This window comes from Aquipseudomonas alcaligenes, assembly GCF_003205495.1.
GTDB lineage: Bacteria > Pseudomonadota > Gammaproteobacteria > Pseudomonadales > Pseudomonadaceae > Aquipseudomonas > Aquipseudomonas alcaligenes_B.
Window position 1 is genome coordinate 1 of the sequence record NZ_QJRX01000001.1, and the last position, 57,237, is coordinate 57,237.

Sequence of the window (57,237 nt, forward strand, 5' to 3'; positions counted from 1 at the left end):
CATTCGACCGAAGCACCAACAGGACTCAACCACCACCCTGTCAGCCCGGCGCATTCTACTCGAATCCGCCATCCGGTCAACCTCTTTTTTCATCCAACTCTTTGATTTTCAAGGAGTTTTCCGAGAGGACTGCGCCGGAAGTGGTGCGCATTATAGGGGACCAAATTTAACCGTCAACTCCTTTCTGCAAAGATTTTCACTCTGCCTTCAAGGAGATGCGCGCGAAGGCCTTCTTGCCGGCCTGGCACACGTGGCTCGCGCCCAGCTTGAACGTGAAACCACGATCAACCACCTGGCCATCCACCTTGACGCTACCTGCGCTCAGCAGATCGCGTGCGGCGGCGGCATTCTTCACCAAGCCAGCCTTATTAAGGACGGATGAGATCGGCATATCCTCTATAGAAAGCAGCTCGACCTCCGGCAGGTCGTCCGGCAGCTCGCCATCCTTCAGGCGATTGCCTGCGGAACGGTGCGCATTGGCAGCAGCTTCCTCGCCATGGAAACGCGCAACTATCTCTTCGGCCAGCTTGATCTTGATATCGCGCGGATTGGCGCCCTTGTCGACATCCGCCTTGAACTGCTCGATCTCCTCCATGGAACGGAAGCTCAACAGCTCGAAGTAACGCCACATCAGCGCATCGGGCATGGAGACCAGCTTGCTGTACATGACGCCCGGTGCCTCCTGGATACCCACATAGTTACCCAGCGACTTCGACATCTTCTTCACGCCATCCAGCCCTTCCAGCAGCGGCATGGTGACGATGCACTGCGAGGGCTGACCATAGGCACGCTGCAGCTCACGCCCCATGAGCAGGTTGAACTTCTGGTCGGTGCCTCCGAGCTCGACGTCGGCACGCAGGGCCACCGAGTCATATCCCTGCACCAGCGGGTAAAGGAACTCGTGGATGGCAATCGGTTGGTTGCCTTCATAGCGCTTCTGGAAATCATCGCGCTCGAGCATGCGCGCCACGGTGTACTGGGAAGCCAGGCGAATGAAATCCGCCGGGCTCAGCTGATCCATCCAGGTCGAGTTGAAGGCTACTTCGGTCTTGGCCGGATCGAGGATCTTGAATACCTGGGCCTTGTAGGTCTCGGCGTTGTCCAGCACCTGCTCGCGGGTCAGCGGCGGACGAGTCGCGCTCTTGCCGCTGGGGTCACCGATCATCCCGGTGAAATCACCGATCAGGAAGATGACCTGATGGCCGAGCTCCTGAAACTGGCGCAGCTTATTAATAAGCACGGTATGGCCGAGGTGCAGGTCGGGGGCGGTCGGATCGAAACCGGCCTTGATGCGCAGCGGCTGGCCGCGCTTGAGCTTCTCTACCAACTCGGACTCGACCAGGACCTCTTCCGCACCACGCTTGATCAGCGCCAGCTGCTCTTCTACCGACTTCATGACAGGACTCGTTGCCACTCGCAAACCAAAAGGGAACCAACCATACAAGATCATTGACCAATTACAAGCCTTGCGACCGGCTCGAGCCATTGGGCCGATAACCTGCATTCAGGGTTGCCTATAGAGAATTTTGATTATATTTTAATCAGTTAATGCATTCTTCCAAGAAACACCCTGAGCCATGACGCATTCCGTACCCAAAGCCCCGCCGCCCTACCCGAGGAGCCACCTGCTGGCCGCCAGCGGTGTAGCGGCGCTGCTTAGCCTGGCCTTGCTGGTGTTCCCATCCCGCGAAGTCGAGGCGAAGAAGACCTACCTGAGCCTGGAACTGGACAGCGGCGCCGAACAGCTGGTGCAGGAAAAGGACGACCTCCGACCAGGTTCCGCAGCCGGGGATAGAGGCGATGCACCCTTCAAGCACCTCGCCGACAATCAGAACAGCGCCGGAAAAGACGCGAACAAGAAGAACGAAGACAGCCAGCTTTCTCAGCCCCAAGACCCACTGCAGAAAAGCGTTACCGTCGCCAACGGCGACACCCTGTCGACCGTGTTCGCCCGGGTCGGCCTGGATGCCAACGCCCTGCACGAAGCCCTTGGCAGCAGCAAGGAAGCCAAGCGCTTCGGCCGTCTGCACGTCGGCCAGGTGCTGGACTTCAAGCTGACCAGCGATGGTCGCCTGGAGCGCCTGAGCAGCAAGCTGAACGACCTCGAGAGCATCTCCCTCGCGCGTAGCGACAAGGGCTTCTCCTTCAAGCGCGAACTGGTCAAGCCGGATGTGCGCACCACCTACGCCCACGGCGTGATCAACAGCTCGCTGTTCCTCTCGGCCAAACGCGCCGGCCTGTCGCACAGCCTGACCATGGATCTGGCCAATATCTTCGGTTACGACATCGACTTCGCCATGGACATCCGCGAGGGCGACGAATTCGAACTGATCTATGAAGAGAAGGTGGTGGGCAACAAGCAGGTCGGCAGTGGCAACATCCTTTCCGCTCGCTTCACCAACCGCGGCAAGACCTACACCGCCGTGCGCTACACCAACAAGCAGGGCGTCTCCAGCTACTACAACGCCGACGGCATGAGCATGCGCAAGGCGTTCATCCGCACCCCGGTGGACTTCGCCCGCATCAGCTCGAAATTCTCCATGGGCCGACGCCACCCGATCCTGAACAAGATCCGCGCGCACAAGGGCGTCGACTACGCCGCGCCACGCGGCACGCCGATCAAGGCCGCCGGTGATGGCCGCGTACAGCTGGCCGGACGCAAGGGTGGCTACGGCAACACCGTGGTCATCCAGCACGGCAACAGCTACCGCACCCTCTATGCGCACATGCAGGGCTTCGCCAAAGGCGTGCGTACCGGCGCCAACGTCAAGCAGGGGCAGATCATCGGCTACATCGGTACTACCGGCCTGTCCACCGGGCCGCACCTGCACTACGAGTTCCAGGTCAATGGCCGCCACGTCGACCCGCTCAGCCAGAAGCTGCCGATGGCCGACCCCATCGCGCGCAACGAGAAGCAGCGCTTCCTGCAGCTGAGCAAGCCGCTGATGGCGCGCATGGACCAGGAAAGGGCCACCCTGCTGGCCGCCAACAAGCAGCCCTGAGATGCCGCGCTACCTGGGGGTGATGTCCGGTACCAGCCTCGACGGGCTGGACATCGCCCTGATCCAGCAAGACACCCGCCCCACCCTGCTCGCCCATCACTACCTGCCCATGCCCGACGCCCTGCGCGCCGAGCTACTAGCCCTGTGCGCACCCGGCCCGGACGAGCTGGCGCGCGCCGCCATCGCCGAGCAGCGCTGGGTCGAACTGGCGGCCGCCGGCATCCATGAGCTGCTGCGACGCGAGCAGCTGAGCCCGGGCGATATCCGCGCCATCGGCAGCCACGGCCAGACCGTGCGCCACGAGCCAGCCCGCGGCTTCACCGTGCAGATCGGCAATCCGGCGCTGCTGGCCGAGCTGACCGGCATCGAGGTGGTCGCCGACTTCCGCCGCCGCGATGTCGCCGCCGGTGGCCAGGGCGCACCGCTGGTCCCGGCTTTCCACGAGGCGCTGTTCGACAACCGCGGCGCGCCTTGCGCGGTGCTCAATGTCGGTGGCTTCAGTAACCTCAGCCTGATCGACCCCGGCCAGCCGGTACGCGGCTTCGACTGCGGTCCGGGCAACGTGCTGCTGGACGCCTGGATCGGTAAGGTGCGCGGCGAGTCGTTCGACCGCGACGGAGCCTGGGCCGCCAGCGGCACGCCGAACCAGGCACTGCTGGAACGGCTGCTGAACGATCCCTACTTCGCCGGCCAGGGCCCGAAGAGCACCGGCCGCGAGCTGTTCAACCTGCCCTGGCTGGAAGCCCATCTCGCCGCGCTTCCCGGCCTGGAACCGGCCGATGTGCAGCGCACCCTACTGGAGCTGACCGCACGCAGCATCGTCGAGTCGCTGCGGCAGGCCCAGAGCAGCACCAGCGAGCTGCTGGTATGCGGCGGCGGCGCGCACAACGGCGCGCTGATGCGCCGCCTGAAGGAACTGCTGCCGAACTGCCAGGTGGCCAGCACCGCCGTGCGCGGCGTGCCGCCGGACTGGGTCGAGGCCATGGCCTTCGCCTGGCTGGCGCACTGCTGCCTGGAACGCATCCCGGCCAATCGCCCCAGCGTCAGCGGCGCCCGCGGCCCGCGGGTGCTGGGCGCCATCTATCCGGCCTGAAGCGAGCCGCGCAGAAACGAAAAAGCCGCGCAGATGCGCGGCTTCTTGCAGGGCAGCGGGCTCAGATCGAGAAGGACGAACCGCAACCGCAGGTGGTGGTGGCGTTGGGGTTGTTGATCACGAAACGCGACCCTTCCAGACCTTCCTGGTAGTCCACCTCGGCCCCGGCCAGGTACTGGAAGCTCATCGGGTCGACCACCAGGCTGACGCCCTCGCGCTCGACTATGGTGTCGTCGTCGGCCACGTCCTCGTCGAAGGTGAAGCCGTACTGGAAGCCCGAGCAGCCACCACCGGTGACGAACACCCGTAGTTTCAGGCGCGGATTGCCTTCCTCATCGACCAGGCTCTTCACCTTGTTCGCCGCACCCTGGGTGAAGATCAGGGGGGTTGGAGTGAAGGTCTCGACGCTCATCTTGCTGCTCTCCCGGCGCCAGGCGCCATGTTACGTACCACACGGGCGGCGATTATCCGCTTACCCGAGCAAATCGGTCAATTATTGCGCGACGACAGAGGCACCAGCCCCTACCGCTTTAGATAGGAGCACCTGCGGCGAATTCAAGCCACCGCAGGCGCCATCGCGATCAGGGCAGCAGCGCGGCGTGGGCCAGGCCCAGGCGCTCGTCCAGGCCGAAGAGGATGTTCATGTTCTGCACGGCCTGGCCGGACGCGCCCTTGACCAGGTTGTCGATGACCGACAGCACCACCACCAGCTCGCCGCCCTGCGGACGGTGCACAGCGATGCGGCAGACGTTGGCACCGCGCACGCTGCGGGTCTCCGGATGACTGCCGGCGGGCATCACGTCGACGAAGGGCTCGCCGGCGTAGCGCTGCTCGAACAGCGCCTGCAGGTCGACGCCGCGATCGGCGACGGTGGCGTACAAGGTGGCGTGGATACCGCGGATCATCGGCGCCAGGTGCGGCACGAAGGTCAGGCCGACCGGGCCATTGGCGGCGCGGCGCAGACCCTGGCTGATCTCCGGCAGGTGGCGGTGGCCCTTGACCGAATAGGCCATCATGCTCTCGCTGGCCTCGCACAGCAGCGAACCGACCTTGGCGCCACGCCCGGCACCGCTGACGCCGGAGGCGCAGTTGGCGATCAGGCGGCTCGGGTCGGCCAGGCCGGCCTCCAGCAGCGGAATCAGGCCAAGCTGGGTGGCCGTCGGGTAGCAACCCGGCACGGCGATCAGGCGCGCGCCCTTGATCGCCTCGCGGTTGACTTCCGGCAAGCCGTAGACGGCCTCGGGGAGCAGCTGTGGCGCGCCATGCGGCTGGCCGTACCACTTGGCCCACTCCTCGGCGTCCTGCAGGCGGAAGTCGGCGGACAGGTCGATGACCCGGGTGCCGGCCGCCAGCAGCTCGCCGGCCAAGGCATGGGCAACACCGTGCGGGGTGGCGAAGAACACCACGTCGCAGGCGCCCAGGGTGGCCACGTCCGGCACGCTGAAGGCCAGGTTGTCGTAGTGGCCGCGCAGGTTGGGGTACATGTCGGCGACCTTGACCCCGGCCTCGGAGCGCGAGGTGATCACCGCCACTTCGGCCTGCGGGTGCTGGGCCAGCAGGCGCAGCAGCTCCACCCCGGTGTAACCCGTGCCGCCGACGATTCCGACCTTGACCATTGCACACCCCCGCTACGCGACCGTTGAGAAAGGCTGCCGATGATAAGGCCACGGGCCGCGACGGCCAACCTCATGGGTGACGCACGGGCATGGCTTTCTCTACTATCGACGGCAAATCTGCCGCCGGATGACGTCCATGCTCTATCTCTGGGTCAAGGCCCTGCACATCATCGCCATCGTCTGCTGGTTCGCCGGCCTGTTCTACCTGCCGCGCCTGTTCGTCTACCACGCCATGGCCGAGGACCAGCCCAGTCGCGAGCGCTTCTGCATCATGGAGCGCAAGCTGTACCGCGGCATCATGAACCCCTCGATGGTTGCCACCCTGGTCCTTGGCGCCTGGCTGCTCTACCTCAACCCGGCCTGGCTGAAGATGGGCTGGCTGCATGCCAAACTGCTGCTGGTGGTTCTGCTGGTCGGCTACCACCATGTCTGCGGCGCCCAGCTCCGGCGCTTCGCCCGCGGCGAGAACGTCCGCGGCCATGTGTTCTACCGCTGGTTCAACGAAGTGCCGGTGCTGTTCCTGCTGGGCATCGTGATCCTGGTGGTGGTCAAACCCTTCTGATAGCAAGAGGAAAGCCCCATGTCCCTGCCCGCCCTGCTCGACCAACGCCTGCGCCTGCCGGTGGTCGCCGCGCCGATGTTCCTGGTGTCCAACCCGCAGCTGGTGCTGGCCTGCTGCCATAGCGGCGTGCTGGGCAGCTTCCCGGCGCTGAACCAGCGCGAGAGCAGCGGCTTCAAGGCCTGGCTGGAGGAGATCGAGGCCGGCCTTGCGACAGACTCGGCGCCCTATGCGGTCAACCTCATCGTGCACGGCAGCAACCCGCGCCTGCAGGCCGACCTGGCCATCTGCGTCGAACATAAGGTGCCAGTGGTGATCACCAGCCTGGGTGCGGTCAAGGAAGTGGTGGATGCGGTACACGGCTATGGCGGCCTGGTGTTCCACGACGTGACTACCCGCCGCCATGCGGAGAAGGCCGCCGAGGCCGGGGTCGACGGCCTGATCGCGGTGGCCGCGGGGGCCGGCGGGCATGCCGGCACCTGGAGCCCCTTCGCCCTGATCGCCGAGATCCGCCAGTTCTTCAACAAGACCCTGCTGCTCTCCGGCTGCCTCAACCATGGCCACGAGATCCTCGCTGCCCAGCTGCTCGGCGCCGACCTGGCCTACATGGGCACGCGCTTCATCGCCACCCGCGAGAGCGCGGCCGACGCCGACTACAAGCAGATGATCCTCGGCGCCCGCGCCGCCGACATCATCCACACCCCGGCGGTGTCCGGCGTGCCGGCCAGCTTCATGCGGCAGAGCCTGGAAAAGGCCGGCTACGACCTGGGGCGCCTGCAGGACAAGGGCGACGTCAACTACGGCGAGAAGCTCAAGCCGATCAGCGACGAGGCCAAGGCCTGGAAGACCGTGTGGTCGGCCGGCCAGGGCGTCGGCGGCATCGACGACCTGCCTTCGGTGGCCGAACTGGTGGCCCGCCTGGATGCCGAATACCGCGCCGCCCAGAGCCGCGGTCTGCAGCTGGCCCAGCGCTGGCCGCGCTGAGCGGCATTTTGCGCAGGCGTTCGCTTGTTCACCCACGGCAAAGCCCCTAGGCTCTAGGCACTTCAATACAGCAGACAGGGATGCACGCATGACCGAAGCCCGCTACAAGATCGTCTTCGACGGCCAGTTGATGCCGGAAATGGCGCTGGATACGGTGAAGAACAACCTGGCGCGCCTGTTCAAGAGCGACCAGAGCAAGATCGATGCACTGTTCAGCGGCTCGCCGGTGGCGCTCAAGCGTGACCTGGCCGAGGCCGAAGCCGACAAGTACCTGGCCGCCCTGCAGCAGGCCGGCGCCCTGGTGCGCAAGGAACGCGACATCGGCGCTGGTCTCAGCCTGGTGGACACCGATGATCACCGCCCGGCAGAGGCTGCCGCCGACGCCAGAATGAGCTGCCCCAAGTGCGGCCACGAGCAGGCCAAGGCGCCCGAGTGCGCGGCCTGCGGCATCATCATCGAGAAGTATCTGGCGCGCCAGGCGCAGCTGGCCGAGAGCGCACCGGCAGTGGCCGCCGGCGAGACACCCTCGCCCTACAGCACGCCCAAGTCGGAAGTCGCCGAGACCCTGCCGGAATATGCCGAGCTAAAGGTGCTCAGCATCAATGGCCGGATCGGTCGCGTGCGCTACCTGGGCTGGTCCATGGGCATGATGCTCATCGCCATGCTGGCCTATGCCATCGCCGTGGGCGCCATGGCCATTTCGCCGATCGTCGGCGGCATCCTGATGGTGCCGCTGGTGATAGCCGCGGTAGTGGTCAGCGTTATGATCGGCGTGCAGCGCCTGCATGACCTCGGCTGGTCCGGTTGGCTCTGGCTGCTCAACCTGGTGCCGCTAGTGGGCACCGTGTTCGCCCTGCTGATGCTGGTGGTACCAGGCACCCAGGGCGCCAACCGCTACGGCCCGCCGCCACCGCCGAACAGCCGTGGGGTGATCGTCCTGGCCTGGTCCTGCCTGCTGGTGCCGATCCTCGGCATCCTCGCCGCCATCTCGATCCCCGCCTACCAGGACTATGTCGAGCGCGCACAGGGCGCGCAGTCTTATCAGGTTCCCGACCTTGAGGAGTAAGGCTTGAGCGGCTACGCCCTTGTCACCGGCGCCTCCAGCGGCCTCGGCCTGGCCCTGGCCGAGGCACTGGCCCGGCGCGGGCACAACCTGATCCTGGTGGCGCGCCAGCGCGATGCGCTGGAGAGCATCGCCTGCGAGCTGAGCCAGCGCTTCGGCATCGAGGCGCTGCTGCGCGTCTGCGACCTGACCGAGCCGCTGCAGCTCACCGGCCTGATCCAGGAGCTGGAACAGGGTGAGCGACACATCGACCTGCTGGTGAACAACGCCGGCATCGGCAGCGCCGGGCTGTTCGTCGAGCAGGACTGGGGCCACGAACAGGACCTGATCGAGCTCAACATGCTGGCGCTGGCCCGCCTGTGCCACGCCCTGGGTGCGGACATGAAGCGCCGCGGCGGCGGGCAGATCCTCAACGTCGCCTCGCTGGCCGCCTTCCAGCCGGGGCCGCTGATGAGCAACTACTTCGCCAGCAAGGCCTATGTGCTGCACCTCTCCGAGGCGCTGCGCAGCGAGCTGGCGCCCTTCGGCGTGAAGGTCTCGGTGCTCTGCCCGGGGCCGGTAGCCACCGCCTTCTTCCGCCGCGCCCGCCTGCGCAGCGAGGGCCTGCAGCGCCGCCAGCTGCTGGAGAGCCCGGAGCGGATCGCGCAGATCGCCGTGCAGGGCCTGCAGCGCAACCGCGCCATCATCATCCCCGGCTGGCGCCACCGCCTGCTGCCGCAGCTGCTGCGCCTGACGCCGCGCGCACTGGTACGGCGCATCGCCATGCGCATGGTGCGCCCGCTGCTGCCACGCGAGGGCGCCGAGGAGACCTAGCCGGCATCCACCGTGCGCCCGGCGGCCCAGGCGCGCAGCGCCGTGAGGCGCTCGGCCATCACCACCGACAGCGGCGCCGTGCCCTGGATGTTGCTCAGCAGCAATGCCTGGTCCACCGCCTGCTGGCGGGCCTGGGCGGCATACAGGGCGCTGACCACCACCTGTTCGATCTCCGCGCCGGAGAAGCCCTCGCAGGCTGCCGCCAGCGCCGCCAGATCGAACTGTGCCGGGTCCAGCTCGCGACGGCGCAGGTGGATGGCGAAGATCTCCGCGCGCACCTCGGCATCCGGCAGGTCGACGAAGAACAGCTCGTCGAAGCGGCCCTTGCGCACCAGTTCCGGCGGCAGGCGGTCGATGGCGTTGGCGGTGGCGACCATGAACACCGGCGCCTTGCGCTCGGCCATCCAGGTCAGCAGGGTACCGAGCACGCGCTGGCTGACACCGTCGTCGTTACTGCCGGTGGCCAGGCCCTTCTCGATCTCGTCCATCCACAGCACGCAGGGCGCCATCTGCTCGGCCATCTTCAGCGCCTCGCGCAGGTTGCGCTCGGTCTCGCCGAAGAACTTGTTGTACAGGCTGGCGAAGTCCAGGCGCAGCAGCGGCAGGCCCCAGAGACCGGCCACCGCCTTGGCCGCCAGGCTCTTGCCACCGCCCTGCACGCCGACCAGCAGCACACCGCGCGGCATGTCGGTGCCCTTGCCGCTGGCGAAGATCTCCTGACGCTCGCCCAGCCAGCGCTTCAGGTTGACCAGGCCGCCGACCTCGGCGAAGCGCGCGGTGTCATGCTCGAAGCTCAGCACGCCCTCCAGGTCGAGCAGCTGGAACTTGGCCTTGTTCAGTTCCGGCAGATCTTCCTGGGTGATGGCGCCGTCGTCGCAGATCAGGTTGCGCGCCAGCGCCCGCGCCTCGGCGTGGCTCATGCCGCGCAGGTTCTTCACCACCTGCTGCAGGGTGCGGTTGTCGGTGCGCACCCGCGCACCGCGGTTGCGCTCGCTCCAACGCGTGGCCTCGTCGCGGACGATGGTCAGCAGCTCCTCCTCGGTCGGCAGCGCCAGGCTGAAGCGCGCGGCGTAGCGCTGCACCTCGACCGGCAGCTTGAGGGCATGCGACACCAGCACCAGGGTCGGCTTGTGCGCCACCTCGCTCATGGCGATTTCCTTGAGCAGGCGCACCAGCTTGGGGTTGTCGACCAGGAACGGATGCAGGTCGCACATCACGTAGAGATTGGGCGTCGGGTCGGCCTTGATCAGGCGCAGCGCCTGCTCCGGCTCGCGGCTGTCCAGCTCGCCCACCGGCTCGCCGCCGAAGCCCAGGCGCTGCAGGCCCTCGGTCACCGCCCAGGTGTAGATGCCGAGGCCGCGCTTGATCGCCAGCGAGGTCAGGGTCTCCAGCACCCGCGGCTCGTCCCAGGACTCGATCACCACCAGTTTGACACGGGACTCCAGCACCAGCCCCAGATCGTGTACGTCGTTCTTCACAGCCTCTCCTTGTGCAGCATTAGGGTCTGTTGCCGTTTCGGCGCAAGCCGCGTTGCCGCGAAAAATCGCGCCAGGCTAGGCGCGGGACGCAGGGAATGGTGATCCCTTGCCAAGTTCCGCAACGACGCATGGCGCGATTTTCCGCGCAACCCGTAGGGCCGGGCCAGTTTTTGTGCGGATCGTCGTTACTCGACGGCTCATTTGGATGGCCAAACTTCGCGTCTCGCGCCTAGCTCCGCACAAAAACTGGCTCCGTCGCGGTCGCGGCGAAACGGCAACAGACCCTAAACTCGCAGCATACCCACCGCCTTCGGAGGAAAGCGCATGGACTGCCTGTTCTGTCGCATAGTCGCCGGCGCGATACCGGCCCGCAAGCTCTACGAGGATGACCAGGTGCTGGCCTTCCACGACATCGGCCCGCAGGCGCCGGTGCATTTCCTGGTGATCCCCAAGCGCCACATCGCCCGCCCCGACCAGCTCACCGAAGATGACCGGGCACTGGCCGGGCACATTCTCTACACCGCCCAGCGCCTGGCCATGCAGGAAGGCTGCACAGAAGGCTTCCGCCTGGTGATGAACTGCAACGAGCAGGGCGGGCAGACCGTGCATCACATCCATATGCACGTGCTCGGCCAGCGCCAGCTGCACTGGCCGCCGGGCTGACGGTGCGGCCTCTTGTCGCCGGGCGGATTTGTCCGCCGGGCTTCGGGTAAACTGCCGGCATGCTTTCCGTGGAGGTGGCCATGAGCAACGAACGCCAGTTTTCCCCCGTCGACCGCCTGCTGATCCAGGCCGATGCCGCCATGCGCACCCTGCTGCCATTCAGCGGCGCCCCGACGCGGCCATCGCCGGCCATCCTGCAGAGCGAGACGGAGCTGAGTGACGACGAGGCCCGCCACGTCGCCGGGCTGATGCGCATCAACCACACCGGTGAGGTCTGCGCCCAGGCGCTGTACCAGGGCCAGGCGCTGACCGCCCGGCTGCCGGAAGTGCGCCAGGCCATGGAGCACGCCGCCGACGAGGAGATCGATCACCTGGCCTGGTGCGAGCAGCGCATCCGCGAGCTGGGAAGCCAGCCGAGCCTGCTCAACCCGCTGTTCTACGGCCTGTCCTTCGGCGTCGGCGCGGTCGCCGGGCTGATCAGCGACCGGGTCAGCCTGGGTTTCGTCGCCGCCACCGAGGATCAGGTGGTCAAGCACCTGGACGAGCATCTGGAGCAGATCCCGGCGGAAGACGCCAAGACCCGCGCCATCCTCGAGCAGATGCGCGAGGACGAGCAGCAGCATGCCACCAGTGCCCTGGAGGCCGGCGGCCTGCGCTTCCCGGCACCGGTCAAGCTGGGCATGAGCCTGCTGTCCAAGGTGATGACCAAGAGCACCTACCGGATCTGAGCCGGCAACCATGAAAAAGCCCGCCAATCGGCGGGCTTTTTCATGGCGGGAAACTCAGCGCGGCATGTTGCGCGCGTAGAAGATCTCCAGCATCTCGTGGCGCACCCGCTCTTCCACCTGCTTGCGCTGCTCGGCGGTGAGGTTGCGGGTGGCGTCGCCGAACAGGTAGTTGTCCAGGTCGAACTGCTTGAGCAGCATCTTGGTGTGGAACAGGTTCTCCTGGTACACGTTGACGTCCATCATCTGGTAGGCGTCGAGGGTGTCGTCGGAGAGGTAGTTCTGGATCGAGTTGATCTCATGGTCGATGAAGTGCTTCTTCCCTTCCACGTCGCGGGTGAAGCCACGCACGCGGTAGTCGACGGTGACGATGTCCGAGTCGAACTGGTGGATCAGGTAGTTGAGCGCCTTCAGCGGCGAGATCACGCCACAGGTCGACACGTCGATGTCCACGCGGAAAGTCGCGATGCCCTCGACCGGATGGATCTCCGGGTAGGTGTGCACGGTGATGTGACTCTTGTCCAGGTGCGCCAGGATGGTCTCCGGCAGCGGCCCCGGGGATTCCTCGATCTGGCTGGCGGTGGGTTCCACCGGCTGCTCGGAGATCAGGATGGTCACGCTGGCGCCTTGCGGGTCGTAGTCCTGACGGGCGATGTTCAGGATATTGGCGCCGATGATGTCGACAACATCGGTGAGGATCTGCGTCAGGCGCTCGGCATCGTACTCTTCGTCGATGTACTGCACGTAGGCCTGCTGGTCTTCCGGGGTTTCCGCGTAGCAGATGTCATAGATGTTGAAGCTCAAGGTCTTCGTCAGGTTGTTGAACCCGTGGAGCTTGAGTTTGCTTTTCACCGTTTGGAACTCTCTATGTGGATGCGGCCCTGCCGCGTGATCGAGCATGCCCGTCAGCTGCGAACGACTCAGCTGCGTAGGACGGTTAACACCTCTTCGCGATGGCGATTGTGGTTTGGGGTTGCGGGCGGGAGCCCGCGAAAAGGCGCGCATTATGCAGAGCCGGAACCGGCTCCGCCAGAGCATGCGCGCCCGAGATGACGAACGCGGGTCAGCCCAGCTCGACGATCTCGTAGTCGTGGGTAATCTCGACGCCGGCGCGGCCGAGCATGATCGAGGCCGAGCAGTACTTCTCCGCCGACAGCTCGACGGCGCGCTTGACCTGCGCCTCCTTGAGGCCACGGCCCTTGACCACGAAGTGCAGGTGGATCTTGGTGAACACCTTGGGATCTTCGTCGGCGCGCTCGGCCTCGAGGAAGGCTTCGCAGCTCTCCACCGGCTGGCGCGCCTTCTTCAGGATGCTGACCACGTCGAAGTTGCTGCAGCCGCCCAGGCCGAGCAGCACCATTTCCATCGGGCGCACGCCGAGGTTGCGACCACCGGCCTCGGGCGGGCCGTCCATCACCACCACGTGGCCGCTGCCGGATTCACCGAGGAACATGGCCTCGCCGGCCCATTGAATGCGTGCTTTCATCGCCAGGACTCCACTGCCCGAAAAAATGTCGCTAGCTTAACACAGCGCCCCTGCACGGCCCTGACACGCCATTTCGCGGCAATGGGCCACGGTCAGTGTTGACTGCGTCGCAAATTCGCGTTGCCGCACCCCGAGTGTCTGTTAAGCTGGCGGCGGATAACTGGCACACTTGTTCGGATAACTAATAAGAAATTCGCCTGCTGGACAAAGGCTTACTCACTTTTCGGGACTCGGGCATGGTCGCTATTACCCTTACACCTAAGATCAAGAACATCGACAAGCTGCTCGCGCACTGTCACCGCCGCCGCTACACCGCCAAGAGCACCATCATCTATGCAGGGGACCGTTGCGAGACCCTGTTCTTCATCATCAAGGGCTCGGTCACCATCCTCATCGAAGACGACGATGGCCGCGAAATGATCATCGCCTACCTCAACGCCGGCGACTTCTTCGGCGAGATGGGCCTGTTCGAGAAGGAAGGCACCGAGAAGGAGCGCAGCGCCTGGGTGCGCGCCAAGACCGAGTGCGAAGTGGCGGAGCTGAGCTACGCCAAGTTCCGCGAACTGACCCAGCAGGACCCGGAGATTCTCTACGCCCTGGGCAGCCAGATGGCCGACCGCCTGCGCAACACCACGCGCAAGGTCGGCGACCTGGCCTTCCTCGACGTCACCGGCCGCGTCGCGCGCACCCTGCTCGACCTGTGCAAGCAGCCGGACGCCATGACCCATCCGGACGGCATGCAGATCAAGATCACCCGCCAGGAAATCGGCCGCATCGTCGGCTGCTCCCGCGAGATGGTCGGCCGCGTGCTCAAGTCCCTGGAGGAACAGGGCCTGGTGCATGTGAAAGGCAAGACCATGGTGGTCTTCGGTACCCGCTGATCGGACTGCTACGCGTCGGCGAATCGTCGTCGCAAGCTGCTTCGGGATGCTCATTTACGGTATGTAAACTCCGCTCCCTCAGCAGCTTGCTCCTAGCCTCGCTCTAGCTCGCTAGCCCGATGAATGAAAAAGCCCGCCAATCGGCGGGCTTTTTCATGTCCGGATCGGTTCAGTCCGGATCGGCGCCCAACACCACGCGCTTGCCATCCGGGAAGAACAGGCGCTTGAGCTCGCTCCCCGGCTCCTCGGCACGCATGAAGGCCTCGCCAACCAGGAAAGCATGCACCTCGTTGATCTCCATCAGCTCGACATCGGCACGGCTGAGGATGCCGCTCTCGGTGATCACCACACGCTCGCGCGGAATGCGTGGCAGCAGGTCCAGGGTGGTTTCCAGGCTCACCTCGAAGGTGTGCAGGTTACGGTTGTTGATGCCCACCAGCGGCGTGTCCAGAGTATTAAGGGCACGATCCAGCTCGGCGCCGTCGTGCACCTCTACCAGCACATCGAGGCCGACATCCTTCGCGGTGGCTGCCAGTTCGGCCATGCGCACGTCGTCCAGCGCCGCAACGATCAGCAGCACGCAGTCGGCGCCCAGGGCACGGGCTTCGACGATCTGATACGGGTCGATCATGAAGTCCTTGCGGATCACCGGCAGGCTGCAGGCCGCGCGGGCCTCGCGCAGGTACTGGTCGGCGCCCTGGAAGAAGTCGATGTCGGTCAGCACCGACAGGCAGGCCGCGCCACCGGCCTCGTAGCTCCTGGCGATCTCGGCGGGCACGAAATCCTCGCGCAGCACGCCCTTGCTCGGCGAGGCCTTCTTGATCTCGGCGATCACCGCCGCCTGCTTGCGCGCCACCCGCTCCTGCAGGGCACGGGCGAAGCCGCGCGGGGCATCGGCGGCGCGGGCCAGCGCCTCGACCTCGGCCAGGCTGGCACGGGCGCGGCGCTCGGCGACTTCCTCGGCCTTGCGGGCGAGGATCTTCTCCAGCACGGTTGGAATGCTCATCCTTCGTTCTCCACGCGGAACACGGCGGTAAAGGACACCAGCTCGTCCAGCTTCTCCCAGGCCAGGCCGGTGTGCAGGGCGTCCTGTGCCAGCTGCACGCCTTCCTTGAGGCTGGTGGCGATGTCGGCGGCATACAGCGCAGCGCCGGCGTTGAGCACGATCATGTCGGCAGCCTTCTGGCCATTGTCGGTCTTGCGCTTGCCCAGCGCGTCGCGGATCAGCGCCAGCGAGTCCTGCGCGCCCTCCACGGTCAGGCCGATCAGGGTCTGGCTGCGAATGCCGAAGTCTTCCGGCTGGATGCGGTACTCGCTGACCACGCCGTCCTTGAGTTCGGCGACATGGGTCGGTGCGGCCAGGCTGATCTCGTCCAGGCCGTCGCTGGCATGCACCACCAGCACATGCTGGCTACCCAGGCGCTGCAGCACCTCGGCCATCGGCCGGCACAGCGCCTGGCTGAACACGCCGATCACCTGGTGCTTGACCCCGGCCGGGTTGGTCATCGGGCCGAGCATGTTGAACAGGGTGCGCAGGCCCAGCTCGCGGCGCGGACCGATGGCATGCTTCATGGCGCCGTGATGGGCCGGGGCGAACATGAAGCCGACCCCGACGCTCTCGACGCAACGCGCGACCTGCTCGGGTTTGAGATTCAGGTAGACCCCGGCGGCCTCCAGCAGGTCGGCGCTGCCGCTCTTGCCGGAGACCGCACGGTTGCCATGCTTGGCCACGCGACCACCGGCCGCGGCGACCACGAAGGCGGCGGCGGTGGAGACGTTGAACACGTTCATGCCATCGCCACCGGTGCCGCAGGTGTCGACCAGGCGCTCGGCGTCGATGCTCACCGGCGAGGCCAGCTCGCGCATCACGGTGGCGGCCCCGACGATCTCGTCGATGGTCTCGCTCTTCATGCGCATGCCCATGAGGAAGGCGCCGATCTGCGCGTCGGTGCACTGGCCGGTCATGATCAGGCGCATCACGTCCTGCATCTCGGCGGTGGTCAGGTCGAGGTTGTTGACCACCCGGTTGAGGGCTTCCTTGATGTCCATCAGCGCACTCCGCCTTGCTGTTTGAGGAAGTTGGCGAACAGTTCGTGGCCCTGCTCGGTGAGGATGGATTCCGGGTGGAACTGCACGCCCTCGATGTTCAGGGTCTTGTGGCGCAGGCCCATGATCTCGTCCACCGAGCCGTCGGCATGCTGGGTCCAGGCAGTCATCTCCAGGCACTCCGGCAGCGTTTCGCGCTTGACCACCAGGGAATGGTAGCGGGTCACGGTCAGCGGCTTGTTGAGGCCGGCGAACACGCCCTTGTCCTCGTGGAACACCGGGCTGGTCTTGCCGTGCATCACCTGGCGCGCGCGCACCACGTCGCCGCCGAAGGCCTGGCCGATGCTCTGGTGGCCCAGACACACGCCGAGGATCGGCAGCTTGCCGGCGAAGTGCAGGATGGCCTCGATGGACACCCCTGCCTCGGTCGGCGTGCAGGGGCCGGGCGAGACTACGATGCGCTCGGGCTGCAAAGCCTCGATCTCGGCGACCGTCAGTTCGTCGTTGCGGATCACGTGGACATCGGCACCCAGCTCGCCCAGGTACTGCACCACGTTGTAGGTAAAGGAGTCGTAGTTGTCGATCATCAGCAGCATGGCGGGGCCCCTTACTCTACGGACTGTTCGGCGAGGCTGACCGCGCGGAACATGGCGCGGCGCTTGTTCAGGGTTTCTTCCCACTCCAGGGCCGGCTGCGAGTCGGCGACGATGCCGGCGCCGGCCTGCACGTGCAGCTCGCCGTCCTTGATCACCGCGGTGCGGATGGCGATGGCGGTGTCCATGTTGCCGTTCCACGCCAGGTAGCCCACGGCACCGCCGTAGACACCACGCTTGACCGGCTCCAGCTCGTCGATGATTTCCATCGCGCGCACCTTGGGCGCACCGGACAGGGTGCCGGCCGGCAGGATGGCGCGCAGGGCGTCCATGGCCGACAGGCCTTCCTTCAGGTGGCCGGTGACGTTGGAGACGATATGCATGACGTTGGAGTAGCGCTCGATCACCATCTGCTCGGTGACCTTCACCGTGCCGGTGGTCGACACGCGGCCGACGTCGTTGCGCCCCAGGTCGATCAGCATCAGGTGCTCGGCGATCTCCTTGGCGTCGGACAGCAGGTCCTGTTCCAGGTCCAGGTCCGCTTCCTCGGTGGCGCCACGCGGGCGGGTTCCGGCGATCGGGCGCACGGTGACCAGGTTGTCCTCGACCCGCACCAGCACTTCCGGCGACGAGCCGACCACGTGGAAGTCGCCGAAGTTGAAGAAGTACATGTAGGGCGTCGGGTTGATGCAGCGCAGCGCGCGGTACAGGTCGATAGGTGCTGCCTGGAAGGGGATCGACATGCGCTGCGAGATCACCACCTGCATGCAGTCGCCGGCCAGGATGTACTCCTTGATCGCATCGACCGCCGCCTCGTAGTCATCACGCTTGAAGCTGGAGACGAAGTCCGGCTCCTTACCCGCCGGCTTGCTCAGGTCCACCCCCAGGCGCGGGGTGATAGGCCTGCGCAGCTTGTTCAGCAGTTCGCGCAGCTGCGCCTGGCCCTGCTCGAAGGCTTCGGCCTGGCTGGGGTCGGCGAGGACGATGGCGTGCATCTTGCCGGCCAGGTTGTCGAACACCACCACGGCGTCCGAGACCATCAGCAGGATATCCGGGGTGCCCAGCGGATCGGGGTTTGGGCACCGGGCCAGCTTCTTCTCCACGTAGCGCACGCTGTCGTAGCCGAAGTAGCCGACCAGGCCGCCGTTGAAGCGCGGCAGTCCGGCGATGGTGGGGACGTTATAGCGCGCCTTGAACTGCTCGACGAAGGCCAGCGGGTCTTCGCTTTCCAGGCTCTCTACCTCGATGCCGTCGACACGGACGCTGACATGGTGACCATGCACGCGCAGCACGGTGCGCGCCGGCAGGCCGATGATCGAGTAGCGGCCCCACTTCTCGCCGCCCTGCACGGACTCCAGCAGGTAGGAGTTGGGGGTGTCGGCCAGCTTGAGGTAGATCGACAGCGGGGTGTCGAAGTCGGCCAGGGTCTCGAAGGCCAACGGAATGCGGTTGTAGCCGTCGGCGGCCAAACGCAGGAATTCTTCGCGGTTCATAAACAGCAGCCTCGTCAATGAGGGTGAACGGGAGTCGGGCAAACGCGCCGGAACCAGCCGGCCAGGAGAAGTCAGGCGCGCCAGCGCCAGCGGGCCAGGGCCTTGATGACTTTCATCCAGTGTTTGCGGGCAACTACCACGATGCTGTCTCGTGCGGCGGGTATTCGGAAGGGTTCGGGGACATTACCCCAGCGCCCTCCTGCGCGCAACCGGGCAGCAGCTGGCGCAGATCGTCGAGCACCCGCGCCGGGTTCTCCTCGGCGATCGGCCGGCCGTGGTTGTAGCCATAGGACAAGGCCACGCAAGGCACGCCAGCCGCGTGGGCGGCCAGCACATCGTTGCGCGAGTCGCCGACGAACAGCGCCTGCTCCGTTGCCACGCCGGCCAGGCGCAGCACGTGCAGCAGCGCGGCCGGATCGGGCTTCTGCTGCGGCAGGGTGTCGCCACCGATGATCCAGCGGAAATAGCCACCCAGGCCCATCTCGTCCAGCAGCGGGGCGACGAAACGCTCGGGCTTGTTGGTGATCAGCGCCAGTTCCACGGCGGCGCCGCGCAGCCAGTCCAGGGTACTGACCACGCCGGGGTAGACCCGGCTCAGCGCATGACTGCCAGCATAGGCCTCGCTGAACAGCTCCAGCGCGCGCTCGGTATCGGCATCACTGACCGCGCCGTGCTCGAGGCCGCCGGCCAGGGCCCGGCGCACCAGCACCCGCGCGCCATTGCCGACCCAGTGGCGCACTCGCTCGACGCCGGCGGGTTCGCGGCCGAGCTGCGCCAGCATGCGGTCGATGGCGGCGGCCAGGTCGGGCACCGAGTCCACCAGGGTGCCGTCCAGGTCGAACATCACCAGGCGCGGCAGCTCGCCGCGGAACAGCTCGAGGATCACGCGCGAACCTGGGCCAGTTCGGCGCGCATGGCGTCGATCACCGCCTTGTAGTCCGGCTGGTTGAAGATGGCCGAACCGGCGACGAAGGTGTCGGCGCCCGCCGCGGCGATCTCGCGGATGTTCTTCACGTTGACCCCGCCGTCGATCTCCAGGCGGATGGCGTAGCCGGAGGCGTCGATCAGCGCGCGGGCCTCGCGCAGCTTGTCCAGGGTGCCGGGGATGAACTTCTGCCCGCCGAAGCCGGGGTTGACGCTCATCAGCAGGATCATGTCGACCTTGTCCATCACGTACTTCAGGCAGTCCAGCGGGGTGGCCGGGTTGAACACCAGGCCGGCCTTGCAGCCGCCGTCGCGGATCAGCTGCAGGGAACGGTCGATGTGTTCGGAGGCTTCCGGGTGGAAGGTGATGTAGCTGGCGCCGGCCTCGATGAAGTCGCCGATGATGCGGTCGACCGGCTTGACCATCAGGTGCGCGTCGATCGGCGCGCTGATGCCGTACTTGCGCAGCGCCGCGCAGACCATCGGGCCGATGGTCAGATTGGGCACATAGTGGTTGTCCATCACGTCGAAGTGGACGATGTCGGCGCCGGCGGCGAGGACCTTGTCGACTTCCTCGCCCAGGCGGGCGAAATCGGCGGAGAGGATCGACGGGGCGATGGCGAAGGATTGCATGGCGGCCTCAGGGCTGGATCACGGTGGCGCGATTGTAGCCTGAGTCGCCGGCTGCGGCGGTGGTCATGCGTCAGTCCACCGCAGCGGCCGGGCGGAGCGGGTCACTCCGGCATCGAGGTGCGCAGCTTCTCGCTGCGCCCGCGCAGCCACTCCAGGGTCAGCAGCATGACGATGGAGAAGCCGATCAGCAGGGTGGCGGCGGCGGCGATGGTCGGCGACAGGTTCTCGCGGATGCCGCTGAACATCTGCCGCGGCAGGGTGGCCTGCTCCGGGCCGGCGAGGAACAGGGTCACCACCACCTCGTCGAACGAGGTGGCGAAGGCGAACAGCGCGCCGGAAATCACCCCGGGGGCGATCAGCGGCAGGGTCACCTTGCGGAATGCCAGCAGCGGCGAGGCACCCAGGCTGTTGGCGGCGCGCACCAGGTTGTAGTTGAAGCCCTGCAAGGTCGCGGACACCGTGATGATCACGAAGGGCACGCCGAGCACGGCGTGCACCAGGATCAGCGAGGTGTAGCTGTTGCCCAGGCCCAGCGGGGCGAAGAACAGGTAGCTGGCGACGCCGACGATGACCACCGGGGCGACCATCGGCGAGATCAGCAGGCTCATCACCAGCGCCTTGCCGCGAAACTCGCCGCGGGTCAGGCCGATCGCCGCCAGGGTGCCGAAGACCATGGCCAGCAGGGTGGCGGCCGGCGCCACGATCATGCTGTTGGTCAGCGAGCGCATCCACTCGGCGGAGCTGAAGAAGTCGGCATACCAGCGCAGGGAGAAGCCCTGCAGCGGATAGACCAGGAAGCTGCCGGAGTTGAACGACAGCGGGATGATCACCAGCACCGGCAGGATCAGGAACAGCAGCACCAGCGCGCACAGGCTGCGATGGGTCCAGAACCAGGCGCGCTCGACGGGGGACTTGTAGGGACTCAGCATCTGCATTCTCCAATCAATCTCTAGCGGGGCATCGCCCCTCTCCCGCCCTGCGGGCACCCTCTCCCCAGAGGGGTGAGGGTCATCTTCGCCCTCCTCTCCCGTTCACGGGAGAGGGGCTGGGGGAGAGGGATGCGTTGGCAAATCCCCTCTCCCGCCCTACGGGCACCCTCGGCTTCGGCATCCTGCGTCGCCCTACCTCCTGCATCCTTGCAGTCGTCTCCCCGAAGGGGCGAGGGTCATCAGTTGGCCTGCTACGCAGGCCTTTTTATCCCAAGCGCAGGCGACTGGCGCCCACCAGCCAGCTGTAGACCACGTAGAGCAGCATGGTGGCCAGCAGCAGCAGGCCGCCGAGGGCGGTGGCCATGCCCCAGTTGATGGTGGTGTTGGTGTAGAAGGCGACGAAGTAGCTGATCATCTGGTCGTTCGGGCTGCCCAGCAGCGCCGGGGTGATGTAGTAGCCGATGGACAGGATGAACACCAGCAGGCAGCCGGCGCCGACACCGGCCAGGGTCTGCGGGAAGTACACCCGCCAGAAGCTGGCGAAGGGGTGGCAGCCGAGCGAGATGGCGGCGCGCATGTAGGAGGGCGAGATGCCCTTCATCACGCTGAAGATCGGCAGGATCATGAACGGCAGCATGATGTGCACCATGGCCACGTAGACGCCGGTCCGGTTGAACACCAGCTGCAGCGGCTGGTCGATGATGCCCATGGCGATCAGCGCGCTGTTGATCAGGCCACCGGACTGCAGCAGCACGATCCAGGCCGCCACGCGCACCAGGATCGAAGTCCAGAAGGGCAGCAGCACCAGGATCATCAGCAGGTTGCTGGTGCGGGTCGGCAGGTTGGCCAGCAGGTAGGCCAACGGATAGGCCAGCACCAGGCACAGGGCGGTGATCACCAGCCCCATCCAGAAGGTGCGCACGAAGATATCCAGGTAGATGGCCTGGTCCGGGGTGGCGGACGCCAGCTCGCCGAGATCGTCGATCCGGTGGTCGAGGGCGGCCAGCAGGTAATAGGCCGTGAAGGCACTGCTGTTGCGGCGGATCACCTGCCAGTAGGCCGGGTCGCCCCAGCGCTCGTCGAGGTTCTCCAGGGCGTCCTTGTAGGAGGCGGGCTCCTGCTTGAACGGCAGCGCGCGGCCGGTCTTGGCCATCAGGCTGCGGTAGCCGGCCAGTTCCATGTTCAGGCGCTTGGACAGGTCGCCGATGGTCTGGTTCTTGCGCGCCTCGGCCAGGTCCAGGGCCAGGGCCCGGTACACCGGCTCTTCCGGCAGGCCGCGACCATCCCAGCTGGCGATGGACTCGACGGTGCGCGGCAGGGCCTCGACCACCTCGGGGTTCTCCACGCTCTTGTAGAGCAGGATGCCGATCGGCAGCAGGAACACCACGAAGAGGAACACCAGCAGCGGCAGGATCAGGCCCTGGGCCTTGAGCCGGTTGATGCGCTCGGCGCGGGCCAGCTTCTGCTTCAGCGTCAGGCCGGCGAATTCGGTGAGGGAAACGGTAGTGGCCATCGCGGGCTCCAGAGACACCGGGACAAAGCGCCCTCGCCCAACCGCGGGCGAGGGTTCGGAGGGACGGGGGAGCGCCCCTCCAACCAACTCCCCTTCACCAGGAAGGGGCACTGCACGGGATGCTTACTTCGCCGCCCAGGCGTTGAAGCGCTGCTCCAGCTGCTCGCCGTAGTCGGCCCAGAAGGTCACGTTCATGGCCACCTGGCCCGCGATGTTCTCCGGGGTGGTCGGCATGTCCTTGAGCAGCGCCGGGTCGAGCAGCTCGACGGCCTTCTTGTTGGCAGGGCCGTAGGCGATGTTCGAGGAGTAGACCTTCTGCTGCTCCGGCTGCACGCTGAAGGCGGCGAAGGCCTTGGCGGCGTCGGCATCCTTGGCGCCCTTCGGGATGGCCCAGGAGTCGAAATCGTAGATGCCGCCGTTCCACACCACCTTGAGGTTGCTCTCCTTCTGCACGGCGGCGATGCGGCCGTTGTAGGCGGAGCTCATGACCACGTCGCCGGAGGCGAGGAACTGCGGCGGCTGGGCGCCGGCTTCCCACCACTGGATGTGCGGCTTGATCTCGTCGAGCTTCTTGAACGCGCGGTCCTGACCTTCCTGGGTGGCGAGCACGGTGTAGACGTCCTTCGGTGCCACGCCGTCGGCCATCAGGGCGAATTCCAGGGTGTACTTGGCGCCCTTGCGCAGGCCGCGCTTGCCCGGGAACTTGGCCACGTCCCAGAAATCGGCCCAGCTGGCCGGGGCGGCGGAGAGCTTGTCGGCGTTGTAGGCGAGCACCGTGGACCAGACGAAGAAGCCCACGCCGCACGGCTGGATGGCGCCTTCGATGAAGTCGTCGGGATTGCCGAACAGGGCCGGGTCGAGCTCCTCGAACAGGCCCTCGTCGCAGCCGCGGGACAGCTCCGGCGACTCCACTTCGACCAGGTGCCAGGACACGCTGTTGGTGTCGACCATGGCCTTGACCTTGGCCATCTCGCCGTTGTACTCGCCGGCGATGATCTTGCCTTTGCCGGCCGCTTCCCACGGCTGGTAGAAGGCCTTGGTCTGGGCGTCCTTGTTGGCGCCACCGAAGGAGATCACCGTCAGGTCGGCGGCCATCGCCTGGGCTGCACCGAGCAGGCCGAGGGCCAGGGCGCTGTGGCGGAAGATGCTGCGGATGTTGCTCATTGTTGTTTTCTCCACTGTGCAGGGTTGGTAATGCCTGGCGCCGTCACTCGACGATCAGAGGGTCTAGCGCCCTTACGTGCTCCACATGCCAGCCGAGCGGCACCACGTCGCCCACGCCCAGGGCGGGATCGAGTTCGGCGATCGGCTGTTTGACGAAGAAGTTGGGGTTGCCGCAGACCTCCATGCGGATGCGCACGTGGTCGCCCAGATAGATGAATTCGGCCACCCGGCCGCTGAAGCGGTTGGCGCAGCTCTCGCTGGCGCCGTTGATGCGCACCCGCTCGGGACGGATCGACAGGCTGACCGGCTCGCCCGGCGCGCCGACCTTCACCGCCAGCGCCTGCACCTGCTCGCCACGGGCGGTGCGCACGGTGCAGCGCTCGCCGTCGCGGCTGACCAGCTCGCCGGCCAGGCGGTTGTTCTCGCCGATGAACTGGGCGACGAAGGTGTTGCTCGGCGCCTCGTAGAGGTCGCGCGGTGGGGCGATCTGCTGGATCTCGCCCTGGTGGAACACCGCCACCCGGTCGGACATGGTCAGCGCCTCGCCCTGGTCGTGGGTCACGTAGACCACGGTCACGCCCAGGCGCTGGTGGATGTGCTTGATCTCCATCTGCATGTGCTCGCGCAGCTGCTTGTCCAGCGCGCCGAGCGGCTCGTCCATCAGCACCAGCTGCGGCTCGAACACCAGGGCGCGGGCCAGCGCCACGCGCTGCTGCTGGCCACCGGAGAGCTGCGCCGGGTAGCGGTGGCGGAAGTTGTCCAGCTGCACCATGGACAGCGCGCGCTTGACCCGCTCGGTGACATCGGTCTTGTTCATGCCGCGCACGGTCAGCGGGAAGGCCAGGTTCTCGGCCACCGTCATGTGCGGGAACAGCGCGTAGTTCTGGAACACCATGCCGATGTCGCGCTTGTGCGGCGGCACGTTGTTGATGGCGCGCCCAGCCAGGAGTATCTCGCCGGCGGTGGGCGTCTCGAAGCCGGCCAGCATCATCAGGCTGGTGGTCTTGCCGGAGCCGGACGGCCCGAGCAGGGTGAGGAACTCGCCCTTGCGGATGTCCAGGTTGAGGTCTTTGACGATCAGGCTTTCGCCGTCGTAGCTCTTCTGCACGCCCTTGAAGCTGACGAGCACGTCGCTGGAAACATTCTCGGCCATCACCACACCTTTGTTCTTGTTGCCGTGCACTAAGACTAGAAAGCCAGGCGGCCGGCGCAAATCGGGCGGTATGAGAGATTGCTATAAGGCTTGCGGAGGAGGCGTTGTAGGGATCGCCCTACAACACCCGAGACTGGATCAGCGTTTGGCCCAGCGAGCGAAGCGCTCCTCCAGGGCGGCGCCGTTGGCCGCCCAGAAGGCGGCATCCGTGCCCACGCCGCCTGCCAGGTTGGCCGGGGCGGTGGGCAGGTTGGCGCTGACGCCGGGGTCCAGCGCGGCGATGGCCTGGCGGTTGACCGGGCCGTAGGCGATCTTCTCGGCGAAGCGGCGCTGCGGCTCCACCTGGCTGGCGAAGGCGACGAAGCGGCGCGCCTGCTCGGCCTTGGCAATGCCCTTGGGCAGGGCCCAGTAGTCGAAGTCGTAGATGCCGCCGTTCCAGCTCAGCGCCAGCTGCGGCTGCTCGCTCTGGGCGGCGGCGACCCGGCCGTTGTAGGCCGAGCTCATCACCACGCGGCCATCACCGAGCAGACGGATCGGCTCCACGCCGGTCTTCCACCAGTGCAACTGCGGTTTGATCTGATCGAGTTTGCGGAAGGCACGATCCTGGCCCTCGGCACTGGCCAGCACCCGGTACACGTCCTTGGCCGGCACGCCGTCGGCCATCAGGGCGAACTCCAGGTTGTACTTGGCGCCCCAGCGCAGGGCGCGCTTGCCGGGGAAGCGCTGGGTATCCCAGAAATCGGCCCAGCTCTGCGGCGCGGCCTTGAGCTTGCTGCCGTTGTAGGCCAGCACCGTGGACCAGACGAAGATACCGACGCCGCAGGGCTGCACGGCACCGGGCAGGAAATCGGCGGCATCGCCGAGCAGGCTGGCGTCGAAGCGCTCGAACAGGCCTTCCTCGCAACCGCGCGCCAGCTCGGGCGCCTCCACCTCGACCACGTCCCAGGACACGTGGCTGAGCTGCACCATCTTGCGCAGCTTGGCCAGGTCGCCATTGTAGGAACCGTGCACCACGCTGGTCCCGCTGGCCTGCTTGAAGGGTTCGTAGAAGGCGGCGCGCTGCGCCTCCTTGTTGGCCCCGCCGAAGGAAATCACCGTCACGTAGTCGGCGTGGGCCGGCAGCGCGGCCGCCAGCAGACCGCCGGCCAGGTACTTCTTGTACATCTTCTCCCCCATTACATCGATACCCATGACCTGGGCAAAAGCGCACGCCAGAGCGGCCGCACGAAAGGTGACCAATCAGCCACGAAGCGACCAGGATGTAAAGGGAAGGTTGTGCGGAGCCTGTCTCAGATCAACTTGTGCTCGACCGCGTACTTCACCAGATCGGCCACCGAGTGCAGGTTGAGCTTCTGCATCAGGCGCGCCTTGTGGGTGCTGACGGTCTTGCTGCTGACCGACAGATGCTGGGCGATCTCGTTGACACCCTCGCCACGCACCAGACGCTCGAACACCGAGAACTCGCGCTCGGAGAGCAGCGAATGCGGCGGTCGCGAGTCGGTCAGGCCGACCTCGAAGACCATGCGGTCGGCCAGCTCCGGGTCGATGTAGCGCCCGCCGCTGGCGACCTTGCGGATGGCGGTGAGCAGCAGCGCCGGGTCGCTGTCCTTGGTGGCATAGCCGGCCGCGCCGATCTTCAGGGCGCGGGCGGCCATCTGCGCCTCGTCGTGCATGGACAGCACCAGCACCGCCGGTGGGTTGCTCAGCGCGCGAATCCGCGGGATGGCTTCCAGGCCGTTGACCCCGGGCATGGAGATATCCAGCAGCACCACCTCGCAGGGGGTATGGCGCAGGGTTTCCAGCAGCTGCTCGCCGTTGCAGGCCTCGCCGGCCACCGTCAGGTCCTTGGCCAGGCCGATCAGCTGCTTGATGCCCTCGCGAACGATGGTGTGGTCTTCGGCCACCAGTACTCGAATCACGCTGCCACCTCTTCATCCAGTGCCACCCGCACCACCAGCGTGGTGCCCTCGCCCGGGACGCTGTCCAGCGCCAGGCTACCGCCGAGCATCAGCACGCGCTCGCGCATGCCGACCAGGCCGAAGGATTGTGCGCGCTGCGCCTGCGCATCGAAACCCCGACCATCGTCACTGACGCGCAGGCACAGCTCGCCGTCCTGCACCTCCAGGGCGATTTCCACCGTGTGCGCCTGGGCGTGGCGCAACACGTTGGTCAGCGCCTCCTGCAGCACGCGGAACAGGCCGATGGCCTTGGCGTCGGAGAGCACCGGCAACTGCTCCGGCACCTGCACCAGGCAGGGAATGCCGCTGCGCGCCTCGAAGCGCCGCGCCTGCCATTCGATGGCCGAGGCGATGCCGGCATCGAGGATCGGCGGGCGCAGCGCGGTGGCCACGTCGCGCACCAGCTGGAACAGGTTGGCGATCAGCTTCTTCATGCTGTCCAGGCGCGCCTGCAGGCCGGGGTCGAGGCCGGCGTAGGCCAGCTCGCACATGGAGGTCTCCAGCTTGAGCACGGTCAGCACCTGGCCCAGCTCGTCGTGCACCTCGCGGGCGATACGCGCCTTCTCCTCCTCGCGCACGCTCTCCAGGTGCGCCGACAGCTCGCGCAGCTGGGCGCGCGACTCGGCCAGTTCCAGCTCGATGGCCTTGTTGTCGCTGATGTCCCACACCACGCCGTCCCACACCACATGCTCATCGCTCAGCTGGCGGGCACTGGCCTTGATGTCGGCCCAGCGCACGCGGCCGTCGCGGGTGAGGATGCGGCCCTGCCACTGCCAGTCGCTGGCCGCCTCGATGGCCGCGTCCTGGGTGGCGTGGTAGGCGGCGCGATCCTCCGGGTGGACCAGGCTGCGGATGCCGAAGTCGGCCGCCATGATGGTCGCCGGCGGGTAGCCGACCAGCTGCTCGCTGCCCTCGCTGATGAAGGCGAAGTCCACCAGCGCCCCCGGGCGCGGGCGCTCCAGGCGGAACACCAGGCCGGGCACGTTGCCGGCGATGCCCTTGAGGCGCGCCTCGCTCTCTTCCAGGGCGGCGCGGGCACGGCGCCGCTCGGTGACATCGGTGAGGTAGACCACCAGGTACTCGGCCTCGCGAAAGCGCAGGAACCCCAGGCTCACGTCGGCCGGCATCCAGCTGCCGTCGGCACGCCGGCAGTTGCTCTCGAAGCTCAGCGCACCCTCCTCGTGCTGACGCACGCGCTTCCACAGGTTGAGCCAGCGATCCATGCCCAGGCCCGGCTCGAACTCCTGCAGCGGCCGGTCGACCATGGCCGCTGGCAGGTAGCCGAGCATTTCGGCCACCGCCTGGTTGGCGTAGCGCACCCGGCTGTCCCAGTTGACCCAGAGGATGCCTACGGTGCTGTGGTCGAGGGAGAACTGCGCCAGGCGCAGGGCCTCCTCGGCCACCTCGCGCTGGGCCAGGGTCTGCCGCGCTTCCAGCAGGCGCTTCTCCAGGCGCCCGCGCTGGCGCCGCAGCACGCTGAGGAGGAGGATGCAGAACGCCAGCAGCAGGCCGAGCAGGATGCTCAGGTTGCGCCAGAACAGAGGGGATTCGCCGAGCCCCGGCTTCTTCGCCGTCAGCCAGCGCTGCTGCAACTGCTCCAGCTGCTCGGCCGGCAGCTGGCGCAGGCCGGCGTCAAGGATGGCGCCCAGCTCGGGCCAGTCACGGCGGGTGCCGAAGCGCAGCAGCTGGGGCAGGCCGACGTCGGCAATGATCGCCAGGCGCGAGTAGTCGCTCTCCTGGCTCAGGCGGCTGAGCTGCGCCTGGTCCACCACCGCGTAGCGCGCACGCTGCTCGATAACCGCCTGCAGGGCCTGGCGCGCCGAGGGCTGCGGTTGCAGGTGCAGGTTGAAGTAGTTGCCGCGCAGGTAGTCGGCCACCGCGCTGGGCACGCGCACGGCGATCGGCTCACGCTCGCCCAGGCGCTCCAGCTCCACGCTCACCTCGCCCAGACGCTCGCCCACCAGCAGATGGGGGATGCGCAGGTAGGGGTCGCTGTAATGCCACAGACGCAGGCCGGCGGGGGTCTGCGTCTGGCCCGGGGCGAAGTCGATGCGTCCCTCGCGCAGGGCCTGCTCCAGCGCGGCCTGGGTGTCGAAGCTGCGCCAGCTCAGCGCCACGCCGAGCGACTTGGCCAGGGTCTCGGTCAGCTCCACGTTGAGCCCGCCCAGCTGCTGCTGGCGCCGCTGGTATTCGGCATAGGGTGCCTGCAGCACCACCCCGGCGCGCAGCCGCGGATGCTCGGCCAGCCAGGCGCGCTGGGCGGCGTCCAGCTCGGCCGCCTGGCCCGCCAGCGGGCACAGCAGCAACAGCCAACAAAGCACTCGAAGCAGGCGCACGGCATCCATCCACATCTATCAAGCCTCTCCCTACCTTACCTGACAAAGCGCGACGAAGCGCTTAGGCTGCTGAAACCATCCCCCATGTGAAGTGCTGAGATGCGCCGTCCAGTCCTGCCGACACTCCTGACCCTGTGCCTGACCCTTGCCCTGTCTGCGCACGCCGAGGAAACGCCGCCGCCCGCCACCGAACCAGCGGGCGAAGCCACCGCGGCTGAGCCCGCGCCGCGCGTACCCCTGGAGGAACGCAGCCAGGACAGCGCCGAGGCACTCGAGCGCCAGCTGCCCAGGGACGAGCAGCAGATGCTGCAGGCGGGCGAGGAACAGTTCCTTGCCCTGTGGAAACCGGCCAATGCGCCCGAGGCCAAGGGCGTGCTGATCCTGTTGCCGGGGGCCGACGAGAGCGCCGACTGGCCGCGCACGGTCAAGCCGCTGCGCCTCAAGCTGCCGGACATCGGCTGGAGCAGCCTGAGTCTGAGCCTGCCGGACAGCCAGGGCGCGCCGCTGCCGGAGGCGGTGCTGCCGCGCACCGCACAAGCGGTGACCGTCGACACCGCGACCGCCCCCGCCGCCCAGGCCCCGGTGCAGGACGGCGAGCAGCCCCCGTCCGAGGAGGCTGAGGCCGCGGCGGCACCCGCCGAACCCGTGCCGCCAGCAACAGCGGTCGACCCGGCCGAGCGGGTGTTCGCCCGCATCCAGGCCGGCATCGCCTTCGCCGAGCAGCAGGACGCCCAGCGCATCGTGCTGCTCGGCCACGGCAGCGGCGCCTACTGGGCCGCGCTCTACCTCAAGGAGCGCCAGCCCGCGGCGATCAAACAGCTGGTGGTGGTGGCGCCGCAACTGCCGGCCGGGCAGACGCCACCGCTGGAGGAGCTGATTCCCGGCCTCAAGCTGGCCACCGGCGACTTCTTCTACAAGGATCTGGCCGCCGACCGCGGCAACGCGGTGCGTCGCCTGCAGGCCAGCAAGCGCCTGGCCCACGAGGGCTATACCCAGGTCGCCCTGAAGGCCCTGCCGGGCAACCTGGAAGCCGAGCAGGAACAACTGTTCCGCCGCGTGCGCGGCTGGCTGGAGAAGCAGTAGACAGGGCTACGCCCGCTAGCGGAAACCGCGGCGCTGGCGCACCAGCTCGTAGGCGACCTGCAGCTCGCGGGTCTTGTCAGTGGCGGCGCGCAGCTGCGCCGGGGTCGCGCCGGAGCCGGCCAGCTTGTCCGGGTGATGACGGCTGAGCAGGCGCCGGTAGGCACGCTTGATCACCGCTGGCTCGCTGTCCGCCTGCACACCGAGCAGGCGCAGCGCCGCCTGGTAATCACTGGTTTTCACCTCTGGCACCTGACGCGCCGGCTCGTACTCGCTGGCCAAGGCCGCCAGCGCCTCGCGCCGCCAGCCCAGCCACAGCCCCCACTGGCGGATCAGCCGGGCTTCGGCCTCACTCACCCGACCGTCGGCCCAGGCCATGCGCCAGCAGGTACGCAGCAGCGCCTCGCTGCGCTCGGGGCGATGATGCAGAGCCCGTAGCGGCGCGCGCAGTTCACTGTCCTCGATCTGCTTGCCGCGATTGAAGGCCTGCATGGCACGGCGCCGCGCGGGCTCGTCCAGGCCGAGGCGCTGCATCTCGTTGCGTGCAGCCTGGATATGGCTGTCGAGCACCCGCCCGTCACTCTTGGCCAGGCGACCGATCAGCATGAACAGCAGGTCCTCGTCATCCAGCGCCGCCGGCTTGCGCCCGAGCAGTTCGCGCAAGTGGTCGAGCGATTGCAGGCGCAGGCGCCGATCCAGCACCTGGCCGAGCAGGCCACCCAGCAGAGCGCCGGGGATGCTGGCCAATGCCAGTCCCGCGGCGGCACCGAGCAGGGTCGCCGGCCAGAGCATCTCAGGCGCCCGCCATCAGCAAGTGCTCGACTTCCGCCAGGCGCTCGTGGGTACCGACATCGACCCAGCACCCACGGAAGTGCTCGCCACTCACCTGGCCGTCGACCATGGCCGCGCGCAGCAGTGGCGCCAGCTTGAAGGCGCCCGGCTGGCAGCCGGCGAACAGGCGCGGATGCAGCACGGCGATACCGCTGTAGGTCAGCGCAGGTTCACCGGCGACAGCATCGCTGACCCGCCCCTCGTGCAGGCGGAAATCGCCGGTCTGGTGGTGGGCCGGGTTGCTGACCAGCACCAGATGCGCCAGGCCCTCGAGCGGGCGGCGCAAGGCAGAGAAGTCGTAGTCGGTCCAGATATCGCCATTGACCACCAGGAAGGGCTCGTCACCGAGCAGCGGCAGGGCCCTGAAGATGCCACCGCCGGTTTCCAGCGGCTCGCCCTCGGCCGAGTAGGCGATACGCAGGCCGAAGCGGCTGCCGTCGCCCAGGTAATCCTCGATCTGCTGGCCGAGCCAGGCGTGGTTGATCACCAGCTCGTCGAAGCCGGCAGCGGCCAGGGCGCGCAGGTGGAACTCGATCAGCGGGGTGCCGGCGGCCCGCACCAGCGGCTTGGGCGTATGCAGGGTCAGGGGGCGCAGGCGCTCGCCCTTGCCCGCCGCCAGAATCATCGCCTTCATGCCGGCTGCGCCTCGCGCTGCGGCAGGCTGGCCAGCAGCTCGCCGAGCACGGCCAGCTCGGGCCGGCGCGCCAGCACCGCTTCTATATAAGCGAAGAAGCGCGACACATCGGCGAGGTACTTGGGCTTGCCGTCACGGTGGCAGATGCGCGCGAAGATACCGATCACCTTGAGGTGGCGCTGCACGCCCATCAGGTCGCTCATGCGCTGGAACTCGGCGAACTCGGCCGGCACCGCCAGGCCGGCCTCACGTGCCAGCTGCCAGTAGCGCTGCAGCCAGACCTGCACACGTTCCTCGGGCCAGCTGAGGAAGGCGTCCTTGAACAGGCTGGTGACGTCATAGCTGATGGGGCCGTGCACGGCGTCCTGAAAATCGAGGATGCCCGGATTGGGCTCGCTCAGCATCAGGTTGCGCGGCATGTAGTCGCGATGCACGAACACCCGCGGCTGGGCCAGGGCACTGCCCACCAGCAGGTCGCACACCCGCTGCCACTGCGCCTGCTGCACATCGCTCAAATCGACGCCGAGGTGACGCTGCAGATACCAGTCGGGGAACAGCTGCAGCTCGCGGCGCAGCAGGGCATCGTCGTAGGGCGGCAGCGCCTCGGCACCCGGCATGCGCTGGAACCTCACCAGCGCCTGCAGGGCCTGCTCGAACAACGCATCGGCGTTGTCGGCATTCAGCACTTCCAGCCAGGTCTGCCGGCCCAGGTCGTCCAGCAGCAGGAAGCCACGCTCTAGATCCTGAGCCAGGATGCGCGGCACATGCACACCGGTCTCCGCCAGCATGGCGGCGATGCGCACGAAGGGGCGGCAGTCCTCCTGCGGCGGCGGCGCGTCCATCAGAATCAGGCTGCGGCCCTCGGCCTGCCAGCGGAAATAGCGGCGGAAACTGGCGTCGCTACTGGCCGGGGTAAGGCTGGCGGCAGGCACTTCGCCCCAGCCCTGCTGCAGGAAAAGGGCAGGCAAACAGTCTTCCAGCCAGCTCTGCAGGAGCTGGAGACGTACATCTTGATCAGGCATTACAGGGGTCTCCGACGGCGCTAGCCGTTGCGCGGGTCATGCTTTATTATCCAGCATCTTTTTCAGCCCATCGAGAGGCGTGCGGCCCCCGCGGGTCGAAGGCGCGCAGGAAGCCCGGAAAAACAAGATGGCAGTAAATCTCCCCCTGTTCCGTAAAAAATTTCCGTTGCTGGTGACCGGCGGCCTGCTGGCCCTGCAACCCCTGGCCTCGCCCTTCGCCGTCGCTGCCGAGCAGTATGACTGCAGTGCCTCCGCCACCGGAGGCTGGGCCTGCTCGCCGAAAACCAATACTGCAGTGCAACTGCCACGTCCGCAGCACAGCGCTACGGCGGTCAGCGCCGCTCCGGCAGGCTCTGCCGCGCAGGGCAATGGCCAGCCTCAGGGCGAACAGCCGGTGCTGGTCACCGAGAGCGGCGGCCGCGCGCTGCAGAGCCGCAGCGCCGACTACAGCCATCTGGACTGGGTCCCGCGCGAGAAACTGACCGCCGCCCAGCTGGCGGAAGTCGGCCCCTATTGCGAGGGCGCCTATGTCGAGCCGCTGCGCCCGGGCATGAGCGACGATACGCCGATGGACGAGGCGCCGATGTTCGTCTCGGCCAAGGCCTCGCGCTACGAACAGGAAAAGGAAGCGGCCACACTGGCCGGTGACGTGGTCCTGCGCCAGTCGAGCATGCAGGTCGAGGCCGACGAGGCCACCCTGCACCAGGCCGAGAACCGCGGCGAGCTGAAGGGCAACGTGCGCATCCGTGACAACGGCATGCTGGTGGTCGGCGACCGCGCCGAGATCCAACTGGACAACGGCGAAGCCAAGGTAGAGAACGCCGAGTATGTGATCCACAAGGGTCATGCCCGTGGCAGCGCGCTATATGCCAAGCGCGAGGAAAGCGCGATCGTCCGCCTCAAGGACGGCACCTACACCCGTTGCGAGCCGGGCAGCAATGCCTGGCACCTGAAGGGCAACAACGTCAAGCTGAACCCGGCCACCGGCTTTGGCACCGCGACCAACGTGACCCTGCGGGTGAAGGACATTCCGGTGTTCTACACCCCCTACATCTACTTCCCGATCGACGATCGCCGCCAGTCCGGCTTCCTCGCACCGGGCATCAGCACCTCGAGCGACACCGGTTTCTCGCTGTCGACGCCCTACTACTTCAACCTGGCGCCCAACTACGACGCCACCCTCTATCCGACCTATATGGCCAAGCGCGGCCTGCTGATGGAGGGCGAGTTCCGCTACCTGACCAAGAGTAGCGAGGGCCAGGTCGGCGGTGCCTACCTGGACGACAAGGAAGACGAGCGTGAACTGCAGTCCGACTACGAAGACCAGCGCTGGATGTACAACTGGCAGCACAGAGGCGGTCTGGACGAACGCCTGCTGGCCGAGGTGGACTACACCGACATCAGCGACCCCTACTACTTCCAGGATCTCTCCAGTGACCTGGAAAACCTGGAAACACCGGACTTCCTCAACCAGCGCGGCACCCTGACCTATCGCGGCGACAGCTTCGTCGCCCGGCTCAATGCCCACGCCTACGCGCAGACCAGCGTGATCGATATCACGCCCTACGAGCGTCTGCCGCAGCTGACCCTGGATGGCAAGCTGCCGTTCCAGCCGGGCGGCCTGAACTTCTTCTACGGCACCGAGTATGTGCGCTTCGACCGCGACCTGCGCAGCGGCAACTTCATCGACGAGGACGGCAACGCCCAGCCTTGGTACGACAACAACGTGCGCGGCCTGGCCCGCTCCACGGGCGAGCGCATGCACCTGGAGCCGGGCATCAGCCTGCCGCTGGAAAGCACCTGGGGCTTCGTCAAACCGAGCCTGAAGTACGCCTACACCCAGTACGACCTGGAGCTGGACTCGATCGGCAAGGCCCAGGTCGGCGGCGACTTCGAGGACTCGCCGGACCGCAGCGTGCCGATCGCCAGCATCGACAGCGGCCTGTACTTCGATCGCAACACCCAGCTGTTCGGCACCAACTTCCGCCAGACCCTGGAGCCACGCGCCTACTACCTGTACGTGCCGGACGAGGATCAGGACGAGATCCCGGTGTTCGACACCGGCGAATACCGCTTCAACTACGCGGCCCTGTTCCGCGACAACCGCTTCAGCGGGCGTGACCGCATCGGCGACGAGAACAAGCTGTCCCTCGGCGTGACCAGCCGCTGGATCGAGGACAACGGCTTCGAGCGCCAGCGCGTCAGCCTCGGCCAGGCTATCTACTTCGAGGACCGCAAGGTCCAGCTGCCGGGCATCGACTACCGTACCCGCGACGATGCCACCGCCGACTTCTCGCCCTATGCGCTGGAGTACCTGTACCGCTTCAACCGCGACTGGCGCCTGAGCTCGGACTTCAACTGGGACGGCGAAGCACACCGCACCCGTTCCGGCAGCCTGATGTTCCACTACCAGCCGGAAGACAATCCGAACAAGGTGATCAACGCCGGCTATCGCTACCGCAACGATACCGTGCGCTACGACCAGGCCAGCGGCAACTGGACGTTCAATCCTGACTTCGGCACCCCGGGCAACCCGAACTACATCAAGGATTACTACAAGATCCAGCAGCACGACTTCTCGGTGATCTGGCCGATGGTGCCGCAGTGGAACCTGATCGCACGCTGGCAGCGCGACTATGCGCGCGACCGCACCCTGGAAGCCTTCGGCGGCTTCGAGTACGACAGCTGCTGCTGGAAGCTGCGCCTGATCAACCGCTACTGGATCGACTACGACGAAACCAGTCTCAACCCGGACGTCAACGAGGAGCCGGATCGCGGCATCTTCCTGCAGATCGTCCTCAAGGGGCTCGGCAATGTGCTGGGCGGCAAGACCGAGGGTTTCCTCGAGCAAGGCATTCAAGGTTACCGTGAACGTGAAGAACAAGCTTTCTGATTGCCTGCGCCCGCTCCTGCTGGGCGCAGTTTTCCTCGCCTCCGCCGCCCAGGCGCAGTTCCAGTCCATCGATCGCGTGGTCGCCATCGTCGACAACGACGTGATCATGTACAGCCAGCTCGACCAGCGCCTGCGCGAGGTCGAGCAGACCATCGGCAAGCGTGGCGGCCAGCTGCCGCCGCAGGACGTGCTGCAGCAGCAGGTCCTCGAGCGCCTGATCGTCGAGAACCTGCAGCTGCAGATCGGCGACCGCTCCGGCATCCGCATCACCGACGAGGAACTGAACCAGGCCATGGCCAGCATTGCCCAGCGCAATCGCCTGACCCTGGAACAGTTCCGCGCGGCCCTGGCCCGCGACGGCCTGTCCTACGACGACGCCCGCGAACAGATCCGCCGCGAGATGGTGATCAGCCGCGTACGCCAGCGCCGCGTCGGCGAGCGTATCCAGGTCACCGACCAGGAGGTGCAGAACTTCCTCGCCTCGGATCTCGGCCAGATGCAGCTGTCGGAAGAGTTCCGCCTGGCCAACATCCTGATCCCGGTCCCGGAAGCGGCTTCGCCGGACGAGATCCGTGCCGCGGCGCAGAAAACCTCGCAGGTCTATGACAGCCTGCGCGGTGGCGCCGACTTCGCCCAGACCGCCATGTCCAGTTCGGCCAGCGAGAACGCCCTGGAGGGCGGCGAGATCGGCTGGCGCAAGGCCGCCCAGCTGCCGCCGGCGTTTGCCGAGCTGATCCGCACCCTGTCGGTCGGCGACATCACCGAGCCGGTGCGCACCCCGTCCGGCTTCATGATCGTCAAGCTGCTGGAGAAGCGCGGCGGCGACACCCTGGTGCGTGACGAAGTGCACGTGCGCCACATCCTGATCAAGCCCAACGAGGTGCGCAGCGAAGAGGAGACCCGTCGCCTGGTGGAGCGCCTGTACGAGCGCATCGTCGCCGGCGAGGACTTCGCCACCCTGGCCAAGAGCTTCTCCGAAGACCCGGGCTCCGCGCTCAACGGCGGCGACCTCAACTGGATCGACCCCAACAGCCTGGTACCGGAATTCCGCGAGATGATGGCCAAGACGCCGAGCGGCCAGCTGTCGCAGCCGTTCAAGAGCCCCTACGGCTGGCACGTCCTGGAAGTACTGGGCCGCCGCGCCACCGACAGCAGCGAGCAGTACCGCGAGCAGCAGGCGATGAATGTCCTGCGCAACCGCAAGTACGACGAGGAACTGCAGGCCTGGCTGCGCCAGATCCGCGACGAGGCCTACGTCGAGATCAAGCTGTAACAGCCCGATCGATGCGAAGGAGCCCGGCAGCGCCGGGCTTTTTCTTGGGCGTAAGATATGCCTGCCACCTCCAGCATTCCCAACGAGACCGATCATGCCCACTTCCCGCCTGTTTGCCCTGACCCCCGGCGAGCCCGCCGGCATCGGCCCCGACCTGTGCCTGCTGCTGGCCCGCGAGGCCCAGCCCGAGGCGCTGGTGGCGGTGGCCAGCCGCGAGCTGCTGGCCGAGCGCGCCGCCCAGCTGGACCTGGACATCGAACTGCGTGAGGTCGGCCCCGGTAACTGGCCGGGTGTTCCGGCCCCGGCCGGCAGCCTGTATGTCTGGGACACGCCGCTGCAGGCACCCGTCGTAGCGGGCCAGCTGGATGCCCACAACGCAGCCTATGTGCTGCAGACCCTGACCCGCGCCGGCCAGGGCTGCCTCGACGGCACCTTCGCCGGGATGATCACCGCGCCGGTACACAAGGGCGTGATCAACGAGGCCGGCATCCCCTTCTCCGGCCATACCGAATTCCTCGCCGAGCTGACCGCCACCGAGCAGGTGGTGATGATGCTGGCCACCCGCGGCCTGCGCGTGGCCCTGGTGACCACCCACCTGCCGCTCAAGGACGTCGCCGCCGCCATCACTGCCGAGTGCCTGGCGCGGGTCGCCCGCATCCTGCACGCCGACCTGGTGGAGAAGTTCGGCATCGCCCAGCCGCGCATCCTGGTCTGCGGCCTCAACCCGCATGCCGGCGAAGGCGGCCATCTGGGCCGCGAGGAAATCGAGGTGATCGAGCCGACCCTGGAGCACCTGCGCGGCGAGGGTCTGGAGCTGATCGGCCCGCTGCCGGCCGACACCCTGTTCACCCCCAAGCACCTCGAGCAGTGCGACGCGGTGCTGGCCATGTACCACGACCAGGGCCTGCCGGTGCTGAAGTACAAGGGCTTCGGCGCAGCGGTCAACGTCACCCTGGGCCTGCCGATCATCCGCACCTCGGTCGACCACGGCACCGCCCTGGACCTGGCCGGCAGCGGACGGGTGGATACCGGCAGCCTGCGAGTGGCCCTGGAGACCGCCTACCAGATGGCCGCCGCGCGCCGCTGACGATCGACTGCGCCAGGTTTTTCTCCAGCTCGCTCGCCCTTAGACGCTTAGAGCCCACGCGCTGGGCTGCTAAACTGGCGCTCTTTGCATTGCGCTTTGAGCTTGTGGCTTGAAGCTTGGAGCCGTACCCATGTCCGAATACCAACACCGCGCGCGCAAGCGCTTCGGCCAGAACTTCCTGCACGACGCCGGCGTCATCCACCGCATCCTGCGCGCCATCCACGCCAGGGAGGACGAGCGCCTGCTGGAGATCGGCCCGGGCCAGGGCGCGCTGACCGAGGGCCTGCTGGGCAGCGGTGCGCAACTCGACGTGATCGAGCTGGACCTCGATCTGATCCCCATCCTGCAGGCCAAGTTCGGCGCCAACCCGCGCTTCCGGCTCAACCAGGGCGACGCCCTGAAGTTCGACTTCGCCCGCCTGCAGGCCGCGCCACACAGCCTGCGGGTGGTCGGCAACCTGCCGTACAACATCTCCACCCCGCTGATCTTCCACCTGCTGGACAACGCGCCGCTGATCCGCGACATGCACTTCATGTTGCAGAAAGAGGTGGTGGAGCGCCTGGCCGCCGAGCCGGGTGGTGGCGACTGGGGCCGGCTGTCGATCATGGTGCAGTACCACTGCCGGGTGGAGCACCTGTTCAACGTCGGCCCGGGCGCCTTCAACCCGCCGCCCAAGGTCGACTCGGCCATCGTTCGCCTGGTACCGCACGAAGTGCTGCCGCACCCGGCCAAGGATCATCGCCTGCTCGAGCGGGTGGTACGCGAGGCCTTCAACATGCGCCGCAAGACCCTGCGCAATACGCTCAAGCAGCTGCTGCCGGCCGAGGCCATCGAAGCCGCCGGCGTGGATGGCGGCTTGCGCCCGGAGCAGCTGGACCTGGCCGCCTTCGTGCGCCTGGCCGATCAGCTGGCCGTACGCCAGAGTGCCGAACAAGCGGACTAAACTGCCCTTCCAGCCTGCCGAGTTTTCCCAGATGGCCGACCCGCGTTACCAGATCGACGTCAGCGTCGAGACCCGCTACCTGCCGGAGCAGTCCACGCCGGAGCAGAACCGCTACGCCTTCGCCTACACCGTGACCATCCGCAACAGCGGCGCCGTGGCGGCCAAGCTGCTCAGCCGCCACTGGATCATCACCGACGGCGACGGCCGCGTGCAGGAAGTGCGCGGCGCCGGCGTGGTCGGCCAGCAGCCGCACCTGCAGCCCGGCGAGAGTCACACCTACAGCAGCGGCACGGTGATGGCGACCAAGGTCGGCAACATGCACGGCAGCTACCAGATGGTCGCCGACGACGGCAAGCGCTTCGAGGCCCCCATCGCACCGTTCCGCCTGGCCGTACCGGGGGCCCTGCACTGATGGCGACCTATGCGGTAGGCGACCTGCAGGGCTGCCTGCAGCCGCTGCGATGCCTGCTCGAGCAGGTCGCCTTCGACCCGTCCCGGGACAAGCTGTGGCTGGTCGGCGACCTAGTCAACCGCGGCCCGCAGTCGCTGGAGACCCTGCGTTTCCTGTTCGCCATGCGCGAGTCGCTGGTCTGCGTGCTCGGCAACCATGACCTGCACCTGCTGGCCGCAGCGCACAACGTCGAGCGCCTGAAGAAGAACGATACCCTGCAGGAGATCCTCGACGCGCCGGACCGCCACGACCTGCTCGAGTGGTTGCGCCAGCAGAAGCTGATGCACTACGACGAGCAGCGCGACATCGCCTTGGTGCATGCCGGCATCCCGCCGCAATGGACGCTGAAGAAGGCGCTCAAGCGCGCCGCCGAGGTCGAGGAAGTTCTGCGCGACGACGCCCGTCTGCCGCTGTTCCTCGACGGCATGTACGGCAACGAGCCGGCCAAGTGGGACGGCGACCTGCACGGCATCACCCGCCTGCGGGTGATCACCAACTACTTCACGCGCATGCGCTTCTGCACCGAGGATGGCACGCTCGACCTGAAGAGCAAGGAAGGCGTTGACACCGCCCCCCCCGGCTACGCCCCCTGGTTCGCCTGGCCGCACCGGCGCACCCGCGGGCAGAAGATCATCTTCGGCCACTGGGCGGCGCTGGAAGGCCAGTGCGACGAGCCCGGCCTGTTCGCCCTCGACAGCGGCTGCGTGTGGGGCGGCGCCATGACCCTGATGAACATCGACAGCCGCGAGCGCTTGCGCTGCGACTGCAAGGAGATCGCCCGATGAGCGAATTCAAACGCATCCCCCCGGAACAGGCCCAGGCTCTGCGCGAGCAGGGCGCCGTGGTGGTCGACATCCGCGACCCGCAGAGCTTCGCCAACGGCCATATCCGCGGCTCCAAGCACCTGGACAACCACAGCCTGGCCGCCTTTATTGCCGCCGCCGACTTCGACCAGCCGCTGATCGTCACCTGCTACCACGGCAACTCCAGCCAGAGCGCCGCCGCCTACCTGGCGCACCAGGGCTTCGCCGAGGTGTACAGCCTGGATGGCGGTTTCGAGCTGTGGCGCAACCTGTTCCCCGGCGAAGTCGCTCAGGGCGAGCACGAATAATTTTTTGCGCGGCGCAAAGCCGCGCCAGCCGAAGCCTGCCGACGAACGGCAATGCTTTGTCACCCTTTCGCCATCCTTGACGCCGGCGAAACCGAACTACTCTTAGGACGAGGCCATCCAGAAAGGGAGAGCCGGCACACCGGTTCCGGGCCATCGGTAGCGTCTTTGAGGTGTTCTGGGGGATTTCCCGCGGCTGACCAGCCGAAGCCCCGTGCACCCGCCCGAATGACCCGCGCCGGCTCCACGCAAGCGAGCGAGGTGCAGTCATGAGTATATTCAGCCACTTCCAGCAAAGATTCGAAGCGACTCGGCAGGAAGAATATTCCCTGCAGGAATATCTGGAGCTGTGCAAGACGGACCGCAGCGCCTATGCCACTGCGGCCGAACGCATGCTGATGGCCATCGGCGCGCCCGAGCTGCTGGACACCTCGGTCGATCCGCGGTTGTCGCGGATCTTCTCCAACAAGGTGATCCGCCGCTACCCGGCCTTCGCCGACTTCCACGGCATGGAAGAGTGCATCGACCAGATCGTCTCCTACTTCCGCCACGCTGCCCAGGGCCTCGAGGAGAAGAAGCAGATCCTCTACCTGCTCGGCCCGGTGGGCGGCGGCAAGTCGTCGCTGGCGGAGAAGCTGAAGTCGCTGATGGAGCACATCCCCTTCTACGCCATCAAGGGTTCGCCGGTGTTCGAGTCGCCGCTCGGCCTGTTCAACGCCGACGAGGACGGCAAGATCCTCGAGGAGGAGTACGGCATCCCGCAGCGCTACCTGCGCTCGATCATGTCGCCCTGGGCCACCAAGCGCCTCAACGAGTTCGGCGGCGACATCAGCAAGTTCCGCGTGGTCAAGCTGCACCCCTCGATCCTCAACCAGATCGCCATCGCCAAGACCGAGCCGGGCGACGAGAACAACCAGGACATCTCCGCCCTGGTCGGCAAGGTGGATATCCGCAAGCTCGAGGAATTCCCGCAGAACGACGCCGACGCCTACAGCTACTCGGGGGCGCTGTGCCGGGCCAACCAGGGCCTGATGGAGTTCGTCGAGATGTTCAAGGCACCGATCAAGGTGCTGCACCCGCTGCTGACCGCCACCCAGGAGGGCAACTACAACAGCACCGAGGGCCTCGGCGGGCTGCCCTACAGCGGCATCATCCTGGCCCACTCCAACGAGTCGGAGTGGCACAGCTTCCGCAACAACAAGAACAACGAGGCGTTCATCGACCGCATCTACATCGTCAAGGTGCCCTACTGCCTGCGCGTCACCGACGAGATCAAGATCTATGACAAGCTGCTCACCCACAGCTCGCTGGCCAGCGCCCACTGCGCCCCGGACACCCTGAAGATGCTCGCCCAGTTCTCCGTGCTGAGCCGCCTGAAGGAGCCGGAGAACTCCAACATCTACTCGAAGATGCGCGTCTACGACGGCGAGAACCTCAAGGACACCGACCCCAAGGCCAAGTCGATCCAGGAGTACCGCGACGCCGCCGGGGTGGACGAGGGCATGGCCGGGCTGTCGACCCGCTTCGCCTTCAAGATCCTCTCCAAGGTGTTCAACTTCGACCCGCACGAGATCGCCGCCAACCCGGTGCACCTGCTGTATGTGCTGGAGCAGCAGATCGAGCAGGAGCAGTTCCCCGCCGAAACCCGCGAGCGCTACCTGCGCTACATCAAGGAATACCTGGCGCCGCGCTACATCGAGTTCATCGGCAAGGAGATCCAGACCGCCTACCTGGAGTCCTACAGCGAGTACGGGCAGAACATCTTCGACCGCTACGTGCTGTATGCCGACTTCTGGATCCAGGACCAGGAGTACCGCGACCCGGAGACCGGCGAGATCCTCAACCGCGTGGCCCTCAACGAGGAGCTGGAGAAGATCGAGAAGCCGGCCGGCATCAGCAACCCGAAGGACTTCCGCAACGAGATCGTCAACTTCGTGCTGCGCGCCCGCGCCAACAACAACGGCAAGAACCCCACCTGGCTCAGCTACGAGAAGCTGCGCGTGGTGATCGAGAAGAAGATGTTCTCCAACACCGAGGACCTGCTGCCGGTCATCAGCTTCAACGCCAAGGCCAGCAAGGAGGACCAGCAGAAGCACAACGACTTCGTCAAACGCATGGTCGAGCGCGGCTACACCGAGAAGCAGGTACGCCTGCTGTCGGAATGGTATCTGCGGGTTCGCAAGTCGCAGTAGTCTGCCATCGGCGCCGCGGCATGGCCGCGGTGCCGGTCGCCGTCGCGTTCGGACCTGCCCGTGCCGGCTCTGCCGTGCGGGCCAGGCCCTGAGGAGCATTCATGAGCTACGTCATCGACCGGCGTCTGAACGGCAAGAACAAGAGCACGGTGAACCGCCAGCGTTTCCTGCGGCGTTACCGTGAACACATCAAGAAGGCCGTGGAGGAGGCCGTCAGCCGGCGCTCCATCACCGACATGGAGCACGGCGAGCAGATCAGCATTCCCGGCCGCGACATCGACGAGCCGGTGCTGCACCACGGCCGTGGCGGCCGGCAGACCACCGTGCACCCGGGCAACAAGGAATTCAACGCCGGCGACCATGTGCAGCGCCCGCAGGGCGGCGGTGGCGGGCGCGGGCCGGGCAAGGCGAGCAACTCCGGCGAGGGCATGGACGAGTTCGTCTTCCAGATCACCCAGGAGGAATTCCTCGACTTCATGTTCGAGGACCTGGAGCTGCCCAACCTGGTCAAGCGCCACCTGACCGGCACCGACACCTTCAAGACGGTGCGCGCCGGCATCAGCAACGAGGGCAACCCCTCGCGCATCAACATCGTCCGCACCCTGCGCTCGGCGCACGCCCGGCGCATCGCCCTGTCCGGCTCCAGCCGCAGCAAGCTGCGCGAGACCAAGGCCGAGCTGGAGCGGCTCAAGCACGAGGAACCGGACAACCTGGGCGACATCCAGGCGCTGGAGGCGGAGATCGAGCGACTCAGCGCGCGGATCAATCGCATCCCCTTCCTCGACACCTTCGACCTCAAGTACAACCTGCTGGTCAAGCAGCCCAATCCCAGCTCCAAGGCCGTGATGTTCTGCCTGATGGACGTCTCCGGCTCAATGACCCAGGCCACCAAGGACATCGCCAAGCGCTTCTTCATCCTCTTGTATCTGTTCCTGAAGCGGAACTACGAGCGCATCGAGGTGGTGTTTATCCGCCACCATACGAGTGCGAAAGAGGTGGACGAGGAGGAGTTCTTCTACTCCCGCGAGACCGGCGGCACCATCGTCTCCAGCGCGCTCAAGCTGATGCAGGAAATCATGGCCGCGCGCTACCCGACCAACGAGTGGAACATCTACGGCGCCCAGGCCTCGGACGGCGACAACTGGAACGACGACTCGCCGGTATGCCGCGACATCCTGATCAACCAGATCATGCCGTTCGTGCAGTACTTCACCTACGTCGAGATCACCCCGCGCGAGCACCAGGCGCTGTGGTACGAGTACGAGCAGGTCGGCGAATCCTTCGCCAAATCCTTCGCCCAGCAGCAGCTGGTCTCCGCCGCGGACATCTACCCGGTGTTTCGCGAGCTGTTCCAGCGCCGCCTGGTCACCTGAGGGCAGCACCATGAGCGCAGCCGAGAAAAGACGCCAACCGATCTCCACCGGCTCGGAGTGGACCTTCGAGCTGATCCGCCAGTATGACCGCGAGATCGCCCGCATCGCCGAGCGCTACGCGCTGGACACCTACCCCAACCAGATCGAGGTGATCACCGCCGAGCAGATGATGGACGCCTACGCCTCGGTCGGCATGCCGCTGGGCTACCACCACTGGTCCTATGGCAAGCACTTCCTGGCCACCGAGAAGGGCTACTCGCGCGGACAGATGGGCCTGGCCTACGAGATCGTGATCAACTCCGACCCCTGCATCGCCTACCTGATGGAAGAGAACACCATGTGCATGCAGGCCCTGGTGATCGCCCACGCCTGCTACGGCCACAACAGTTTCTTCAAGGGCAACTACCTGTTCCGCACCTGGACCGACGCCAGTTCGATCATCGACTACCTGGTGTTCGCCAAGCAGTACATCATGCAGTGCGAGGAGCGCCACGGCATCGACGCGGTGGAGGACCTGCTCGACTCCTGCCACGCCCTGATGAACTACGGCGTGGACCGCTACAAGCGCCCCTACCCGATCTCCGCCGAGGAGGAACGGCGCCGCCAGAAGGAACGCGAGGAGCACCTGCAGAAGCAGATCAACGACCTCTGGCGCACCATCCCCAAGAGCGCCAGCAAGGGCCACGAGCAGGACAGCAAGCGCTGGCCGGCCGAACCGCAGGAGAACATCCTGTACTTCCTGGAGAAGCACGCGCCGCTGCTGGAACCCTGGCAGCGAGAGGTGATCCGCATCGTGCGCAAGATCGCCCAGTACTTCTACCCGCAACGCCAGACCCAGGTGATGAACGAGGGCTGGGCGACCTTCTGGCACTACACCCTGATGAACGACCTGTACGACGAGGGCCTGGTCACCGAAGGCTTCATGATGGAGTTCCTGCAGTCGCACACCAGCGTGATCTACCAGCCCGGCTTCGACAGCCCCTACTACAGCGGCATCAACCCCTACACCCTGGGCTTCGCCATCTACAGCGACCTGCGGCGCATGTGCGAGCACCCCACCGAGGAGGACAAGCGCTGGTTCCCGGACATCGCCGGCAGCGACTGGCTGAGCACCCTCAAGTTCGCCATGGCCAACTTCAAGGACGAGAGTTTCATCCTGCAGTTCCTCTCGCCCAAGGTGATCCGTGACCTCAAGCTGTTCAGCGTGCTCGACGACGACCAGCAGGACGACCTGCTGATCCCGGCCATCCACGACGAGCCTGGCTACCGGCAGATCCGCGAGACCCTGGCGGCGCAGTACAACCTGGGCAACCGCGAGCCCAACGTGCAGATCTGGAGCGTCGATCGCCGCGGCGACCGCTCGCTGACCCTGCGCCACTTCCAGCACGAGCGCAAACCGCTGGGCGAGTCCACCGCCGAGGTGCTCAAGCACCTGCACCGCCTGTGGGGCTTCGACATCCACCTGGAGAGCATGCGCGGCGACCAGATCGTCGGCGTGCAGCACGTGCCGCCCCGGGGCGAGCAGGACGGCGACAACGAATACCCGCGCCTGGACCTGGTGATTCCGCCGATCTGAGCCCCGCGGCGCTTTTTCGCTTATCCTCCGCCGCAACGGAGGAATCGACATGCAGATCTACAAGGTTGGCGGCGCCGTGCGCGACCGCCTGCTCGGCCGCCCGGTCGCCGACACCGACTGGGTGGTGGTGGGCGCCAGCGCCGAGGCCATGCAGGCCCGGGGCTTCCGCCCGGTGGGCAGCGACTTCCCGGTCTTCCTCCACCCGCAGACGGGCGAGGAGTACGCCCTGGCCCGCACCGAGCGCAAGTCGGGCACGGGTTACGGCGGCTTCACCTTCCACGCCAGCCCGGACGTCACCCTGGAAGAGGACCTGATCCGCCGCGACCTGACCATCAACGCCATGGCCGAGGACGACCAGGGCCGCATCACCGACCCCTATGGCGGCCAGCGCGACCTGCAGGATCGCGTGCTGCGCCATGTCTCCCCGGCCTTCGCCGAGGACCCGCTGCGGGTGCTGCGGGTGGCGCGCTTCGCCGCCCGTTATGCGCCGCTGGGCTTCCGCGTCGCCGACGAGACCCTGGAACTGATGCGCCAGCTGGCCGAGTCCGGCGAGCTGCAGGCGCTGACCGCCGAGCGCAGCTGGAAGGAAATCTCGCGCGCCCTGATGGAGCCGCGCCCGGACGTGTTCATCCAGGTGCTGCGCGACTGCGGCGCCCTGGCCGAGCTGCTGCCGGAGCTCGATGCCCTATTCGGCGTGCCGCAGCCCGAGGCGCACCACCCGGAAGTGGATACCGGCCTGCACTGCCTGATGGTGCTGCGCCAGTGCGCCCTCCACGAGCAGCCGCTGAGCGTGCGCTGGGCCTGCCTGCTGCACGACCTGGGCAAGGGCCGCACGCCGGCGGAGGAATGGCCGCGGCATATCGCCCACGAAACCCGCGGGCTCAGGCTGATCGAAGCGGTGAACCAGCGCTGCAAGGCGCCGCGCGACTGCGCCGAACTGGCGCTGCTGGTCGGCGAGTACCACACCCACGGCCACCGTGCCCTGGAGCTGCGTGCCCAGACCCTGCTGGAACTGCTGCAGAGCTTCGACGTGTACCGCCGGCCACAGCGCTTCGAGGAGTTTCTCGCCGCCTGCGAGATGGATGCCCGTGGCCGCCTCGGCCTGGAAGAGCGCGACTACCCGCAGGCGGCCTACCTGCGCGGCGCCATGCAGGCCGCCCGCGCGGTGGCGGTGCAGCCGCTGGTGGAGCGCGGCCTTAAGGGCGCGGAGCTGGGCGAGGCGCTCAAGGGCGAGCGACTGAAGGCACTCAAGGCCTACAAGGCAAACGCTCAGCCCGCATAGCCCTGGGGTAATCCGGGCTACAGAGGCGCTGGATTGGTCTGGATCAGCGCGGCCGGCGTCAGCTCGGCGCCGCGCCAGGTGAAGGGTACCGGCCACAGCTGCTGGTCGATCCGCACCTCGCGCCACAGCTCGGCGAAGGGTTTGCCGGCCAGCGGATGCAGTGCTTCGGGCGCCAGCAGCGCCAGCGGCCAGAGCACGAAAGCGTTCCTGAGGATTTCCGCGCGCGGCAGCTCCAGGCCATCGAAACTGCCGGCCAGGTCGCCATACAGCAGCACGTCGATATCCAGCGGCAGCCCCTTGCGCTCGGGGGCGTAGCGGCCGTTGTCGGCCTCGATGAACTTGAGTCGGCGATCCAGCTCGGCCAGCGACAGATCGGTGCGCGCGCTGACCACCAGGTTGTAGAAGTTGCCGCTCCTGATCCCCACCGGGCGGCTCTCGAACACCGGCGAGCAGCGCAGGTCGTGGAGGAAGCCGGCCAGGGCATCGAGACCGGCGACCAGGCGCAACTCGCGCTCGGTGTTGCTGCCCAGTCCGAGGAAGATGACGGTCATGCTCGACTGCGCTCGATTTCCACGCCCACCGCGCGGGCCTGGGCATTGGCGCCGGGCTTGGTTACCCGCAGGCGCAGCCAGGGCATGCCGAACTGCGCCAGCAGCTGTTCGGCCAGGCGCTCGGCGAAGGTCTCCACCAGCTCGAAACGAGCAGAGGCGGCGAAGGCCTGCACCTGCTGGTTCACCGCGGCGTAATCGAGCGCCTTGCTCAGGTCGTCAGCGGCGGCGGCCGGGCGGATATCCCAGGCGAACGTCAGGTCCAGGCGCAGGCACTGGCGAATGCCACGCTCCCAGTCGTAGGCGCCGATCAGGGTGTCGACTTCCAGACCTTCGATGAAAACCTTGTCCAAACCTCGTCTCCGCTGCACGACAAGACCCGCGTCCCGCCGCTAGAATCGGGGCTCACTCGCCCCGGAATGGATACCATGTTCTGGCTGCTGGCACTGCTCGCCTACCTGCTCGGCTCGCTGTCCTTCGCCATCCTGCTCAGCCGCCTGAGCGGCGCACCGGATCCGCGCGCCAGCGGCTCGGGCAACCCCGGCGCCACCAACATGCTGCGGGTGGCCGGCAGGAAACTGGCCGTGCTGACCCTGCTCGGCGACCTGGCCAAGGGCCTGCTGCCGGTACTGATCGCCGGCCTGCTCGGCCTCGCAGTACAGCAGCAAGCCTGGATCGGCCTGGCCGCCGTGATCGGCCACCTCTACCCGCTGTACTTCCGCTTCAGGGGCGGCAAAGGCGTGGCCACCGCCGCCGGCATGCTGCTCGGTCTCTATCCACCGGCCGCCCTGCTGGCCCTCGCCGCCTGGGCGCTGACCTTCTTCCTCACTCGCACCAGCTCACTGGCCTCGTTGATCGCCACACCGCTGACCCTGCCCCTGCTGGCCTGGCAGCAGCCGGGCGCCCTGCTGCCGATGTGCGTGCTGACCGGGCTGATCGTCTGGCGCCATCGCGGCAATCTACGCGACCTCCTGGCCGGACGCGAACGACACTTCTGAGTCGCGCCCATAAGCCCGGCTCATATGGCCGGCAGCTGCTCCATCGGCCAGCGCGCCTGCACCGCAATCGCGGGTCCTTCGTGCTGCCCGGCCAGCAGGCGCTGGCAACCGGCATAGGCGATCATCGCGCCGTTGTCGGTGCAGAAACGCGGGCGGGCGTAGAACACCTTGCCCTTGAGCCCACCCAGCATCTGCTCAAGGGACTGGCGCAGGGCCTGGTTGGCACTCACCCCGCCGGCGATCACCAGGCTGTTCAGGCCGGTCTGCTTGAGCGCGCGCTTGCACTTGATGGTCAGGGTATCGACCACCGCCTCCTGGAAGGCCAGGGCGATATCGGCACGGGTCTGCTCGCTGGCGTCACCGGCCTCGCGGCACTGCTGCCAGGTATTCAGGGTGAAAGTCTTGAGGCCGCTGAAGCTGAAGTCCAGGCCGGGGCGGTCGGTCATCGGCCGCGGGAAGGTGAAGCGCCCCGGCGTGCCGGAAGCGGCCAGGCGGGCGATTTCCGGGCCGCCCGGATAGCTCAGCCCCATCAGCTTGGCGGTCTTGTCGAAGGCCTCGCCGGCGGCATCATCCACCGACTCGCCGAGCATCTGGTAGCGCCCGATGCCATCGACCCGCACCAGCTGGGTGTGCCCGCCGGAAACCAGCAGGGCGACAAACGGGAAGGCCGGCGGCGTCTCTTCCAGCATGGGTGCCAGCAGGTGGCCCTCCATATGGTGCACGCCGACCGCCGGAATGTTCCAGGCGAAGGCCAGCGCCTGGGCGCACGCCGCACCGACCAGCAGGGCACCGACCAGCCCCGGACCCGAGGTGTAGGCAATGGCCTCGATCTGTGCGGCGTCCACGCCGGCCTCGCCCATGACCTGGCGGATCAGCGGCAGCATGCGCTTGACGTGGTCACGCGAGGCCAGCTCCGGCACCACGCCGCCGTAGACGCGATGCAGGTCGATCTGGCTGAACAGGGCGTCGGCCAGCAGGCCGCGCTGGCTGTCGTAGAGGGCAACGCCGGTTTCGTCGCAGGAAGTTTCCAAGCCCAGCACCAGCATGGGTTTGCGCCTTTGATCAGGAGAAATTCGGAGGCGCGCATGATAATCGGCGCCCCTGGGCCGGGCCAGCGCTTTTCGATCAGAGGCTTTGCATTCCGCAGCGCGAGGCGTTAATATCCGCAGCCCTTGAAAACCGACGTATTCCCGTGCCCTTGCCGGATCGCGTCGTCCATTCGGTAAAACAGTGAAGGTACGACCTGGATGCCAGCCGTCAAAGTTAAAGAGAACGAACCCTTCGACGTAGCTCTGCGTCGTTTCAAGCGCTCCTGCGAGAAAGCCGGCGTCCTGGCCGAAGTCCGCAGCCGCGAGTTCTACGAGAAGCCCACCACCGAGCGCAAGCGCAAGGCCGCCGCCGCGGTCAAGCGTCACGCCAAGAAAGTGCAGCGCGAGCAGCGCCGCCGCGAGCGCCTGTACTGAGTTATCAGTCGCGCCGCTAAAGGCTTCCGCAACGCCCGGCTCCGGCCGGGCTTTGCATTTCTGGACTCCGCTTCGCCAGTCGGCGTTGAACGGAGTTTTTTCGTTTATGCTGCCGCCTTCGGCAACCCACGCTGACGAGCCATGGCCGGTCTGATCCCGCAGTCCTTCATCGATGATCTGCTCAACCGCACCGACATTGTCGAGGTGGTGAGTTCGCGCATCCAGCTGAAGAAGGCCGGCAAGAACTACACGGCCTGCTGCCCCTTCCACAAGGAGAAGACCCCCTCCTTCAGCGTCAGCCCGGACAAGCAGTTCTACTACTGCTTCGGCTGCGGCGCCGGCGGCAATGCCCTCGGCTTCGTCATGGACCATGACAGCCTGGACTTCCCCCAGGCCGTCGAGGAACTGGCCAAGCGCGCCGGCATGGACATCCCGCGCGAGGACAGCGGCCGCGGCCGCACCCCGCGCCAGCCCACCGACTCGCCGCTCTATCCGCTGCTGACGGCCGCCGCCGACTACTACCGCCAGGCCCTGAAGAGCCACCCGACGCGCAAGTCGGCCGTGGACTACCTCAAGGGCCGCGGCCTGACCGGCGAGATTGCCCGCGACTTCGGCCTGGGCTTCGCCCCGCCGGGCTGGGACAACCTGCACAAGCACCTGGCCGGCGACAAGCTGCAGCAGAAGGCCATGATCGACGCCGGCCTGCTGATCGAGAACGCCGAGAACGGCCGCATTTACGACCGCTTCCGTGACCGCGTGATGTTCCCCATCCGCGACAGCCGCGGCCGCGTCATCGCCTTCGGCGGCCGCGTGCTCGGCGACGACAAGCCGAAGTACCTGAACTCCCCGGAAACCCCGGTGTTCCACAAGGGCCAGGAGCTCTACGGCCTGTACGAGGCGCGCAAGAGCAACCGCGACCTCGACGAGATCATGGTGGTCGAGGGCTACATGGACGTCATCGCCCTGGCCCAGCAGGGCCTGCGCAACGCGGTGGCGACGCTTGGCACGGCAACCAGCGAGGAGCACCTCAAGCGCCTGTTCCGCCTGGTGCCCAGCGTACTGTTCTGCTTCGACGGCGACGCCGCCGGACGCAAGGCGGCCTGGCGCGCCCTGGAGGCGACCCTGCCCAACCTGCAGGACGGTCGCCGCGCGCGCTTCCTGTTCCTGCCCGAGGGTGAGGACCCGGACACCCTGGTGCGCAGCGAGGGCACCGATGCCTTCCGCGCGCGCATCAACCAGCACGCCCAGCCGCTGGCCGACTACTTTTTCCAGCAGCTCTCCGAAGAAGCCGATCCGCGCTCGCTGGAAGGCAAGGCGCACCTGGTCACCCTGGCCGCGCCACTGATCGAAAAGATCCCCGGCAACCACCTGCGCGCCCTGATGCGCCAGCGCCTCTCCGAAATCACCGGCCTGTCCGGCGAGATGCTGCAGCAGGTCGCGCAGAGCGCTCCACCGGCCGCAGCCGGCGCAGCCGCCAACCATGAGCCGGCGGCGGATCACGGCCACTACTACGACGCCCAGCCCGACTACGGCGACATCGCCGACTACGCCAGCCACATCGAGCCACCGGCCGAGGCCTACGAGAGCAAGAAGCCCTGGCAGAAAGGCGACGGCAAACCCTGGAAGAAGGATGGCGAGTGGAAAAAGGGCGGCGACTGGAAGAAAGGCGGGCGCGACAACGCCCCACCGCGCAAGCCGGTGCATGTCGAGTCGCCGACCCTGACCGCCCTGCGCACCCTGCTGCACCACCCGCAACTGGCGCAGAAGGTCGAGGATGTCAGCCATTTCGCCGCCGAAGACGACACCTATGCCCAGCTGCTAGTGGCCCTGGTCGGCACCCTGCAGAAGAGCCCCAAGCTGCGCTCGCTGCAACTGATCGCGCGCTGGCATGGCACCGAACAGGGCCGCCTGCTGCGCGCCCTGGCGGAGAAGGAGTGGCTGATTTCCGCCGACAACCTTGAACAACAGTTTTTCGACACTATAACTAGCCTTGTAGGCCGTCAGCGCGAGCGCAGTCTGGAACAACTGCTGCGCAAGGCCCGTCAAAGCGAGTTGAGCGCAGAGGAAAAAGAGCAGCTGCGCGACCTGCTCAGCCGCGGCGCATCCCCCGTCTCCCCGACCTCAGCTGGCGCGTGAGGTCAATGCTCGGCTATAATAGTCAGCTTATTTTTCAGCCCGCCAAGACCTTCAATGGATAGGGTGCTATGTCCGGAAAAGCGCAACAGCAGTCTCGTTTGAAAGAGTTGATCAGCCGTGGTCGTGAGCAGGGTTACCTGACTTACGCGGAGGTCAACGACCACCTGCCGGAGGATATTTCCGATCCGGAACAGGTGGAAGACATCATCCGCATGATCAACGACATGGGGATCAACGTATTCGAGAGCGCTCCGGATGCGGATGCCCTGTTGCTGGCCGAAGCCGATACCGACGAAGCCGCCGCCGAGGAAGCCGCCGCCGCCCTGGCCGCGGTCGAGACCGACATCGGCCGCACCACCGACCCGGTGCGCATGTACATGCGCGAAATGGGCACCGTCGAGCTGCTGACCCGCGAAGGCGAGATCGAAATCGCCAAGCGCATCGAGGAAGGCATCCGCGAAGTCATGGGCGCCATCGCCCACTTCCCCGGCACCGTCGACAGCATCCTCGCCGAATACCAGCGCGTCACCAGCGAAGGCGGTCGCCTGTCCGACGTGCTAAGCGGCTACATCGATCCGGACGACGGCAATCTGCCGGCCGAGGAAGTCGAGCCCGAGCTGAAGGAAGCCGCCGCCGAGGCCAAGGATGACGAGGAAGAGGACGAGGAAGGCGACAGCGATTCCGACGACGAGGGCGATGGCGGCCCGGATCCGGAAGAGGCCGCCCGCCGTTTCGGTGCCGTCGCCGAGCAGCTGGAGAAGACCCGCAAGGCCCTGAAGAAGCATGGCCGCGGCAGCAAGCAGGCGGAGAAGGAGCAGCTGGCCCTGGCCGAGCTGTTCATGCCGATCAAGCTGGTGCCCAAGCAGTTCGACGCCCTGGTCGAGCGCGTGCGCGGCTCGCTGGAGCAGGTCCGCGCCCAGGAACGCGCCATCATGCAGCTGTGCGTGCGTGACGCGCGCATGCCGCGCGCCGACTTCCTGCGCCTGTTCCCGGGCAACGAAGTGGCCCAGGACTGGGCCGCCGGCCTGGCCAAGGGCAAGGCCAAGTACGCCGAGGCGATCGGCAACCTGCTGGGCGACATCCAGCGCTGCCAGGAGAAGATGGCCGCCATCGAGGCCGACGCCGGCCTGGTGATCGCCGAGATCAAGGACATCAACCGCCGCATGTCCATCGGCGAGGCCAAGGCCCGCCGCGCCAAGAAGGAAATGGTCGAGGCCAACCTGCGCCTGGTGATCTCCATCGCCAAGAAGTACACCAACCGCGGCCTGCAGTTCCTCGACCTGATCCAGGAAGGCAACATCGGCCTGATGAAGGCGGTGGACAAGTTCGAATACCGCCGCGGCTACAAGTTCTCGACCTACGCCACCTGGTGGATCCGCCAGGCGATCACCCGCTCGATCGCCGACCAGGCGCGCACCATCCGCATCCCGGTGCACATGATCGAGACCATCAACAAGCTCAACCGCATCTCCCGTCAGATGCTCCAGGAAATGGGCCGCGAGCCGACCCCGGAAGAGCTGGGTGAGCGCATGGAGATGCCCGAGGACAAGATCCGCAAGGTGCTGAAGATCGCCAAGGAGCCGATCTCCATGGAGACGCCGATCGGCGACGACGAAGATTCGCACCTGGGCGACTTCATCGAGGACTCCACCATGCAGTCGCCGATCGAGGTGGCTACCGTGGAAAGCCTCAAGGAAGCCACCCGCGAGGTCCTGGCCGGGCTCACCGCCCGCGAGGCCAAGGTGCTGCGCATGCGCTTCGGCATCGACATGAACACCGACCACACCCTCGAGGAAGTCGGCAAGCAGTTCGATGTCACCCGCGAGCGTATCCGCCAGATCGAGGCCAAGGCGCTACGCAAGCTGCGTCACCCGACCCGCAGCGAGCATCTGCGCTCCTTCCTCGACGAGTGATGACAAAACCCCGGCACAGGCCGGGGTTTTTGCATGCGCACCGACTACACTGGAAAAACCTCTAGCGCTCTCCGGAACTGCCGCATGTCGCGTCTGCTGGCCATTCTTCTGTCGTGTCTGGCGTGCTGTGCATGGCCCGTGGCTGCGCTTGAGCTCAGCCAGGAAGAGCAGGCCTGGCTGGCCACTCGCCCGGAGATCCGCCTGGGCATCGACACCTCCTGGCCTCCCTTCGAGTTCCGCAATGCCGAGGGCCGCTACGACGGCCTCAGCGCCGGCTACGTGCGCCTGATCGAGGAGCGCCTGGGCTTGCGCATGCAGCCCGTCGAACCGAAGAGCTGGAGCGAGGTGCTGCACAGCGCCAGGAACGGCCAGCTGGACCTGCTGCCCGGGGTGATGTCGACCCCCGAGCGCCAGCGCGACCTGATCTTCACCCGCCCCTACCTGGATTTCCCCATCGTCATCCTCGCCCACAGTCGCGGTCCGCAACCGCGCCGTCTGACCGACCTGTACGGCCTGAAGATCGCGGTGGTCCAGGATTACGCGCCGCACGAACTGCTGCGCAGCCGCCACCCCGACCTCAACCTGCTGCCCCTGCCCAGCGTCGGCGCAGCCCTGCAGGCACTGGCCACCGGCCAGGCCGACGCCATGGTCGGCGACCTCGCCTCCAGCGTCTGGAGCCTGCGCCAGCTCAAGCTGGAGGGCCTGGCGGTGAGCGGCGAGACTCCCTACCGCTACCAGCTGGCCATGGCCGCGCCGAAGAACCAGGCCATGCTGATCGGTATCCTCGACAAGCTGTTCGCCGACCTCAGCCCGGCGGAAGTCACCGCCCTGCAGGAGCCCTGGGTCGGCGGCGTGCTCGATCGCCGCCAGCTGTGGCGCCAGGTCCTGCTGTATGGTGGCCCCACCCTGCTGCTGGCGCTGATCGTACTGGCCATAGTGCTGCGCGGTAATCGCCGCCTGCGCCAGGAGATGCTCAGCCGCAAGGCCCTGGAGGAACAGCTGCGGCATAGCGAGCAGCATTATCGTGGCCTGGTCGAGAGCCTCAACGCCATCGCCTGGCAGATGCGCCTATCCGACTACTGCTTCACCTATGTCTCCCCGCATGCCGAGAGGTTGCTTGGCTACCCCCAGGCCGACTGGCTGCAACCAGGCTTCTGGCAACGCACCCTGCACCCGGAAGATGCCGAGCGGGCACAGAGCTACTGCCTGACGGAAACCCAGGCCGGTCGCGACCATAGCCTCGACTACCGGATGCTGACCGCCGATGGCCGGGTCGTCTGGATTCGCGACATCGTCACCCTGGTGCACAGCGACGGGCCGCTGCTGCTGCGCGGCCTGATGATCGACATCAGCGCCGCCAAGCAGGCCGAACAGGCGCAGCGCCTCTCCGAGGAAAAGTTCGCCTCGGTGTTCCACAACTGCCCGGACATCCTGGTCATCGCCCGCCGCCAGGATGGCGTGCTGCTCACCGTCAACCGCACCTTCGAGCAGCAGCTCGGCATCAGTGCCGCCGAGGCCGTTGGCAAGACTGCTACCGAACTGGATATCTGGGGTGAACAGGGCATCGGCCCGCTGCTGCTCGATCGCCTGCAGCGAGAGATGCTGAACAATTTCGAGATGCCCTTCCGGCGACGCAATGGCGAGCGCTTTACCGGCCTGATCTCGGCCCAGCACATCGTCCTCGACGAGCAGCCGGCACTGGTGGTGGCGGTACGCGATATCAGCGAACTGAAGCAAATGCAGCAGCAACTGAAAGTCTCCCAGGAGAAGTTCGCCAAGGCCTTCCATGCCTCGCCAGACGGCCTGCTGATCACTCGACTGCGCGACGGCGTGATCCTCGAGACCAACCTCGGTTTCTCCCGCATCACCGGCTACGCCATCGACCAGGTAGTTGGCCGCAGCACCCTGGAGATCGGCCTGTGGGCCGATCCGCATGATCGCCAGCAGATGATCGAGCATGTGCGCGAGCACGGCGCGCTGCACGACTTCCGCGCCTGGATCAACACCCGCCACGGTCAGCGTCGCCTAGGCGACCTGACCGTGCAGCCGATTCTGGTCGACGATGAACCCTGCATGCTGACCATCGCTCGCGACATTACCGAGCGCGAGCAGATGCAGGAGCGCCTGCACCAGGCGGCCACGGTGTTCGAGAGCACCGCCGAGGGCGTGATGATCACCGATCTGGAGCAGCGCATCACCGCAGTCAACCGCGCCTTCAGCGACATCACCGGCTACAGTGAGACCGAGGCCCTCGGCCAGAACCCGCGCCTGCTGGCGTCGGGCAAGCACGACAGCGCCTTCTACGCCGCCATGTGGCACCAGCTGGCAGCCGAGGGCCACTGGCAGGGCGAGATCTGGAACAGGCGCAAGAACGGTGAGCTGTATCCGGAATGGCTAACCATCAGCGCCGTCCGCGACCAAAGCGGGCAGATCACCCACTTCGTTGGCGTGTTCGCCGACATCAGCTCGCTCAAGCACGCCCAGGACCGCCTCGACTACCAGGCCCACCATGACCCGCTGACCGGCCTGCCCAACCGCATGCTGTTCGAGAGCCGCCTGGAGCAGGCACTCAACGATGTGCGCACCGACCACCAGCGCGGCGCCGTGCTGTTCCTCGACCTCGACCGCTTCAAACACATCAACGATAGCCTCGGCCATCCGGTCGGCGACCAGCTGCTCAAGTGCATCGCCCAGCGCCTGCGCGAGCAGCTGCGCGACATCGACACCGTGGCCCGCCTGGGCGGCGACGAATTCATCGTGCTGCTGCCCGGCCTGCACCAGCCACGCGACGCCGAGCGCGTCGCGACCAAGCTGCTGGCCTGCTTCACCCCACCGTTCCAGGCCGACGGACACGAGTTCTTCATCAGCGCCAGCATCGGCATCAGCCTGTTCCCCGAGGACGGCAACGATGTCGCCACCCTGGTCAAGAACGCCGACGCGGCCATGTACAGCTCCAAGGCCAAAGGCCGCAATCGCGTCGAGTTCTACACCCGCAGCCTGACCTTCCAGGCCACCGAGCGCATGACCCTGGAACTTGAACTGCGCCGGGCCATCGAACGCGATGAATTGAGCCTGCACTACCAGCCCAAGCTGTGCCTGAGCACTGGCACGCTGGTCGGCGCCGAGGCGCTGATCCGCTGGAGCCACCCGGTATTCGGCGACATCCCGCCAGACCGCTTCATTCCTCTGGCCGAAGAGAACGGCATGATCCTCCAGCTCGGCGACTGGGTCCTGCAGGAAGCCTGTCGGCAGATGCGCGCCTGGCAGGACAGCCATGCCCCGTTCGGCCCGCTGTCGGTCAACCTGTCCGGCAGCCAGCTACGCCAGGC

The 57,237-nt window shown here is 66.6% G+C and carries 50 protein-coding genes and 1 pseudogene (1 of these 51 only partly in view); 26 read left to right on the forward strand and 25 right to left on the reverse strand.

Going from position 1 to position 57,237, the window contains the following annotated elements; all coding sequences use genetic code 11:
* Positions 1–196: 196 nt before the first annotated feature.
* Positions 197–1,396 carry a tyrosine--tRNA ligase gene (gene tyrS, locus DMO17_RS00005; RefSeq protein WP_110680272.1) on the reverse strand — a complete coding sequence of 400 codons (1,200 nt, stop codon included), beginning with the start codon at positions 1,394–1,396 and terminating at the stop codon, positions 197–199.
* Positions 1,397–1,577: 181 nt separating this feature from the next.
* On the opposite strand from tyrS, the gene DMO17_RS00010 reads away from it, so the two are divergent.
* Together DMO17_RS00010 and DMO17_RS00015 are read left to right on the forward strand one after the other, a co-directional pair.
* Complete coding sequence (locus DMO17_RS00010; RefSeq protein WP_110680273.1) at positions 1,578–3,002, forward strand: peptidoglycan DD-metalloendopeptidase family protein; 1,425 nt, start codon at positions 1,578–1,580, stop codon at positions 3,000–3,002.
* Between the two features lies 1 nt (position 3,003).
* Complete coding sequence (locus DMO17_RS00015; RefSeq protein ID WP_110680274.1) at positions 3,004–4,095, forward strand: anhydro-N-acetylmuramic acid kinase; 1,092 nt, start codon at positions 3,004–3,006, stop codon at positions 4,093–4,095.
* A gap of 61 nt (positions 4,096–4,156) precedes the next feature.
* Here the strand turns inward: DMO17_RS00015 and erpA are convergent, their stop codons facing one another.
* Both erpA and argC read right to left on the reverse strand, forming a co-directional pair.
* Positions 4,157–4,507 (reverse strand): iron-sulfur cluster insertion protein ErpA, encoded by a 351-nt coding sequence (gene erpA / locus DMO17_RS00020; RefSeq protein ID WP_021702463.1) that lies wholly within the window; start codon positions 4,505–4,507, stop codon positions 4,157–4,159.
* A 169-nt stretch (positions 4,508–4,676) separates the two neighbouring features.
* A complete protein-coding gene (gene argC, locus DMO17_RS00025) occupies positions 4,677–5,711 on the reverse strand; it encodes an N-acetyl-gamma-glutamyl-phosphate reductase (RefSeq protein WP_110680275.1) in 1,035 nt (344 codons plus the stop codon).
* A gap of 136 nt (positions 5,712–5,847) precedes the next feature.
* Here argC and hemJ point away from each other — a divergent pair, with 136 nt between their 5' ends.
* From hemJ to DMO17_RS00045, 4 genes are all read left to right on the forward strand, one after another.
* Positions 5,848–6,273, forward strand: a complete 426-nt coding sequence (gene hemJ, locus DMO17_RS00030; RefSeq protein ID WP_110680276.1) for a protoporphyrinogen oxidase HemJ — start codon at positions 5,848–5,850, stop codon at positions 6,271–6,273.
* A gap of 18 nt (positions 6,274–6,291) precedes the next feature.
* Positions 6,292–7,254, forward strand: a complete 963-nt coding sequence (locus tag DMO17_RS00035) for an NAD(P)H-dependent flavin oxidoreductase (protein WP_110680277.1) — start codon at positions 6,292–6,294, stop codon at positions 7,252–7,254.
* An 88-nt stretch (positions 7,255–7,342) separates the two neighbouring features.
* The gene (locus DMO17_RS00040) at positions 7,343–8,320 is read left to right on the forward strand and encodes a DUF805 domain-containing protein (protein WP_110680278.1); all 978 of its coding nucleotides are present in this window, start codon (positions 7,343–7,345) and stop codon (positions 8,318–8,320) included.
* A 3-nt stretch (positions 8,321–8,323) separates the two neighbouring features.
* Entirely contained in the window at positions 8,324–9,130 is an 807-nt protein-coding gene (locus tag DMO17_RS00045) for an SDR family NAD(P)-dependent oxidoreductase (protein WP_110680279.1), read from the forward strand.
* Here the strand turns inward: DMO17_RS00045 and DMO17_RS00050 are convergent.
* Complete coding sequence (locus tag DMO17_RS00050) at positions 9,127–10,608, reverse strand: AAA family ATPase (RefSeq protein ID WP_110680280.1); 1,482 nt, start codon at positions 10,606–10,608, stop codon at positions 9,127–9,129. The genes DMO17_RS00045 and DMO17_RS00050 overlap by 4 nt on opposite strands.
* Positions 10,609–10,932: 324 nt before the next feature.
* On the opposite strand from DMO17_RS00050, the gene DMO17_RS00055 reads away from it, so the two are divergent.
* Positions 10,933–11,271: a histidine triad nucleotide-binding protein gene (locus DMO17_RS00055; protein ID WP_110680281.1), complete on the forward strand. Its 339-nt coding sequence runs from the start codon at positions 10,933–10,935 to the stop codon at positions 11,269–11,271.
* A gap of 80 nt (positions 11,272–11,351) precedes the next feature.
* Positions 11,352–11,999 (forward strand): 2-polyprenyl-3-methyl-6-methoxy-1,4-benzoquinone monooxygenase, encoded by a 648-nt coding sequence (gene coq7 / locus DMO17_RS00060; protein ID WP_110680282.1) that lies wholly within the window; start codon positions 11,352–11,354, stop codon positions 11,997–11,999.
* Between the two features lie 54 nt (positions 12,000–12,053).
* On the opposite strand, the gene speD is transcribed toward coq7, so the two are convergent.
* Both speD and DMO17_RS00070 read right to left on the reverse strand, forming a co-directional pair.
* Complete coding sequence (gene speD, locus DMO17_RS00065; RefSeq protein ID WP_110680283.1) at positions 12,054–12,848, reverse strand: adenosylmethionine decarboxylase; 795 nt, start codon at positions 12,846–12,848, stop codon at positions 12,054–12,056.
* 211 nt (positions 12,849–13,059) lie between these two features.
* The gene (locus DMO17_RS00070; protein ID WP_110680284.1) at positions 13,060–13,482 is read right to left on the reverse strand and encodes an OsmC family protein; all 423 of its coding nucleotides are present in this window, start codon (positions 13,480–13,482) and stop codon (positions 13,060–13,062) included.
* A 236-nt stretch (positions 13,483–13,718) separates the two neighbouring features.
* On the opposite strand from DMO17_RS00070, the gene crp reads away from it, so the two are divergent.
* Entirely contained in the window at positions 13,719–14,363 is a 645-nt protein-coding gene (gene crp, locus DMO17_RS00075) for a cAMP-activated global transcriptional regulator CRP (protein ID WP_021702474.1), read from the forward strand.
* 169 nt (positions 14,364–14,532) lie between these two features.
* Here the strand turns inward: crp and trpC are convergent, their stop codons facing one another.
* The 13 genes and pseudogenes from trpC to DMO17_RS00140 all read right to left on the reverse strand — a co-directional run bounded on the left by trpC (position 14,533) and on the right by DMO17_RS00140 (position 29,099).
* Positions 14,533–15,369: an indole-3-glycerol phosphate synthase TrpC gene (gene trpC / locus DMO17_RS00080; protein WP_110680285.1), complete on the reverse strand. Its 837-nt coding sequence runs from the start codon at positions 15,367–15,369 to the stop codon at positions 14,533–14,535.
* Entirely contained in the window at positions 15,366–16,412 is a 1,047-nt protein-coding gene (gene trpD / locus DMO17_RS00085; protein WP_110680286.1) for an anthranilate phosphoribosyltransferase, read from the reverse strand. The genes trpC and trpD overlap by 4 nt, the downstream gene beginning before the upstream one ends.
* The gene (locus DMO17_RS00090) at positions 16,412–17,005 is read right to left on the reverse strand and encodes an aminodeoxychorismate/anthranilate synthase component II (RefSeq protein WP_110680287.1); all 594 of its coding nucleotides are present in this window, start codon (positions 17,003–17,005) and stop codon (positions 16,412–16,414) included. The genes trpD and DMO17_RS00090 overlap by 1 nt, the downstream gene beginning before the upstream one ends.
* An 11-nt stretch (positions 17,006–17,016) precedes the next feature.
* Positions 17,017–18,495, reverse strand: a complete 1,479-nt coding sequence (gene trpE, locus DMO17_RS00095; RefSeq protein ID WP_110680288.1) for an anthranilate synthase component I — start codon at positions 18,493–18,495, stop codon at positions 17,017–17,019.
* 71 nt (positions 18,496–18,566) lie between these two features.
* Positions 18,567–19,339 (reverse strand): annotated as a pseudogene (locus DMO17_RS00100) (phosphoglycolate phosphatase).
* 38 nt (positions 19,340–19,377) lie between these two features.
* Complete coding sequence (rpe, locus tag DMO17_RS00105; RefSeq protein ID WP_110680289.1) at positions 19,378–20,052, reverse strand: ribulose-phosphate 3-epimerase; 675 nt, start codon at positions 20,050–20,052, stop codon at positions 19,378–19,380.
* Positions 20,053–20,153: 101 nt separating this feature from the next.
* Positions 20,154–20,981: an ABC transporter permease gene (locus DMO17_RS00110; protein ID WP_110680753.1), complete on the reverse strand. Its 828-nt coding sequence runs from the start codon at positions 20,979–20,981 to the stop codon at positions 20,154–20,156.
* Positions 20,982–21,246: 265 nt separating this feature from the next.
* Entirely contained in the window at positions 21,247–22,494 is a 1,248-nt protein-coding gene (locus tag DMO17_RS00115) for an ABC transporter permease (RefSeq protein WP_110680290.1), read from the reverse strand.
* 123 nt (positions 22,495–22,617) lie between these two features.
* The gene (locus tag DMO17_RS00120; RefSeq protein WP_110680291.1) at positions 22,618–23,658 is read right to left on the reverse strand and encodes an ABC transporter substrate-binding protein; all 1,041 of its coding nucleotides are present in this window, start codon (positions 23,656–23,658) and stop codon (positions 22,618–22,620) included.
* A gap of 43 nt (positions 23,659–23,701) precedes the next feature.
* Complete coding sequence (locus tag DMO17_RS00125; protein ID WP_110680754.1) at positions 23,702–24,811, reverse strand: ABC transporter ATP-binding protein; 1,110 nt, start codon at positions 24,809–24,811, stop codon at positions 23,702–23,704.
* A gap of 138 nt (positions 24,812–24,949) precedes the next feature.
* On the reverse strand, positions 24,950–25,975 hold the full coding sequence (locus DMO17_RS00130; protein WP_110680292.1) for an ABC transporter substrate-binding protein: 1,026 nt from the start codon (positions 25,973–25,975) through the stop codon (positions 24,950–24,952).
* 125 nt (positions 25,976–26,100) lie between these two features.
* On the reverse strand, positions 26,101–26,730 hold the full coding sequence (locus DMO17_RS00135) for a response regulator (RefSeq protein WP_110680293.1): 630 nt from the start codon (positions 26,728–26,730) through the stop codon (positions 26,101–26,103).
* Complete coding sequence (locus tag DMO17_RS00140) at positions 26,727–29,099, reverse strand: PAS domain-containing sensor histidine kinase (RefSeq protein ID WP_258371107.1); 2,373 nt, start codon at positions 29,097–29,099, stop codon at positions 26,727–26,729. The genes DMO17_RS00135 and DMO17_RS00140 overlap by 4 nt, the downstream gene beginning before the upstream one ends.
* 105 nt (positions 29,100–29,204) lie before the next feature.
* On the opposite strand from DMO17_RS00140, the gene DMO17_RS00145 reads away from it, so the two are divergent.
* Entirely contained in the window at positions 29,205–30,188 is a 984-nt protein-coding gene (locus DMO17_RS00145) for an alpha/beta hydrolase family protein (protein WP_110680295.1), read from the forward strand.
* A 15-nt stretch (positions 30,189–30,203) separates the two neighbouring features.
* On the opposite strand, the gene DMO17_RS00150 is transcribed toward DMO17_RS00145, so the two are convergent.
* From DMO17_RS00150 to DMO17_RS00160, 3 genes are read right to left on the reverse strand one after another with little or no spacing between them, the layout of a single operon-like run.
* A complete protein-coding gene (locus tag DMO17_RS00150) occupies positions 30,204–30,977 on the reverse strand; it encodes a TerB family tellurite resistance protein (protein WP_110680296.1) in 774 nt (257 codons plus the stop codon).
* 1 nt (position 30,978) lies between these two features.
* Entirely contained in the window at positions 30,979–31,650 is a 672-nt protein-coding gene (murU, locus tag DMO17_RS00155; RefSeq protein ID WP_110680297.1) for an N-acetylmuramate alpha-1-phosphate uridylyltransferase MurU, read from the reverse strand.
* Complete coding sequence (locus DMO17_RS00160) at positions 31,647–32,672, reverse strand: aminoglycoside phosphotransferase family protein (protein WP_110680298.1); 1,026 nt, start codon at positions 32,670–32,672, stop codon at positions 31,647–31,649. The genes murU and DMO17_RS00160 overlap by 4 nt, the downstream gene beginning before the upstream one ends.
* A 127-nt stretch (positions 32,673–32,799) precedes the next feature.
* On the opposite strand from DMO17_RS00160, the gene DMO17_RS00165 reads away from it, so the two are divergent.
* From DMO17_RS00165 to DMO17_RS00215, 11 genes are all read left to right on the forward strand, one after another.
* A complete protein-coding gene (locus tag DMO17_RS00165) occupies positions 32,800–35,565 on the forward strand; it encodes an LPS-assembly protein LptD (protein WP_110680299.1) in 2,766 nt (921 codons plus the stop codon).
* Positions 35,540–36,838: a peptidylprolyl isomerase gene (locus tag DMO17_RS00170; protein ID WP_110680300.1), complete on the forward strand. Its 1,299-nt coding sequence runs from the start codon at positions 35,540–35,542 to the stop codon at positions 36,836–36,838. Before DMO17_RS00165 ends, DMO17_RS00170 begins: the two co-directional genes overlap by 26 nt.
* Positions 36,839–36,932: 94 nt before the next feature.
* Positions 36,933–37,925 (forward strand): 4-hydroxythreonine-4-phosphate dehydrogenase PdxA, encoded by a 993-nt coding sequence (gene pdxA / locus DMO17_RS00175; protein ID WP_110680301.1) that lies wholly within the window; start codon positions 36,933–36,935, stop codon positions 37,923–37,925.
* A 130-nt stretch (positions 37,926–38,055) separates the two neighbouring features.
* Complete coding sequence (rsmA, locus tag DMO17_RS00180) at positions 38,056–38,868, forward strand: 16S rRNA (adenine(1518)-N(6)/adenine(1519)-N(6))-dimethyltransferase RsmA (protein ID WP_110680302.1); 813 nt, start codon at positions 38,056–38,058, stop codon at positions 38,866–38,868.
* A gap of 31 nt (positions 38,869–38,899) precedes the next feature.
* Positions 38,900–39,280, forward strand: coding sequence for a Co2+/Mg2+ efflux protein ApaG (apaG, locus tag DMO17_RS00185; protein ID WP_110680303.1), 381 nt, complete (start codon positions 38,900–38,902; stop codon positions 39,278–39,280).
* Positions 39,280–40,104: a symmetrical bis(5'-nucleosyl)-tetraphosphatase gene (locus DMO17_RS00190; RefSeq protein WP_110680304.1), complete on the forward strand. Its 825-nt coding sequence runs from the start codon at positions 39,280–39,282 to the stop codon at positions 40,102–40,104. The genes apaG and DMO17_RS00190 overlap by 1 nt, the downstream gene beginning before the upstream one ends.
* Positions 40,101–40,430: a thiosulfate sulfurtransferase GlpE gene (glpE, locus tag DMO17_RS00195; RefSeq protein WP_110680305.1), complete on the forward strand. Its 330-nt coding sequence runs from the start codon at positions 40,101–40,103 to the stop codon at positions 40,428–40,430. The genes DMO17_RS00190 and glpE overlap by 4 nt, the downstream gene beginning before the upstream one ends.
* Positions 40,431–40,696: 266 nt before the next feature.
* Positions 40,697–42,619 (forward strand): PrkA family serine protein kinase, encoded by a 1,923-nt coding sequence (locus DMO17_RS00200; RefSeq protein ID WP_110680306.1) that lies wholly within the window; start codon positions 40,697–40,699, stop codon positions 42,617–42,619.
* 101 nt (positions 42,620–42,720) lie between these two features.
* A complete protein-coding gene (locus DMO17_RS00205; protein ID WP_110680307.1) occupies positions 42,721–43,992 on the forward strand; it encodes a YeaH/YhbH family protein in 1,272 nt (423 codons plus the stop codon).
* A 10-nt stretch (positions 43,993–44,002) separates the two neighbouring features.
* The gene (locus DMO17_RS00210; RefSeq protein WP_110680308.1) at positions 44,003–45,568 is read left to right on the forward strand and encodes a SpoVR family protein; all 1,566 of its coding nucleotides are present in this window, start codon (positions 44,003–44,005) and stop codon (positions 45,566–45,568) included.
* A gap of 49 nt (positions 45,569–45,617) precedes the next feature.
* Complete coding sequence (locus DMO17_RS00215; protein ID WP_110680309.1) at positions 45,618–46,850, forward strand: multifunctional CCA addition/repair protein; 1,233 nt, start codon at positions 45,618–45,620, stop codon at positions 46,848–46,850.
* Between the two features lie 17 nt (positions 46,851–46,867).
* Here DMO17_RS00215 and folK read toward each other — a convergent pair whose 3' ends face one another.
* Positions 46,868–47,401: a 2-amino-4-hydroxy-6-hydroxymethyldihydropteridine diphosphokinase gene (gene folK / locus DMO17_RS00220; RefSeq protein ID WP_110680310.1), complete on the reverse strand. Its 534-nt coding sequence runs from the start codon at positions 47,399–47,401 to the stop codon at positions 46,868–46,870.
* The gene (gene folB, locus DMO17_RS00225; protein ID WP_110680311.1) at positions 47,398–47,751 is read right to left on the reverse strand and encodes a dihydroneopterin aldolase; all 354 of its coding nucleotides are present in this window, start codon (positions 47,749–47,751) and stop codon (positions 47,398–47,400) included. The genes folK and folB overlap by 4 nt, the downstream gene beginning before the upstream one ends.
* Positions 47,752–47,826: 75 nt before the next feature.
* Between folB and plsY the strand changes: the two genes are divergently transcribed.
* Entirely contained in the window at positions 47,827–48,396 is a 570-nt protein-coding gene (plsY, locus tag DMO17_RS00230) for a glycerol-3-phosphate 1-O-acyltransferase PlsY (RefSeq protein ID WP_110680755.1), read from the forward strand.
* A 20-nt stretch (positions 48,397–48,416) separates the two neighbouring features.
* On the opposite strand, the gene tsaD is transcribed toward plsY, so the two are convergent.
* Positions 48,417–49,442, reverse strand: a complete 1,026-nt coding sequence (tsaD, locus tag DMO17_RS00235; protein ID WP_110680312.1) for a tRNA (adenosine(37)-N6)-threonylcarbamoyltransferase complex transferase subunit TsaD — start codon at positions 49,440–49,442, stop codon at positions 48,417–48,419.
* Between the two features lie 201 nt (positions 49,443–49,643).
* Between tsaD and rpsU the strand changes: the two genes are divergently transcribed.
* The 4 genes from rpsU to DMO17_RS00255 form a co-directional block, all read left to right on the forward strand.
* Complete coding sequence (rpsU, locus tag DMO17_RS00240) at positions 49,644–49,859, forward strand: 30S ribosomal protein S21 (protein ID WP_021702507.1); 216 nt, start codon at positions 49,644–49,646, stop codon at positions 49,857–49,859.
* 141 nt (positions 49,860–50,000) lie between these two features.
* Entirely contained in the window at positions 50,001–51,995 is a 1,995-nt protein-coding gene (gene dnaG / locus DMO17_RS00245; RefSeq protein ID WP_110680313.1) for a DNA primase, read from the forward strand.
* A 68-nt stretch (positions 51,996–52,063) separates the two neighbouring features.
* Positions 52,064–53,908, forward strand: coding sequence for an RNA polymerase sigma factor RpoD (gene rpoD / locus DMO17_RS00250; protein WP_110680314.1), 1,845 nt, complete (start codon positions 52,064–52,066; stop codon positions 53,906–53,908).
* Positions 53,909–53,992: 84 nt separating this feature from the next.
* On the forward strand, positions 53,993–57,237 hold the 5' portion of the coding sequence (locus DMO17_RS00255; protein ID WP_110680315.1) for a bifunctional diguanylate cyclase/phosphodiesterase. It continues 487 nt past the right edge of the window; the window shows 3,245 of its 3,732 coding nt (coding positions 1–3,245); it begins with the start codon at positions 53,993–53,995; its stop codon lies beyond the right edge, outside the window.

Bases quoted from the DNA above. Each gene is read 5' to 3' on its own strand.
- tyrS (WP_110680272.1), bottom strand. From the start codon at position 1,396: ATGAAGTCGGTAGAAGAGCAGCTGGCGCTGATCAAGCGTGGTGCGGAA.
- DMO17_RS00010 (WP_110680273.1), top strand. From the start codon at position 1,578: ATGACGCATTCCGTACCCAAAGCCCCGCCGCCCTACCCGAGGAGCCAC.
- DMO17_RS00015 (WP_110680274.1), top strand. From the start codon at position 3,004: ATGCCGCGCTACCTGGGGGTGATGTCCGGTACCAGCCTCGACGGGCTG.
- erpA (WP_021702463.1), bottom strand. From the start codon at position 4,507: ATGAGCGTCGAGACCTTCACTCCAACCCCCCTGATCTTCACCCAGGGT.
- argC (WP_110680275.1), bottom strand. From the start codon at position 5,711: ATGGTCAAGGTCGGAATCGTCGGCGGCACGGGTTACACCGGGGTGGAG.
- hemJ (WP_110680276.1), top strand. From the start codon at position 5,848: ATGCTCTATCTCTGGGTCAAGGCCCTGCACATCATCGCCATCGTCTGC.
- DMO17_RS00035 (WP_110680277.1), top strand. From the start codon at position 6,292: ATGTCCCTGCCCGCCCTGCTCGACCAACGCCTGCGCCTGCCGGTGGTC.
- DMO17_RS00040 (WP_110680278.1), top strand. From the start codon at position 7,343: ATGACCGAAGCCCGCTACAAGATCGTCTTCGACGGCCAGTTGATGCCG.
- DMO17_RS00055 (WP_110680281.1), top strand. From the start codon at position 10,933: ATGGACTGCCTGTTCTGTCGCATAGTCGCCGGCGCGATACCGGCCCGC.
- coq7 (WP_110680282.1), top strand. From the start codon at position 11,352: ATGAGCAACGAACGCCAGTTTTCCCCCGTCGACCGCCTGCTGATCCAG.
- DMO17_RS00070 (WP_110680284.1), bottom strand. From the start codon at position 13,482: ATGAAAGCACGCATTCAATGGGCCGGCGAGGCCATGTTCCTCGGTGAA.
- crp (WP_021702474.1), top strand. From the start codon at position 13,719: ATGGTCGCTATTACCCTTACACCTAAGATCAAGAACATCGACAAGCTG.
- trpC (WP_110680285.1), bottom strand. From the start codon at position 15,369: ATGAGCATTCCAACCGTGCTGGAGAAGATCCTCGCCCGCAAGGCCGAG.
- trpD (WP_110680286.1), bottom strand. From the start codon at position 16,412: ATGGACATCAAGGAAGCCCTCAACCGGGTGGTCAACAACCTCGACCTG.
- DMO17_RS00090 (WP_110680287.1), bottom strand. From the start codon at position 17,005: ATGCTGCTGATGATCGACAACTACGACTCCTTTACCTACAACGTGGTG.
- trpE (WP_110680288.1), bottom strand. From the start codon at position 18,495: ATGAACCGCGAAGAATTCCTGCGTTTGGCCGCCGACGGCTACAACCGC.
- rpe (WP_110680289.1), bottom strand. From the start codon at position 20,052: ATGCAATCCTTCGCCATCGCCCCGTCGATCCTCTCCGCCGATTTCGCC.
- DMO17_RS00110 (WP_110680753.1), bottom strand. From the start codon at position 20,981: ATGCTGAGTCCCTACAAGTCCCCCGTCGAGCGCGCCTGGTTCTGGACC.
- DMO17_RS00115 (WP_110680290.1), bottom strand. From the start codon at position 22,494: ATGGCCACTACCGTTTCCCTCACCGAATTCGCCGGCCTGACGCTGAAG.
- DMO17_RS00120 (WP_110680291.1), bottom strand. From the start codon at position 23,658: ATGAGCAACATCCGCAGCATCTTCCGCCACAGCGCCCTGGCCCTCGGC.
- DMO17_RS00125 (WP_110680754.1), bottom strand. From the start codon at position 24,811: ATGGCCGAGAATGTTTCCAGCGACGTGCTCGTCAGCTTCAAGGGCGTG.
- DMO17_RS00130 (WP_110680292.1), bottom strand. From the start codon at position 25,975: ATGTACAAGAAGTACCTGGCCGGCGGTCTGCTGGCGGCCGCGCTGCCG.
- DMO17_RS00145 (WP_110680295.1), top strand. From the start codon at position 29,205: ATGCGCCGTCCAGTCCTGCCGACACTCCTGACCCTGTGCCTGACCCTT.
- DMO17_RS00150 (WP_110680296.1), bottom strand. From the start codon at position 30,977: ATGCTCTGGCCGGCGACCCTGCTCGGTGCCGCCGCGGGACTGGCATTG.
- murU (WP_110680297.1), bottom strand. From the start codon at position 31,650: ATGAAGGCGATGATTCTGGCGGCGGGCAAGGGCGAGCGCCTGCGCCCC.
- DMO17_RS00160 (WP_110680298.1), bottom strand. From the start codon at position 32,672: ATGCCTGATCAAGATGTACGTCTCCAGCTCCTGCAGAGCTGGCTGGAA.
- DMO17_RS00165 (WP_110680299.1), top strand. From the start codon at position 32,800: ATGGCAGTAAATCTCCCCCTGTTCCGTAAAAAATTTCCGTTGCTGGTG.
- pdxA (WP_110680301.1), top strand. From the start codon at position 36,933: ATGCCCACTTCCCGCCTGTTTGCCCTGACCCCCGGCGAGCCCGCCGGC.
- rsmA (WP_110680302.1), top strand. From the start codon at position 38,056: ATGTCCGAATACCAACACCGCGCGCGCAAGCGCTTCGGCCAGAACTTC.
- apaG (WP_110680303.1), top strand. From the start codon at position 38,900: ATGGCCGACCCGCGTTACCAGATCGACGTCAGCGTCGAGACCCGCTAC.
- DMO17_RS00190 (WP_110680304.1), top strand. From the start codon at position 39,280: ATGGCGACCTATGCGGTAGGCGACCTGCAGGGCTGCCTGCAGCCGCTG.
- glpE (WP_110680305.1), top strand. From the start codon at position 40,101: ATGAGCGAATTCAAACGCATCCCCCCGGAACAGGCCCAGGCTCTGCGC.
- DMO17_RS00200 (WP_110680306.1), top strand. From the start codon at position 40,697: ATGAGTATATTCAGCCACTTCCAGCAAAGATTCGAAGCGACTCGGCAG.
- DMO17_RS00205 (WP_110680307.1), top strand. From the start codon at position 42,721: ATGAGCTACGTCATCGACCGGCGTCTGAACGGCAAGAACAAGAGCACG.
- DMO17_RS00210 (WP_110680308.1), top strand. From the start codon at position 44,003: ATGAGCGCAGCCGAGAAAAGACGCCAACCGATCTCCACCGGCTCGGAG.
- DMO17_RS00215 (WP_110680309.1), top strand. From the start codon at position 45,618: ATGCAGATCTACAAGGTTGGCGGCGCCGTGCGCGACCGCCTGCTCGGC.
- folK (WP_110680310.1), bottom strand. From the start codon at position 47,401: ATGACCGTCATCTTCCTCGGACTGGGCAGCAACACCGAGCGCGAGTTG.
- plsY (WP_110680755.1), top strand. From the start codon at position 47,827: ATGTTCTGGCTGCTGGCACTGCTCGCCTACCTGCTCGGCTCGCTGTCC.
- tsaD (WP_110680312.1), bottom strand. From the start codon at position 49,442: ATGCTGGTGCTGGGCTTGGAAACTTCCTGCGACGAAACCGGCGTTGCC.
- rpsU (WP_021702507.1), top strand. From the start codon at position 49,644: ATGCCAGCCGTCAAAGTTAAAGAGAACGAACCCTTCGACGTAGCTCTG.
- dnaG (WP_110680313.1), top strand. From the start codon at position 50,001: ATGGCCGGTCTGATCCCGCAGTCCTTCATCGATGATCTGCTCAACCGC.
- rpoD (WP_110680314.1), top strand. From the start codon at position 52,064: ATGTCCGGAAAAGCGCAACAGCAGTCTCGTTTGAAAGAGTTGATCAGC.